We start from the raw sequence: 57671 nt of genomic DNA, 5'->3' as shown, positions 1-57671 counted from the left end.
CGGGCAGCGCTTCTGGTAGCCCTGCACCACGAAGCCGATGCCGTTCCAGCCCGCGAGGTCCGGATCGAAGCACAGCGCCTCGAGCAGGTCGAGCGACAGTTCGAGGCGGTCGGCTTCTTCAGCATCGATGTTCAGGCCGATGTCGTAGCGGCGTGCGAGCAGCGCGAGCGAGCGCACGCGCGGCAGCAGCTCGCTCATCGTGCGGTCCTGCTGCGAGCGCGAGTAGCGCGCATGCAGCGCCGACAGCTTGATCGAGATGCCCGGGCCTTCGTAGATGCCGCGGCCGCCGGCCGCCTTGCCGATCGCGTGGATCGCCTGTTCGTACGACGCGTAGTAGCGCTGCGCGTCCTCTTCGGTCGTCGCCGCTTCGCCGAGCATGTCGTACGAGTAACGGAAGCCGCGCGCTTCGTACTTGCGGCTGTTCGCGAGCGCTTCGGAAATCGTCTCGCCGGTGACGAACTGCTCGCCCATCAGGCGCATCGCCATGTCGACGCCCTTGCGGATCAGCGGCTCGCCGCCGCGGCCGATCAGGCGCGTTAGCGCCGACGACAGCCCGGCTTCGCTGTTGGTCGTCACGAGCTTGCCGGTGATCATCAGCCCCCAGGTCGCCGCATTCACGAACAGCGACGGCGCGTGGCCGACGTGCGAGCGCCAGTCGCCCTTGCTGATCTTGTCGCGGATCAGCGCATCGCGCGTCGCGCGATCGGGAATGCGCAGCAGCGCTTCGGCGAGGCACATCAGCGCGACGCCTTCCTGGCTCGACAGCGAGAACTCGTGAATCAGCCCTTCGACGCCACCGCCCGAGCTCTTCTCGCGCAGCGCCTCGACGAGCTTCGTCGCGAGCGCCTGCACGTCCGCCTGCAGGTTCGCGGGCAGGCGCGCCTGGCCGAGCAGGAACGGCACGCATTCCGGCTCGGGGCGGCGGTACGCCGCCGTGATCGCCGCGCGCAGCACCGATTGCGGTTGCACGTTCTGCGCGAACTCGAGGAACGGATGCGGCGAGTTGTCGTCGTCGCCGTCCGCGTGACCGTCGGCGAGCTCCGTGACGCCGCTGTGGCCCGACAGCTCGGGCGGCAACTGGCCGTGCTCGATCCGCTCGAGATACGCGAAGATCGCCTGCTTGATCAGCCAGTGGGGAGTGCGCTCGAGACGCGCGGCGGCGTCCTTGAGGCGCGAGCGGAGAAGGTCGTCGACTTTGACGCCGAGAGTCGTGCTTGCCATGGTGGGTTCGTGCGCCGGTGCGAGCCCGGCAATGTGGTGTGAGAGGATGCGCGAAATCCTACGGCACGCAATAAAAAGGTGCAACCAAATTACGAGGCAGGTTGCACCCATAGGTTACTCAATATAATCAGCCACTTATGCGGTTGCAACCTAGGAGTTGCCCGTGGTCGGAGGATCGGTGTTTTCCCTGATCGGGCCGGTTTGACATGCGTGCGCAACCTTCCGCGGGGGGCGCGGCGGACGAAAACGGGTTGCACTGGGTGCGGCGGGAGGCGAGGCGCCCGGGCGCGGCCGGGCGGCAAGAGACGGTTCGGGGGTACCCGACCCGGTGGCGGGGGGGCAACGCAGCGGCACGCAGCGCGGCGGCTGCATGTCGCGCCGCTCAGATATCCAGCGGATCGACCTCGACGCTCCACCGCAGCACGCCCTTCAGCGCGCGCAGCTCGGGCTGCCATGCGCGCAGCGCATGCTGCAGCGCCGCCCGCGATGCGCTTTCGAGCAGCAACTGCGCGCGATGCACGTTCGCGACCTTGACGATCGTCATCGGCACCGCGTCGTAGACGGTCACGCGGTCGGCCCCCGGCAGCCCCGGCAACGCGGCCGCGGCTTGAAGGAGGAACGCGAGCGCCGCGTCCAGCGTGCGCCCTTCGGCGCGCAGCAGCGCCTGGTAGACGAACGGCGGCAGGTGCGCGTCGCGGCGCTCGCCGAGTGTCGAATTCGCGAAGCCGACGTAATCCTGCCGCCCGAGCGCGTGGTACAGCGCATGACGCGGGTAACGCGTCTGCACGAGCACTTCGCCCGGCAGCCCGGCGCGCCCCGCACGGCCGCTCACCTGCATCAGCTGCGCGAACAGCCGTTCGCTCGCGCGGAAGTCGTGCGAGAACAGCGCGGTATCCGCATTGAGCACGCCGACGAGCGACACGCGCTGGAAATCGTGCCCCTTCGCGATCATCTGTGTGCCGACGAGGATGTCCACCTCGCCCGCATGCACATCGGAAAAGAGCGCCTGCGCGCTGCCCTTGCGGCGCGTGCTGTCCGCGTCGATCCGCAGCACGCGCGCGCCCGGCACGGCTTCGGCGAGCGCCTCCTCGATGCGTTGCGTGCCGCGCCCGAGCGGCGCGATGTCGACGTTCCCGCACTCGGGACACGACCGCGGAATGCGCGATTCCCAGCCGCAGTGATGGCAGCGCAGCGCGTGCTCGGGCTTGTGCAGCACGACGTACGCGCTGCAGCGCGGGCAGCCGGCGACCCAGCCGCAAGCGTCGCACGCGAGCTGCGGCGCGTAGCCGCGCCGGTTCAGGAACACGAGGCTCTGTTCGCCGCGCTCGAGCCGCGCCTTCAGCGCCGCGACGAGCGGCCCCGACAGCCCGCCCATCGACGCGCGCCCGCGCCGCCGCTCCTCTTCGAGGTCGATCAGCCGCACGGTCGGCAGCGTCGCGTCGGCCACCGCGCGGCGCGACAGCGTGAGCCGCGTGTAGCGGCCCTGCTCGGCCTGCCACCAGCTTTCGAGCGACGGCGTCGCCGAGCCGAGCACGACCGTGATGCCGAGCTGCTTCGCGCGCCACACGGCGAGGTCGCGCGCCGAATAACGCAGCCCTTCCTGCTGCTTGTACGCGGGCTCGTGCTCCTCGTCGACGACGATCAGCGCGAGCGTCGGCATCGACGCGAGCACCGCGAGGCGCGTGCCGAGCACGATCTGCGCGCGGCCCGTATGCGCGGCGAGCCAGTTGCGCGCACGCTCGCCCTCGGCGAGCCCGCTGTGCAGCGTGACGATCGCGTCGTCGGCGAGCGCACCCGCGAAGCGCGCGCGAAACGCGGCCTCGAACTGCGGCGTCAGGTTGATTTCAGGGACGAGCACAAGCGCCTGCGCATCCGGCCGCGCGTCGAGCAGTGACGCGAGCGCATGCAGATAGACCTCGGTCTTGCCGCTGCCGGTCACGCCGTGCAGCAGGAACGGCGCGAAGCCCTGCGCGGCGCGAATCGCGTCGAGCGCCTCGGCCTGCTGGTCCGTGAGCGCCGGCGGCACAGTTCGTCCACCGGCTGCCAACAGGTTATCCACAGCTTTGGGCACAGGCGCATCGGCCCAGCCGATCTCCTCGACATCGACCCAGCCGCGCGCCGCCCAATCGTCGAGCGTGGCCGCCGCCTTCGGGTGGAGCGCACGCGCCTCGGGCAGCGCCAGCGAGCCGGTGTCGACCAGCGCCTGCGCGAGCCGACGCAGCGCGGCCCCGCGCGCGGGTAACGCATCGGGCAGCGCCGCGCGGCCGGCTTCCGTCGGCCGGTAACGCACCTCGGGCGCGAGCAGCCGCCCCCAGCGCCCGGCATCGCGCAGCGCCTGCGGCAGCGCCGGCAGCGCGACCTCGCCACGCCCGCGCTGGTAGTAATCCGCGGCGAACGATACGAGCGCGAGCCAGTCCGGCGACAACGGCGGCAGGTCGGTGCAGATCGCGTCGATCGCGCGCAGCCGCGACGGCGGCACGTCGGTGTGAGTCGTCACTTCGCAGACGAGCCCGACGGCCTGCCGCTTGCCGAACGGCACCTGCACGAGCGTGCCGGGCCCCGGCGCCGGTTGCGCGTCGCAGCGGTAGTCGAACAGGGTGGCGAGCGGATGGTCGAGCGCGACGCGCAAATAGGTACCGCTCATCCCCGCGCTCCGGCGGCGGCATGCGCCGCATGGGCATGGGCGGCCGACATCCGCGCCCGCATCGGGGCAGCGAACTTAAAGTAAAACTTCAGATTCGGCGCTAAGTTTTGGATTCGCATTAGGAATCGCCGTATACCCTGCCCAGCCTGTGGATAACTTTGTTGAGAACTCGGCGCTCACTGGCCGCAACGCGCGCGGGGCCGTGCTTTGCGCTGATTTTCGCCGCGTGTTGCGGTGCCCCGCGGAGCCTTATGCCATAAGGCTGCTATTCAAATTACCGAACCATAGCGAGACAAATTGACCGATACAGGGCTCTACCGCGCTGCAACGTGGAAAATGTGTATAAGTCAAGTCTTGACAAGCACTGAATCGGCAACCGGTGGACGGTTGCGCCCTGTTTAGTGCCGGTAGCGAAACGCTGTCATCCCGCAGTGCAGCATGACAGCGCTTGCGTTCAGCCGGCGGCTCCGCTACGGATCGCGCGGCTGTGGCGATGCACTTCGTCGACGAGTTCGGCGACGTGATCGGGCGACGTGAACTGCGAAATGCCGTGCCCGAGGTTGAATACGTGGCCCGGATGGTTGCCATAGCTGTCGAGCACCGCGCGCGCCTGCTCGCGCACCGCGGCCGGCGGCGCAAACAGGATCGTCGGGTCGAGGTTGCCCTGCAGCGCGACCTTGCCCGCGACGCGCTCGCGCGCCTTGCCGAGGTTGACCGTCCAGTCGAGCCCGACCGCGTCGACGCCGGTCGCCGCGATCTCCTCGAGCCACAGGCCACCGCCCTTCGTGAACGTGATCACCGGCACGCGCTCGCCGTCGTGCTCGCGCTTGAGCTGCGAGACCACGCGGCGGATGTAGTCCAGCGAGAAGCGCTGGTACGCGCCGTCCGCCAGCGCGCCACCCCACGTATCGAAGATCATCACGGCCTGCGCGCCCGCTTCGATCTGCGCGTTCAGGTACGCGGCGACCGCCTGCGCGTTCACGTCGAGGATCCGGTGCATCAGGTCGGGGCGCGAATACGCCATCGACTTCACCGTGCGGAAATCGTCCGACCCGCCGCCTTCGACCATGTAGCACGCGAGCGTCCACGGGCTGCCCGAAAAACCGATCAGCGGCACGCGCTGGCGGCCCTGAGCGTCGGTGAGCGCGCGACGGATCTCGCGCACGGCCCCCGTCACGTAGCCGAGCGTCTCTTCGATGTCCGGCACCGCGAGCTTCGCGACGTCGGCCTCGGTACGCACCGGATGCGCGAACTTCGGCCCTTCGCCGACCTGGAAGTCGAGGCCGAGCCCCATCGCGTCCGGAATCGTCAGGATGTCCGAGAACAGGATCGCGGCGTCGAGCGGAAAGCGCTCGAGCGGCTGCAGCGTCACTTCGGTCGCGTAGTCGGGATTCTTTGCGAGACCGAGGAAGCTGCCGGCGCGCGCGCGCGTCGCGTTGTATTCGGGCAGGTAGCGGCCGGCCTGGCGCATCAGCCAGATCGGCGTGTAGTCGGTCGGCTCGCGCAGAAGCGCACGCAGGAAGGTGTCGTTGAGCAGGGTATGGGCCACGGTAGGAGCGACGATGCGAGAGCAAAGCGGCATTTTACCGGACAGCCGCCCTCAGGCTGCGCATGCCGACGCGATGGCGGCCATATGACGCGCGCGATGGCTCCGTTATGATCGGACGCTCATATCGAACGAAACGAAGGAGGAGACCAATGAAGACACTCGCCACGCTCGCCGCCGCCACGTTGCTTTGCTGCGCCGCCGCGCACGCGCAGACCGGCGCGGGCGCCGCTGCCGCCGCACCGGGCGCCGGCTCGCGGCTCGACGACGTGCTCTCGCGCGGCACGCTGCGCGTGTGCACGACCGGCGACTACAAGCCGTATTCGTACTACCGCGCGGACGGCCGCTTCGAGGGCATCGACATCGACATGGCCGAATCGCTCGCGAAGTCGCTCGGCGTGAAGACCGACTACGTGAAGACCAGCTGGCCGAACCTGACCGGCGATTTCGTCGCGAAATGCGACATCGCGGTGGGCGGCGTGTCGACGACGCTCGAGCGCCAGAAGCGCGTGTTCTTCACGCAGCCTTATGTGGTCGACGGCAAGACGCCGATCGTGCGCTGCGCGGACGCCGACAAATACCAGACCGTCGCGCAGATCGACCGGCCGGAAACGCGCGTGATCGTGAACCCGGGCGGCACCAACGAGCGTTTCGCGAAGCAGTATTTCACGCACGCAAACCTCACCGTCTATCCGGACAACGTAACGATCTTCAAGCAGATCCTCGCCGGCAAGGCAGACGTGATGGTGACAGATGCGTCCGAGACGCTGCTGCAGCAAAAGCTGAATCCGGGCCTGTGCTCGGTGCATCCGGACAAGCCGTTCCAGTTCGGCGAAAAAGCGTACATGGTGCCGCGCGGCGACGTCGCGTTCCAGCAGTACGTCGATCAGTGGCTGCATCTCGCGCTGTCGACCGGCGAATACCAGGCGATTTCGGATAAATGGCTGAAGTAAGCAGGCTCGTGCGTGGCGGCCGATAGCGGACATCGACCCCGCGTCCGCCGCCCGCAAAAGTCGCTTGTGCGGCGGTGGCCCAATCGCCGCCGTTACACTTCGGTGCAGCGCGCCGACGCCCGGAAAATCGCCCCGAAGCCACCGAATTGGCCGAACGGCCGACTTCCGCGCATGCCAATCACGTTTCAAAATCTTTCTGACGAATGAATCGTCATGCGCGGTATCGGCCGAAAGGCGCATTTTCTCGCGTGCAAATCGGCAATTCGTCGAGCCTGGTACGCATGAAAAACGCATCTTGCGCATGCGCTGAAAACGCTGCGGAAAATATGGGTAAAAATGACCTTTTTCGACCCTTCAAAAACAGCAAAAAATCCCGGAAAGCCTTATCTGGCGGGCGTTACAACCTGAAACACTTTGTTACCGCGAGGGGTCATTAATTCGCCCACAATGGCCTCAACGGTTTCAACACGGATGCGGTCTCGTGTGCCAAGTGTGAGCGGACGCGAAGCGCTGCGAGCCAGTCGGTCACGTACCGAAGCCCTTCCGAGGGGCATCCCTGTTGGAGTCGTTTCCGGCCCCCCGCCGGACTCGGTTTCATCTTTGGTCTCCTCGCGCTAACCCCGTAGCGTGTGGTTTTTAGCGGGCTAATAAGCCCGCTTTTTTTCGTCCATCGAAAGTGCAACGGCCCGCAGGCCGCCGCGTTGTTCCCGCCTTCATGCCGCGCTATGCGGTCTTCTGCACGTCGAGCTTCAGCTCCTCGATCATCCGGTCGCGCATCACGAACTTCTGCACCTTGCCCGTCACCGTCATCGGCAGCTCGTCGACGAAGCGGATGTAGCGCGGGATCTTGTAGTGCGCGATCTGCCCGTTGCAGAACGCACGCACGTCGTCCTCGGTCATCTGCTCGTCCGCGCGCAGCACGATCCACGCGCACAGCTCCTCGCCGTACTTCGCATCGGGCACACCGAATACCTGCGCGCTCTGGATCTTCGGATGCCGAAACAGGAATTCCTCGATCTCGCGCGGGTAGACGTTCTCGCCGCCGCGAATCACCATGTCCTTTAGCCGGCCGACGATGTTGCAGTAGCCGTCCGCATCGAGCGTCGCGAGGTCGCCCGTGTGCATCCAGCCGTCCACCAGCACCTCGCGCGTCTTCGCGTCGTCGTCCCAGTAGCCGAGCATCACCGAATAGCCCTTCGTGCACAGCTCGCCCGTCGTGCCGACCGGAACGATATTGCCGGCCGGATCGACGATCTTCACTTCGAGATGCGGCTGGATGCGGCCCACCGTCGTCGTGCGCTTTTCCAGCGGATCGTCGGTCGAGCTCTGGAACGACACGGGGCTCGTTTCCGTCATCCCGTACGCGATCGTGATCTCCGACAGATGCATCTGCGACACGACGCGCTTCATCGTCTCGATCGGGCACGGCGAGCCGGCCATGATCCCGGTGCGCAGCGTCGACAGGTCGAACTTCGCGAACTCGGGATGATCGAGTTCGGCGATGAACATCGTCGGCACGCCGTGCAGTGCGGTGCAGCGCTCGTCGGCCACCGCCGCGAGCGTCGCGACCGGGTCGAACGCTTCGCCGGGGAACACCATCGCCGCGCCCTTCGACACGCACGCGAGCACGGCCAGCACCATCCCGAAGCAGTGATATAGCGGCACCGGGATGCACAGCGTGTCCTGCTCGGTAAAACGCATCGCCGTCGCGATCGAGCGCCCGTTGTTGACGACGTTGCGGTGCGTGAGCGTCGCGCCCTTCGGGCTGCCGGTCGTGCCGCTGGTGAACTGGATGTTGATCGGCTCGTTGGCCGCGAGCGTCGCGTCGATCGCATCGAGCAATGCGGGATCGACGGCCTGGCGGCCGCGCGCCATCAGGTCCGCGAAGCGGAACATGCCGGCGGGCGCGACGTCGCCCATCGACACGACCGTGCGCAGGCTCGGCACGCGCGCCGCATGCAGGTCGCCCGGCGTCGCGGTCGCGAGCTCCGGCGCGATGGTCTGCAGCATCTCGACGTACGCGGACGTCTTGAAGCGCTCGGCGGCGATCACGGCCTTGCAGCCGACCTTGTTCAGCGCGTATTCGAGCTCCGACAGCCGGTAGGCCGGATTGATGTTGACGAGCACCGCGCCGATCCGCGCGGTGGCGAACTGCGTGAGCAGCCATTCGCTGCGGTTCGGCGACCAGATGCCGACGCGATCGCCCTTCACGATGCCGAGCGAGGCCAGGCCCGCGGCCAGCACGTCGACCTCGTTCGCGAACTCGCGCCAGGTCCAGCGCACCTGCTGCTCGCGGAACACGACGGCCGGACGATCGGGAAAGCGCCCGGCCGTGTCGAGCAGGAACCGGCCGATCGTCGCTTCGGAGAGCGGCACGTCGGTCGTGCCGCGCACGTACGACAAGCCGTTTTCGGGCGCGATCAGCGCGCCCACGCCAAGGTCTGCTGCCATGAATGTCTCCGTCCTTTTTGTCTGGTCGGCCTGCACGCGCCTTCGGCGCCCGCCTCCGCCGCGCACTCGCGACGAACAGCCTCCACACCGATGATGACGCGCGCGGCTGACGATACTCTGACAGCAAATCGCGGCGGACGGATGAAATAGCACGACCGGACGGTATGATCCGGCACGCAAAAAAACAGACGAAAACGACGGACGAAAAAAAAGCAGCCCGAAGGCTGCTTTCTTTCGCGGGATACGCGGCGCGGCTCAGTGCCGGCTGCGGATCTTCGCCAGACGCTGGATCGCCTCGAGCTGCGCCATCGCGGTCGCGAGCTCGGATTGCGCCTTCGCGAGGTCGAGATCCGACTTCGCGTTCTGCAGCGTTTCCTCGGCACGCTTGCGTGCTTCCTCGGCTTTCGCCGCGTCGAGGTCCTTGCCGCGGATCGCGGTATCGGCGAGCACCGTCACGGCGCCCGGCTGCACTTCGAGAATGCCGCCCGCGACGAACACGAATTCGTCGTTGCCGCCCTCGACTTCGATGCGCACCGCACCCGGACGAATCCGCGTGATCAGCGGCGTGTGGCCCGGCAGAATGCCCAGCTCACCCGTTTCGCCCGGCAGCGCGACGAATTTCGCCTCGCCCGAGAAGATCTGCTCTTCCGCGCTGACGACGTCTACTTTGATGGTTGCCATATCGACTCCTGTCGATCGGAGCGGGCGCTTGCGCGCCTGCGCCGATCCCATGCACGGCGGATTGAGCGTGTTGCGGTCGGCGCGACTGGCCGGGATTAACAGTCCGACTGCTAATCCCGACTAGGACGCGCCGTGCGACTCACCCGATCCTTACGAGATCTTCTTGGCCTTTTCGAAGGCTTCGTCGATCGTGCCGACCATGTAGAACGCCTGTTCCGGCAGGTGGTCGCACTCGCCGTCGACGATCATCTTGAAGCCGCGGATCGTTTCCTTCAGCGGCACGTACTTGCCCGGCGAGCCCGTGAACACTTCAGCAACGTGGAACGGCTGCGACAGGAAACGCTGGATCTTACGCGCACGTGCGACCGACAGCTTGTCTTCCGGCGACAGTTCGTCCATGCCCAGAATCGCGATGATGTCGCGCAGTTCCTTGTAGCGCTGCAGCGTCTGCTGAACGCGACGCGTGATCGTGTAGTGCTCTTCACCGATCACGTTCGGGTCGATCTGGCGCGACGTCGAGTCGAGCGGGTCGACCGCCGGGTAGATACCCAGCGAAGCGATGTCACGCGACAGAACGACGGTTGCGTCCAGGTGGCCGAAGGTCGTAGCCGGCGACGGGTCGGTCAAGTCGTCCGCAGGGACGTACACGGCCTGGACCGACGTAATCGAGCCCTTCTTGGTCGACGTGATGCGCTCTTGCAGCTTGCCCATTTCTTCAGCCAGCGTCGGCTGATAGCCCACTGCCGACGGCATACGGCCGAGCAGTGCCGACACTTCGGTACCGGCCAGCGTGAAACGGTAGATGTTGTCGACGAAGAACAGCACGTCGAGGCCTTCGTCACGGAAGTGCTCGGCCATCGTCAGGCCGGTCAGCGCGACGCGCAGACGGTTGCCCGGCGGCTCGTTCATCTGGCCGTACACCAGCGCGACCTTGTCGAGAACGTTCGAGTCCTTCATTTCGTGGTAGAAGTCGTTCCCTTCACGGGTACGCTCGCCCACGCCCGCGAACACGGAGTAACCACCGTGTTCCTTCGCGATGTTGTTGATGAGCTCCATCATGTTGACGGTCTTGCCCACGCCAGCACCGCCGAACAGGCCAACCTTGCCGCCCTTTGCGAACGGGCAGATCAGGTCGATAACCTTGATACCCGTTTCGAGCAGTTCGGTCGACGGCGACAGTTCGTCGAACGCCGGAGCCTTCTGGTGGATCGAACGCGTCGTTTCGCTTTCGATCGGGCCAGCTTCGTCGATCGGACGGCCGAGCACGTCCATGATTCGGCCGAGGGTCGGCTTGCCGACCGGCACCGAGATCGGCTTTGCCGTGTTCTTCACGGTCAGGCCGCGGCGCAGGCCGTCGGATGCACCCAGACAGATGGTACGGACAACGCCGTCGCCCAGCTGCTGCTGGACTTCGAGGGTCAGTTCCGAGCCATCGAGAATGAGCGCGTCGTAGATCTTCGGCATGCTGTCGCGCGGGAATTCCACGTCGATAACGGCGCCGATGCACTGTACGATCTTGCCTTCTACCAAAGCAGCAGTACTCATCGCTTTTCCTTTAAATACCTGATTCTTTACTCGCGCAAAGGCGCAGTTGTCGTCCCGGGCGCGCGCTTAAACAGCGGCTGCGCCGCCGACGATCTCCGACAGTTCTTTCGTGATCGCGGCCTGACGGCTCTTGTTGTACACGAGCTGCAGTTCGCTGATCACCGTCTTCGCGTTGTCGGACGCGGCCTTCATCGCGACCATGCGCGCCGATTGCTCGGACGCCATGTTTTCCGCGACGGCCTGGTACACCAGCGCCTCGACGTAACGCACGAGCAGTTCGTCGACGACTGCCTGCGCGTCCGGCTCGTAGATGTAGTCCCACGACGTCGCCGGCGTACCGTCATCGGCTTCGAAGTGTTCCGACGACAGCGGCAGCAACTGCTCGATCACGGCTTCCTGCTTCATCGTGTTGACGAAGCGCGTGTAAGCGATATAAACCGCCGACAGCTTGCCTTCCGAGTACAGATCGAGCTGCGTCTTCACGGCGCCGATCAGCTTGTCCAGATGCGGGGTGTCGCCGAGGTGCACGACCTGCGACATCACCTTCGCGCCGAAGCGGTTCAGGAACCCGAGGCCCTTGCTACCGATCGCGGTGGCTTCGACCTTCTGGCCCTTCTCTTCCAGCTCCTTGAACTTCTGCACCGTCGCACGCAGCACGTTGGTGTTCAGACCACCGCACAGCCCCTTGTCCGTCGTGACAAGGATGATGCCGGCCGTCGTCGCGCCTTCGTTCGCCACCATGAACGGGTGGCGGTACTCCGGGTTCGCGCGGCTCATGTGCGCAGCGATGGCACGGACCTTGTCCGCATACGGACGAGCGGCGCGCATGCGTTCCTGCGCGCGGCGCATCTTCGATGCGGCCACCATCTCCATCGCCTTCGTGATCTTGCGCGTGTTCTGCACGCTCTTGATCTTGCCGCGAATTTCCTTCATTCCAGCCATAGCTTGCTCCTTGACCGAAGCGGCGCGGGCGCATCAGCACCCGCGCGGCCTCAGTGTGTCACTCGCGGATCAATAGGCACCGGACTTCTTGAAGGATTCGATCGCCGAGCGCAGTGCGCCTTCGTCGTCCTTCGAGAGATCCTTGGTGTCTTCGATGCGCTTGATGAGGTCAGCGTGGCTGGTCTTCAGGTTTTCGCGCAGGCCCTTCTCGAACGACAGCACTTGCTTGACGTCGAGATCGTCGAGGTAGCCGTTGTTTGCGGCGTACAGCGACACGGCCAGTTCCCAGACCTGCAGCGGCTGGTACTGCGGCTGCTTCAGCAGTTCCGTCACCCGGCGGCCGCGCTCGAGCTGCTTGCGGGTCGCTTCGTCGAGGTCCGATGCGAACTGGGCGAATGCCGCCAGTTCACGATACTGCGCGAGGTCGGTACGGATACCGCCCGACAGCTTCTTCACGACCTTCGTCTGAGCGGCGCCACCGACTCGCGACACCGACACGCCGGCGTTGATTGCCGGGCGGATGCCTGCGTTGAACAGGTCGGTTTCCAGGAAGATCTGGCCGTCGGTAATCGAGATCACGTTCGTCGGAACGAACGCGGTCACGTCGCCAGCCTGCGTTTCGATGACCGGCAGTGCCGTCAGCGAACCGCTCTTGCCCTTCACTTCGCCGTTGGTGAACTTCTCGACGTACTCTTCCGACACGCGAGCAGCCCGCTCGAGCAGACGCGAGTGGAGATAGAACACGTCACCCGGGTACGCTTCACGGCCCGGCGGGCGGCGCAGCAGCAGCGAGATCTGACGGTATGCCCAGGCTTGCTTGGTCAAGTCGTCATAAATGATCAGCGCATCTTGGCCGCGGTCGCGGAAGTATTCGCCCATCGTGCAGCCGGCGTACGGTGCGAGGTACTGCATCGCTGCCGAATCCGAAGCCGAAGCGGCGACGACGATCGTGTATTCCATCGCGCCCGTTTCTTCGAGCTTGCGAACCACGTTCATGATCGACGAAGCCTTCTGGCCGATCGCGACGTAGATACAGATCAGGTCCTTGCCCTTCTGGTTGATGATCGCGTCGAGCGCCACCGCGGTCTTGCCGCACTGACGGTCGCCGATGATCAGCTCACGCTGGCCACGGCCGATCGGCACCATTGCGTCGATCGACTTGATGCCCGTCTGCACCGGCTGCGACACCGACTTACGCCAGATCACGCCCGGGGCGATCTTTTCGATCGCGTCGGTCAGCTTGGCGTTGACCGGGCCCTTGCCGTCGATCGGGTTGCCGAGCGCATCGACCACACGGCCGACGAGTTCCGGACCAACCGGGACTTCGAGAATGCGGCCCGTCGTCTTGACGATGTCGCCTTCCGAGATGTGTTCGTATTCGCCGAGAATCACCGCGCCGACCGAGTCGCGCTCGAGGTTCAGCGCGAGGCCGAACGTGTTGCCCGGAAACTCGAGCATTTCGCCCTGCATCACGTCCGACAGGCCGTGGATACGCACGATACCGTCGGTCACGGAGATCACGGTGCCCTGGTTGCGAACGTCTGCGCTCGCTTCAAGGCCCTGGATCCGGCTCTTGATCAGCTCGCTGATCTCAGAGGGATTGAGTTGCATTATTCGCTCCTGATAGTCAATTCTGTTGCGTGCCGGCGTGGCGCTCAGGCGGTCAACGCAGCCTGCATCGATGCGAGGCGCGCGCGAACCGAGGTGTCGAGCACTTCGTCGCCGACCGTCACGCGCACGCCGCCAATCAGCGACGAATCGACTGCGACCGTCGGTTTCAGCTTGCGCTTGAACTTGCGTTCGAGGCCCGAGACGAGACTCTCGAGATCCGTGCCGTTCAGCGGGAACGCGCTCACGATCTCGGCGTCGGCTGCACCTTCACGTTCGTTCTTGAGCGCCTCGAACTGCTCGGCGATTTCCGGCAGCAGCGCGATGCGATGATTGTCGACCAGCATCTGCACGAAGTTCTTCGCTTCGGCGCCAGCTCCGAGCGGCGACTTCACCGCAGCAAGCAGCAACTCGGCTACTTGCGTGCGCGTCACCTTCGGGCTCGACGCGACCGACAGGACTTCCGGCAGACGCGCAACCTGGGCCAGCTCTTGCACGAGCGTGGACCAGGCGGCGATGTCACCGCCCTCGGCCACGCGGAACAGCGCTTCTGCGTAAGGGCGGGCGATGGTTGCAAGTTCGGCCATGATCAGAGCTCGGCTTTCAGTTGATTCAGCAGTTGGGCGTGGGCCGTTTGATCGACTTCGCGCTTCAGGATCTGCTCGGCGCCCTTCACGGCCAGCGTAGCGACTTCGCCACGCAGCGCTTCGCGCGCCTTCACGATTTGCTGTTCTGCTTCCGCCTTCGCCTGGGCGATGATGCGGGCGGCTTCAGCCTGGGCGTTGGCCTTGATTTCCTCGGCGACCGCCTGGGCACGCTTTTCAGCGTCGGCGATGCGTTGCTGGCCGTCATTGCGGGCCTGCGCGAGTTCCTGGTCCACGCGCTTGTGCGCTGCGTCGAGTTCTGCCTTGCCCTTCTCGGCGGCGGCGAGGCCGTCGGCGATCTTCTTCGAACGTTCGTCGAGGGCGTTGATCAACGGCGGCCACACGAATTTCATCGTGAACCACGCGAGGACCAGGAACACGACCATTTGCGCAAACAGAGTTGCGTTGAGATTCACGGTGTTTCCTTATCTGCTATTCCGGAAAAATGAAACGGTAAGGCGCTCATCGAGTTGCATTCGATCAGCGCCCCAAGTCTCCGTTCCGCCCTGCGCCGGCTCACGCCGGACGCAAATTTCCGTGGAACCTTAGCCTGCGACGAGCTTCGACAGGAGCGGGTTCGCGAACGCGAACAGCATTGCAACACCCACGCCGATCAGGAATGCCGCGTCGATCAGACCAGCCAGCAGGAACATCTTCGTTTGCAGCGGGTTGATGAGTTCCGGCTGACGTGCGCAGGCTTCGATGTACTTACCACCCATCAGCGCGATACCGATACAGGCGCCGATTGCACCCAGGCCGATGATGATGCCGATACCGATGGCGGTCAGACCCTGGATGTTGGCGATGTAAGCTTGCATGATCACTCCTTTGTGAAAAGACTTGGAACTGAGATTTAAAAAACTAAAACGGAAACTCTTTCTTGCACGCCGCGCTTAGTGCTTGTCGTGCGCCTGGCCGAGATACACCAGCGTCAGCATCATGAAAATGAATGCCTGCAACAGAACAATCAGAATGTGGAAGATTGCCCAGACGCTACCCGCGATCACATGACCAACGAAGCCGAGGAACGTTGCGTCGCCACCGAAGCTCCACATGCTGCCGAGCAGGGCGATCAACAGGAACAACAGCTCACCCGCGTACATGTTGCCGAACAACCGCATACCGAGAGAGACGGTCTTCGCGAGATATTCGACGATGTTGAGCGCGAGGTTCGGGATCCACAGCAGCGGGTGGGCGCCAAACGGTGCCGACAGCAGCTCATGCACAAAGCCGCCCGCGCCCTTGATCTTGATGCTGTAGTAGATCATCAGGACGAACACGCCGAGCGCGATGCCGAGCGTGCCGTTCAGGTCGGCCGTCGGGACGATGCGATGGTGGGAAATCACGTCCGACAGACCGAGCAGGCCGATCACGCGGCCCGGCAGGTCGACGGGGAGGAAGTCGAGGGAGTTCATCAGCGCGACCCACACGAACACCGTGAGTGCGAGCGGAGCGATGAAGGTACGATTGCCGTGAACGATGGCCTTCGATTGGTCTTCGACCATCTCGACGAGCATCTCGATCGCGCACTGGAAACGGCCCGGCACGCCCGACGTCGCCTTGCGGGCAGCCAGACGCAGCAGGAGGATCGTCACGATGCCGCAAACGATCGACCAGAACAGCGTGTCGAGATTCCAGACGTGGATGTCGAAAATCGACGTCTGATGCGAGGTGGAGAAATTCTGCAAGTGGTGCGCAATGTACTCGGACGGATCCGGACCGCGCGTGCCTTCGCTAGCTGCCATATCGTTAATGCCACCCAAATTGTCGAAAATCGTTTTGCCAGTTCCGCAACACGCTATTGCGGGAACGGGCTGGTGCGGTTCGTTGTCGAAACCGCACGCTGCTTGTTCCTTACCGCCAGGCCAGCGCGATCCAGTACGTCTTCAGCACGACGAGGTACGTGACGAGGAACGGCACCCAGTGCACGCCGGACCAGCCGAACGCCACTGCAGTGAACATCCCGATCGTCAGAGCGAGCTTCAGGGCTTCGCCCATCACCCAACTCATCACGGTGGCCGAGCCACCTGCCTTCAGTCGTGCCACGAAAACCGCACTGGGCACCCAGCCAATCGCTCCGCCCAGAAACGCGGATTGCGCAGCGGCACCCGGCGACTTTGAAAACAGCCACCACGCCAGCGTTGCAACCAGGGACAGAACCACTTGCGCGAGCACCACCTTATAGGGGGTCACGCGCGAGGGCTTGCTCACGTTCGGGCCGAACAGCTTTTCGGCTTCTACCCGTGTGAGCGGAACGATGTTGTTATCTTGCTGCTCGGCATCCCAGTCATCATCGAATTCGCGCCGCTCGCCAGCCGCTGAAGCGGTGCGTTGCGTGCGCTGATCATCGTGCCTGTCGTCCGGCGCCTGACCCGCCATCGCAATCTTCCGCAAAATCCTTGAACCCGGCCCCAAGCTTTCTGAAAGCTTTCAGGGGTGCCTAGCTAACAAATCCGGGCGATTGTAAGCGATAGTTGCAAGTGATTCAAGGCTTTAGACGCGACAAAAACCTGCGTAAAACGACGCCTCATCATGTGAAAAAACGGGCGATTCGACGACGTACGATGACAGTTGTAAGGTCGCTTTTTTGCACCGGTATTTCTTGCTCGAAAAAGTCCGGCGACGAGGGAATGTCGAGGAAACGATGCCCGGCGCGGGCGCCGGCGGGGCGGCACGATCACCACCCAGGATCCATGCTGTGACGCGGCTCCGGGCTCGAGCCCAGCACCCAACCCCAAGCAGGCGAAACACTGTGATCACCCGACCGCGCCGGATGCATGAAATCCGGACCGACGCCGATGCAGCGAATTATCCAATCAGTTGTCATGCCACCACAGTCGATCGACTGTGGATTGCGGCACTTATCAACAGCCCCGCACCAGCACGAATGCTGTGCGCCCTCCCCGCCACCCGAATGGCACGCCTGTGCCACACGCATCCACATCGTTCAGCCGTGAACGAGCAGCCACGCGCCGAGTGCCGCGCTGGCGAGCGCGAACGGAATCGAGACCAGGTGGAACGGTAGCCACATGCGCGGCTCCTTCGCGAGACGCACCGCGATCAGGTTCGCCAGCGAGCCGATCGCGAAACCGAATCCGCCGACCGATACGCCAAACGCGAGCGCACGCCAGTCATGCGTGAACTCCGACAGCAGGATCGCGGCCGGCACGTTGCTGATGCCCTGCGACAGCACGGCACCGGCCGCAAAGATGCGCAGCGGTGAATCGAGATTCGCGTGCGCAATCGCGTCATGGACGACGGGCAGCGCAGCCGCGCTGCGCAGCACGACGAACATCAGCACGAAGATCAGCAGCAGCAGCCAGTCGATCTTCAGGACTGCGTGACGTTTGACGACGAGCAGCACGATCGCGACGGCAAGCAGGCCCGGCAGCGGATGGTGCGCATCGGCGAGCAGCACGAAGGCCGCGAACAGCACCGCCGCGATCAGCGCGTGCATGCGTTGTACGGGAATGGCGACGACGTCGCCGGACAGGTCGAGCGGTTTCGCGCGAAACGCGCACGCGGTCAGCACGAGCAGCAGCGCCATCAGCGCGATCGCGAGCGGCCCGAGCGTGACCACGAAACGGCCGAACGACACGCCGCTCAATTGCCACAGGAAAAGATTCTGGGGATTGCCGAGCGGCGTCGCGACGGACCCCGCGTTGACGGCCAGCGCGACGACGATCACGAGCCGCCGGAACGGCAGTGGCGTCAGCGCACGCAGCGACACCATCAGCGGCACGACGACGAACAGCGCGACATCGTTGGTGAGCCACATCGACAGCAGCGCGGCGAACCCGACGAGCAGCATCGCGAGCCCGCGTTCGGAGTGCACGTGATGCACGATGCGGTGTGCGAGCCACATCAGGCAGCCGGACAACTCGAGCGCCTTGGTCAGCATCAGCAGGCCCGCGAGCGTCGCAACCGTCTGCCAGTCGACACGATCGGCCAATACGGAAAATGGTTGCGGACGCACCCATTGCAGCACAATCAGCCCAAGCACGAGCACCGATAGCACGGGTTCCTGCGCAAGCCACCCCAACCACCGGCGCGGCGCCGGTGCGCTCGTCTCCGCCATGCGCCGCCCTTTACTCTTCGGTTGCGACGTTGCCGCGCAGTCGCACGAGAATGCCTTCGAGTGCGTCGAGGTTGCCGAAGTCGATCGTCACCTGCCCTCGCCCGCGGCGGCCGAGCTTGATCTTCACCGTCGACGCGAGCAGGTCGGACAACTCCTCCTCGAGACGGCGCGTATCGCGACCGCCATCGTCCTTCGCACGCGCCTTCACGGCCGGCACTTCCTTCGTCGTGTGCGCGACGAGCTTCTCGGTCTCACGCACCGACATGCGCTTGTTGACGACCTGATGGGCAAGCGTGATCTGCGTGGCCGCATCGACGGCGAGCAGCGCGCGCGCATGCCCCATGTCGAGATCACCGGCCAGCAGCATCGTCTGTACCGGCGAAGCCAGGTTCAGCAGACGCAGCAGGTTCGATACCGCGCTGCGCGAACGGCCGACCGATTCGGCCGCCTGTTCGTGCGTGAAACCGAACTCGTCGAGCAGGCGCTGGATACCGTGCGCTTCTTCAAGCGGGTTCAGGTCCTCGCGCTGGATGTTCTCGATCAGCGCCATCGCCGCGGCAGCCTGATCCGATACGTCCTTCACGAGCACCGGCACTTCATCGAGGCCCGCCAGGCGCGCCGCGCGGAAGCGGCGCTCGCCGGCGATGATCTCGTATTTGTCTGATGAAATGGGCCGTACCAGGATCGGCTGCATCACGCCCTGTGCGCGAATGCTTGCCGCGAGCTCCTGCAGGCTGCCTTCGTCCATCCGCGTGCGCGGCTGGTACTTGCCGGCCTGCAGCTTGCCGAGCGCGAGCGTGTTCGGTGCCCCTTCGATCTTCACCGCTTCGGTGATATCGGCACTGCCGCCGAGCAGCGCTTCGAGGCCACGTCCCAAGCCCTTCTTCTTTGGTACCGCGTTCATGTCTTTCTTCCTCGCTTCGCTCATGTCCGTATCACGACACCTCGAACGCACGCACGCGCTCGATCATCTCGGCACCGAACTGGATATACGCCTGCGCACCGCGCGAGCTGCGATCGAACACGACGCCCGGCAACCCGTAACTCGGCGCTTCCGCCAAACGCACGTTGCGCGGAATCACCGCATCGAACACCTTGTCGCCGAAGTGCGCTTTCAGTTGATCGGAGACTTGCTGCTGCAGCGTGATGCGCGGATCGAACATCACGCGCAGCAAGCCGATGATCTTCAGGTCGCGATTCATGTTCGCGTGAACCTGCTTGATCGTGTTGACGAGGTCCGACAACCCTTCCAGTGCGAAGTACTCGCACTGCATCGGAATCACGACGCCGTGCGCCGCGCATAGCCCGTTCAGCGTCAGCAGCGACAGCGTCGGCGGACAGTCGATCAGCACGAAGTCGTAGTCGTCGGACACGCGCTCGAGCGCCGCCTTCAGCCGGCGCTCGCGGTTGTCGATGCTGATCAGTTCGATCTCGGCACCGGACAGCTCGCGATTCGCGGGCAGCACGTCGTAAGTGACACCGTCCGGACGGATGCGCGCGTCGGTCACCGACACGCCGTCGACCAGCACCTCGTACACGGTCGCTTCGCAAGCAGCCTTGTCGATCCCGCTGCCCATCGTCGCGTTACCCTGCGGGTCGAGATCGATCAGCAGGACTCGTTGCTCCTGCGCTGCAAGGCTTGCGGCGAGATTGACCGATGTCGTCGTCTTGCCGACGCCCCCCTTCTGGTTCGCAACGCAGAAGATCTTTGCCATCGTTGGTGTGTTCCCTTTACCTTCAAACAAACGGCGCGCTACTGCGCGCCTGCCCTTCAATTCGCCTCGTCGACGGCCACTTCGATCAGATGCCGTTCGGCATCGAGCATCGGTACCGCCAGCCGTATCGTCTGCTTCACGCGGCTGCCTTCCGGCAATCGCGCAATCTCGTCGTCCGGATGGACGCCCTTCATCGCCCAGATCGATCCGCCGGGCGCGACCAGATGTCGAGCAAGTTTAACGAAGTCGGATAGATCCGCGAAAGCGCGGGATACGATCATGTCGAATTTTTCCGGCACTTCGACACCCGGTTGCAGCGACTCGACCCGACCGGTGACCACCGACAGGTTCGCGAGCTTCAGCTCCGCACGCATCTGAGTCTGGAATGCAGACTTCTTCTGCACGATATCGTTCAGCGTGATCTGCCAGTCCGGCTCGACGATCGCCAGCACGATACCGGGCAACCCGCCGCCCGAGCCCACGTCGAGCACGCGGGCTGATGCACGGCCACGCAGATACGGGACGATGGAGAGCGAATCGAGGATGTGCTGGATCAGCATCTGCTTCGGGTCGCGGATCGCGGTCAGGTTGTAGACCGCGTTCCACTTGCCGAGCAGCGCGACATAGTCGAGCAGCTGGTTGCGTTGTGCATCCGTCAGGGTGAGGTCGAGCGCCGTCGTGCCTTCGACGAGCATCTGTTCCAGTACGTCCCGATTAACCGCCGGCGCGCGACGCGCCGTCATTGTTGCGTCGGGACGGCGCCGTCCCCCTGCTCCGTTGCCTCTGCGGCAGTGCCATTACGGCGACCCAGGCCGCGGCGCTTCAGGTGCACCATCAGCAGCGAGATCGCTGCCGGCGTGACACCCGAGATGCGCGACGCCTGCCCGATCGTCTCCGGCCGGAACTCGTTGAGCTTCTGGCTCACCTCGAACGACAGGCCGCGGACTTCGCGGTAATCGATACCGTCCGGCAGGCGCGTGTTCTCGTTCGCGTCGTTGCGTTCGATCTCGGAGGCCTGGCGCTCGATATAGCCCTGATACTTGATGCCGATCTCGACCTGCTCCTTGATCTGCTCGAGCATCACCGGATCGTTGGCCAGCGGCTCTGCGGGGCCGCACTCGCCGCCCTTCAGTCCACACACGCCGTCGTAGCTGATACCCGGGCGGCGCAGCAGCTCGGCGAGGCTGTATTCGTGGTCGATCGCCTTGCCGAGGAGTGCGGTCGCCTCTTCCGCCGGCAACGTCTTCGGGGTGACCCACGTCGACTTCAGGCGTTCGGTTTCACGTGAAACAGCGTCGCGCTTCCGGCTGAATGCGTCCCAGCGCACGTCGTCGACGAGCCCCAGTTCGCGGCCGATCTCGGTCAGGCGCATGTCGGCATTGTCTTCACGCAGGCTCAGGCGATACTCGGCGCGGCTCGTGAACATCCGGTACGGCTCGGCCACGCCACGCGTCACGAGATCGTCGACCAGCACGCCAAGATAGGCCTGGTCGCGGCGCGGGCACCATGCGTCCTTCTCCTGCACATAGCGGCCCGCATTGAGGCCGGCCAGCAGACCCTGCGCGGCCGCTTCTTCATAGCCGGTCGTCCCGTTGATCTGGCCCGCAAAGAACAGCCCGTTGATCGCTTTCGTCTCGAGCGACGCCTTCAGCGCACGCGGATCGAAGTAGTCGTACTCGATCGCGTAGCCGGGGCGCAGGATGTGCGCGTTCTCGAGGCCGCGCATCGAATGCACGAGCTCGAGCTGGACGTCGAACGGCAAGCTCGTCGAGATCCCGTTCGGGTAGAACTCGTTGGTCGTCAGCCCTTCCGGTTCCAGGAAGATCTGGTGCGATTCCTTCGATGCGAACCGGTGAATCTTGTCCTCGATCGACGGGCAATAGCGCGGCCCGACGCCTTCGATCACGCCTGTATACATAGGCGAACGGTCGAGACCGCCACGAATGATGTCGTGCGTGCGCTCGTTCGTGTGCGTGACCCAGCACGGCAACTGCTGCGGATGCTGCTCCGCTCGGCCCAGGAACGAGAAGACCGGGATCGGATCGAGATCGCCCGGCTGCTCGGTCAGCTGCGAGAAATCGATCGAGCGGCCATCGATACGCGGCGGCGTACCGGTCTTCAGGCGGCCCTGCGGCAGCTTCAGCTCCTTCAGGCGCGACGACAGCGACACGGCCGCCGGATCGCCCGCTCGGCCGCCCGTGTAGTTGTTCAGGCCGACGTGGATCTTGCCGTCGAGGAACGTACCGGCGGTCAGCACGACCGCGCGGGCGCGGAAGCGGATGCCGATCTGCGTGACGGCGCCCACCACCCGGTCGCCTTCGACCATCAGGTCGTCGACGGCCTGCTGGAACAACCAGAGGTTCGGCTGGTTCTCGAGCCGGTGGCGGATGGCGGCCTTGTACAGGATGCGGTCGGCCTGCGCACGCGTCGCGCGCACGGCCGGACCCTTCGACGAATTGAGGATCCGGAACTGGATACCGCTCTCGTCCGTCGCGGCTGCCATTGCGCCACCCAGTGCATCAACTTCCTTGACCAGATGGCCCTTGCCAATGCCGCCGATCGACGGATTGCAGCTCATCTGCCCAAGCGTTTCGATGTTGTGGGTCAGCAGCAGTGTCTTTGCGCCCATGCGGGCGGACGCCAGCGCGGCTTCGGTGCCGGCATGACCGCCACCGACGACGATGACGTCAAATTCTGTGGGAAAAAGCATGGTGGATTCCGTACGCAGGGCTGCGCACGAACCTATCTGAGAAATGTATGGGGCGAATTATAGCGGGTTCGCTTTTCACCCGAATGCCGTCCGAATGGTAGGGTCTGTGCATTTCGTCGATTTTTCGACATTGGACCGAGGAATCTGTGGTTCCGCGCCCACGCCTGCGAAGCTTCCGGCCCGCCCGCCGCACATCGTTGCGCCTGTGCAGAGATCCATCTGTCGGGAAATTTCACGTGGAACATATAACGCGTTCGAGGCCTGCGTCCCGCCCAACACTCAGACGAAACACCCTGTGCCCCTCTTCCTCACAGAATTTCCGTCGGTCCGCTCGACACTTATCCCCTGTGACGCCGCACCTGGTCGGCTTGCGGAACGACCGACCGACTCCGAACGACAAACCGGATCGCCATCTGCACTGTGGTGGATACCTCGACCCGCCGCCACTGCACAGATCGTTTGATTGTTCCTCCGGTACTTATCCCCTGGTTGTTAACCGCCGACGCTTTGGAGTCAGATCTCGACCCCAAAACAAAAACGGCGTGTTTCACGTGAAACACGCCGCCCGTTCCTCGCCAACCGCGCCACCGATCAGGCCGTTTTCTTCGCCAACCCGAGGTAGGTTTCGATCACACGCGGATTCTGTGCGAGGTCGGCTGCCGGCCCTTCCAGCGCAAACTCGCCCGTCTCCAGCACGTAGCCGTAGTCGGAGATCTGCAGCGCCGCCCGCGCGTTCTGCTCGATCAGCAGCGTCGCCACACCCGTACCGCGCAACGCACTGATGATATGAAAGATCTCCTTCACGATCAGCGGCGCCAGCCCGAGGCTCGGCTCGTCGAGCATCAGCAGGTCTGGCTTGCCCATCAACGCGCGGCCAACCGCGAGCATCTGCCGCTCGCCGCCGGACAGCGTGCCGGCCGCCTGCTTGCGGCGCTCCTTCAGACGCGGAAACAGCGCGAACACGTGATCGAGCTGGTCGAGGAAGTTCGCTTCACCGGCCAGCTTGCGCCGATATGCGCCCAGCACGAGGTTGTCCTCAACCGTCATCGTGCTGAACAGCTCACGCTTTTCCGGCACGAGGCACATCCCGCGTGCGACGCGCTGCTCGACCGGCAATGCACCGACATCGTGACCGCGATACACGACCGCGCCCGACGCATGCCCGGTCACCGGCAGCGCGCCCATGATCGCGTTCAGCAGCGTCGACTTGCCGGCCCCATTCGGCCCGATCACGCTGACAATCTGCCCTGCTCCGACCTTGATCGCCGCGCCGTGCAGCGCTTCCACCTTCCCGTACCGGACCGCCAGCCCGCGCACATCGAGAATCGGCATCGTCGTGTCCGTCATCACTCCACCCCGCCCAGATACGCTTCGAGCACCGCCGGATCCTGCTGCACGTCCTGCGGCAGCCCTTCCGCGATCCGCGTGCCGAATTCCATCACCACCAGCCGGTCGGTGAGATTCATCACGAAATCCATGTCGTGTTCCACGAGCAACACGCTCATGCCTTCCGCCTTCAGCCGCCGCAGCAGGTCGGCGAGTTGCTGCTTCTCCTGGTAACGCAGCCCGGCGGCCGGCTCGTCGAGCAGCAGCAGCGTCGGGTCGCAGCACAGCGCCCGTGCGATTTCGAGAATCCGCTGCTGGCCCAGCGCGAGGCTGCCCGCTTCGTCGTACATGTGCTTTTCGAGCCCGACGCGGCGGATCTGCCGTGCGGCCTCGGCCAGCAACTGCGCTTCCTCGTGGGCATTGAGGCGCGCGACGCTGCGCCACACGCCGGTATGGCCGCGCAGATGCGCACCGATCGCGACGTTCTCGAGCACCGTCATCGCCGGCAACAGCTTCACGTGCTGGAACGTCCGGCCGATGCCGCGGCGGACGATCTGGCGCGATGTGAGCCCGTCGATGCGCTCGCCGCGGAACGTGATCGTGCCGCCCGTCGGCTTCAGCACGCCCGTCACGAGGTTGAACGTGGTCGACTTGCCGGCGCCGTTCGGGCCGATCAGCCCGATGATCTGCCCCGCTTTCACGTCGAAGCTGACGTCGTTGACGGCCACAAGCCCGCCGAACTGCTTGCGCGCGTTGTCGACGACGAGCAGCGGCTCGCCGGCCGTCGGCTTCGGGCGTTGCGGCAACGGATCGGCGTGCTCGGGCACATGGGCACGCGGCCCGCGCGGGAACAGCCTGGCGACGAACGGCCACACACCCTGGCGCGCGTACTGCAGCAGCAGCACCATCAGCACGCCGAACACGATGATCTCGAAGTTGCCTTCCGAACCGAGCAGCTTCGGCAGCAGCGTCTGCAGGTAGTCCTGCAGCACGGTGAGGATCGCCGCGCCGAGCACGGCGCCCCACACGTGCGACACGCCGCCCACCACGGCCATGAACAGGAACTCGATCCCGTGGTTCAGCCCGAACGGTGTCGGGTTCACCGCACGCTGCAGGTGCGCGTAAAGGAAGCCCGAGATGGCCGCGAGCACGGCTGCATAGACGAAGATCACGACGCGCATCCAAGCCGTGTTCACGCCCATCGCCTCGGCCATCACGCCGCCGCCGCGCAGCGCGCGGATCGCGCGGCCCGGGCGGCTGTTCAGCAGGTTCTGCACCGACACGATCGCGGCCAGCACGACGGCCCAGATCAGGAAGTACAGGCTGCGGCCGCTCCCGAGTTCGATACCGAACAGGTTCAGTGCCGGAATCCCGTTGATCCCGTCGTACTTGCCGAGCAGTTCGAGGTTGCCGAACAGGTAGAACAGCGCGAGGCCCCACGCGATCGTGCCGAGCGGCAGGAAGTGGCCGGACAGCCGCATCGTGACCGCGCCGAGCACGAGCGCGACGAGCGCCGTCAGCACGACGCCGACGATCAGCGCGAACCACGGTGACACGCCGTAGCGCGTCGTCAGGAGCGCGGTCGCATAGGCGCCGATGCCGACGAACGCGGCCTGCCCGAAGCTCGTCATTCCGCCGACGCCCGTGAGCAGCACGAGCCCGATCGCGACGATCGCGTAGAGGCCGATGTAGTTCAGCAGCGTGATCCAGTATTCAGGCACCTGCAGCGCGCCGGGCAGCACCGGCAGCGCGAACAGCACCACAAGAAACACCCAGAAGGTCTTGTTGCGTACCATCGTCTTCATCGTGTCACTCCTCTTCCTCTTCCGCGTGCGGCGTGGCGAAGCTCCGCCACAGCAGCACCGGAATGATCAGCGTGAACACGATCACCTCCTTGTAGGCGCTCGCCCAGAACGACGAATACGATTCGAGCACGCCGACGAGCAGCGAGCCGGCGGCCGCGAGCGGATAGCTGACGAGCCCGCCGATGATCGCGCCGACGAAACCCTTCAGGCCGATCAGGAAGCCCGAGTCGTAGTAGATCGTCGTCAGCGGGCCGACGAGAATCCCGGACAGCACGCCGAGCCCCGCCGCGAACGTGAACGCGAGCCGCCCGGCCTCGGTCGTGCCGATGCCGACGAGCCGCGCGCCGAGCCGGTTCACCGACGTCGCGCGCAGCGCCTTGCCGGCGATCGTGCGGCCGAAGTACACGTACAGCGCGCCGATCAGCACGAGCGCCGTCACGACGACCAGGATGCTCTGCACCGACACAGTCATGCTGCCGATCGACAGCGACGCATCCGAGAAGCCGTTGGTCCGTGAGCCTTCCGCGCCGAACATCACGAGCCCGAGGCCGACCATCGCGAAGTGGACGGCGACCGACACGATCAGCAGCAGCAGCGTCGTGCCTTCCGCGATCGGCTGGTAGACGAGCCGGTAGACGAACGGCCCCATCGGCACGACGATCGCGAGCGTCAGTGCGATCTGCGCAAGCATCGGCAGCGGCTGCGCGGCAAAGCTGCGCGTGATCGCGAACACCGCGAGCGGCAGCAGGACGTAGCGGCTGCCGAGTGTCGCAAGCGTGCGGCCGAGCTGATGGCGCCGTTCGCGATGCCGGATCAGGCCGCCGACTTCGAGCAGAAAGCACGCGATGCCCATCACGAACAGCAGCCAGCAGGTGGCGGGAAATTTCTGCGCCTGCAACGCGGCAAGCGTCAGCGCACCGTAGGCGACGAATTCGCCCTGGGGAATGAAGATCACCCGCGTGACGGAAAACACCAGCACGAGCGCCAGCGACAGCAATGCATAAATGGCGCCGGTCGTGATGCCGTCTTGCGCGAGGATCGCTGCAATCGAGAGATCCATACGTTTCGTGTATCGAGAATGCTGCGGAGAAACGAACGACGGGACGGCCGGAGCGCGGACGGCAAGGTGGCGCCATGCAGGCGGCCCCGGCGGTTCCAGACGGCACGGTCGCGGGGCCGTCAGGCCCGCCGCCCTGCCGACGGCATGCACGGCGCCATTCGCGCCACGCATGCCGGTTTCACGTGATGCTCACTCGGCCTGCAGCTTCCACTTGCCGTCGACGATCTGCACCATCACGCGCGCACGCGTGTCGAAGCCGTTGTGGTCGGTCGGCGTCATGTTGATCACGCCGTGCGACACGGGCAGGTCCTTCACGTTCTCGATCGACGCGCGCAGCGCCTCGCGGAACGCCTCGGTGCCCGGCTGGCCCTTCTTCAGCGCTTCCGGAATCGCACGCTGCAGCAGCAGCCCCGCGTCCCACGCATGGCCGCCGAACGTCGCCAGCGAGCCCGCGCCGTACGCCTTCTCGTACGCGGCCTTGTAGCCGAGCGCCGGCTTCTTCACCGGGTTCGAATCGGGCAGCTGGTCGGTCACGAGCACGGGGCCGGCCGGCAGGATCTCGCCTTCGCAGTCCTTGCCGCACACGCGCAGGAAGTCGTTGTTCGCGACGCCGTGCGTCTGGTACACCTTGCCCTTGTAGCCGCGCTCCTTCAGCGTCTTCGCCGGCAGCGCCGCCGGCGTGCCCGAGCCGGCGATCAGCACCGCATCCGGATTCGAGCCCATCAGCTTCAGCACCTGCCCCATCACCGACGCGTCGGTGCGGTTGTAGCGCTCGTTCGACACCACCTTCAGGCCGTTCTTCGCGGCCGCCGCGTTGAACGTGTTGTACCAGCTGTCGCCGTACGCATCGGCGAAGCCGATGAAGCCGACCGTTTTCTCGCCGTGCTTCGCCATGTAGCCGGCGATCGCATCGGCCATCAGCTGGTCGTTCTGCGGCACCTTGAACATCCATGCGCGTTTCGCGTCCATCGGGGAGATGATCTGGGCGCTCGCCGCGAGCGAGATCGTCGGCGTCTTGCCCTGCGACACGGGGTCGAGCATCGCGAGCGAGTTCGGGGTGACGGACGAGCCGATGATCGCGTCGACGTGATCTTCATCGATCAGCTTGCGCACGTTCTGCACCGCGCGGCTCGTGTCGGATGCGTCGTCGAGCACGATGTACTGCACGCTCTTGCCGGCGATTTCCTTCGGCAGCAGCGCGATCGTGTTCTTTTCCGGAATCCCGAGCGACGCGGCCGGCCCGGTGGCCGACAGCGTCACGCCGATCTTCACCTGCGCCGACGCCGTTGCCGCCGCGCACACGAGGCCCGCGGCAAGCACGGCCTCCATCCATCGATTCATCTTCATTTACGTTGTCTCCAAACGCTGCTCGAAAAAGCCACGGGTCGCTCGGGCGGCTCCCGGTTCCCCAAACAAGTTAATAATTTAACTATCTCGCCTTGCCACGCCTACGCTCGTTTTCCCGTGAAACGCCGCACCCGCAACGACACCCGGACGGCACCGCGCGCGGACGCACCGGCCGGCGGTCGAAACGGTCGTTCGACCGTCACGATGCGCAGCAGCGGTGTCGTCTGGATGAAGAAAGCGGAGAAAGGCGGAATCGTGCGGGCAATCGATGCATGCGCAACGATCAGGGAAAGGCATGTCGATCCGGCCTGATGCGGCCAGGCCCGCGAGCGGCGCATGATCGGGAAGCCGGTTGCTCATGCGAATGCGGACGCGGATGCGAATATCGATACGGATGCGCACGCAACGACCGGCGATGACGCCAGAACGCGCCTACAGGCCGCAGAACGGCTCGGGAAGGCCGCGGTGACAGCAGCCCAACCCCACGACGAACGAACGGCACCCGCCGCCCTTCCTGCCCCGATCCATCGTCCTGCGCTGCTCATCCAACCGTACTCCCTCTTCTGCATTCTGCTTGTAGGAGAACTGCCGACCGATTTTCCCGACCGCTCGGTCGGCGAAAGCTGAGTGTAACGGACGCGTTTTGCGCACGCCAACCGGGTTAGCCCGAACGGCCAGCGTACGGCTGAGCATCGGCTGCGAACGAATCGTGGGAAAGCGGAAAACCGGAAAACGGAGGGACGCGGCGGAGCGCGGAAGAAGCGCGGTGCGAACGCAAGCGCGGAATACGGCCACTGCGCAGGCCGATGCACCAACAGCGGAAATCCGTGCACGCAAATGAAAAAGCGCTGTTGGATTCCGTCCAACAGCGCTTTGGGGTCCGGGCACTTTGTGCCTCGATTGTCTCCTCGTTCTCCACCTGCAAATTCGTTTCGCGGTGCATCAGAACTAGGACGAAGATTAAAGGACCTTTCACAGTGCGACAACTTAGCATTTACCCCTATGGTGCATCGCCGCACGAAAATGGGGCACCAGCTTGCCGCACGGCGCCGGCCCGAGCCCGCTGCGGCGCCCTTCCGGAGCATGCCGGATGGTGCTTCGCATCAACGCCCGGTGACGCGCGCCGCACGCATTCAGGACGCCCTGAGCGGCTTGATCCGCGCGACCATTTCACCGACGATGCCGCGCCGGAATGCAAGCACGCATGCGATGAAAATCAGCCCCGTGACGATCGTCGCCGATTCGCCGAGCGAATGGAACCACGCGACGCCCGTCGTCGACGCGAGCCATTCGCCGATGTCGCCGAGCCGGTCTTCCAGTGCGACGATCAGCGCCGCGCCCAGCAGCGGCCCGAACAGCGTGCCCATCCCGCCGACGAGCGTCATCAGCACGACGAGGCCCGACATCGTCCAGTATGCGTCCGACAGCGTCTCGAAGCCGAGCACGAGCACCTTCAGCGAGCCGGCCAGCCCCGCGATGCCCGCCGACAGGATGAACGCGAGCAGCTTGAAGCGGTCGGTGTCGTAGCCGAGCGAGATCGCGCGCGCTTCGTTCTCCTTGATCGCGACGAGCACCTGGCCGAACGGCGAATGCACGACCCGCACGATGAACGCGCACGCGGCGACCACCACCGCCAGCACGACGTAGTACAGCGCGACGTCGTTCGACAGGTCGAGCAGCCCGAACAGGTGGCCGCGCGGCACGCCCTGCAGCCCGTCCTCGCCGTGCGTGAACGGCGCCTGCAGGTAGATGAAGTAGACCATCTGCGCGAACGCGAGCGTGATCATCGCGAAGTAGATGCCCTGCCGCCGGATCGCGAACAGCCCGACGACGAGCCCGAGCAGCGTCGCGGCAACGGTGCCGACCAGCACGCCGAGCTCCGGCGTGAAACCGAGCGTCTGCATCGAATAACCGGTCGCATAGCCGGCGGTCGCGAGGAACATCGCATGGCCGAACGACAGCAGCCCCGTATAGCCGATCAGCAGGTTGAACGCGGCCGCGAACAGCGCGAACGTGAGCACCTTCATCACGAACACCGGATACGCGCCGATGAACGGCGCGGCGAGCAGTGCGGCGAGCAGCACGCCGTAGAGCACTTTTCTCTGCATCATTTTTCCTTGCCGAAGAGCCCCGCCGGGCGGAACAGCAGCACGATCGCCATGATCACGAACACGACCGTGGCCGACGCTTCGGGGTAGAACACGCGCGTGAAGCCCTCGATCACGCCGAGCAGCAGGCCCGTGACGATCGAGCCGAGGATCGAGCCCATCCCGCCGATCACGACCACCGCGAACACGGTGATGATCATCGGCTGGCCCATCAGCGGCGACACCTGGATCACCGGCGCGGCCAGCACGCCCGCGAACGCGGCGAGCGCGACGCCGAAGCCGTAGGTGAGCGTGATCATCATCGGCACGTTCACGCCGAATGCCTCGACGAGCTTCGGGTTCTCGGTGCCCGCGCGCAGGTACGCGCCCAAGCGCGTCTTCTCGATCACGAACCATGTCGCGAGACACACCGCGAGCGACGCGACGACGACCCACGCGCGGTAGTTCGGCAGGAACATGAAGCCGAGGTTGGTGGCGCCGGACAGCTGCGACGGCACGTCGTACGGCTGGCCGGACGAACCGTAGATCGACCGGAACACGCCTTCGACGACCAGCGTGAGCCCGAACGTGAGCAGCAACCCGTACAGGTGATCGAGCTTGTACAGCCAGCGCAGCATCGAGCGTTCGATCAGGATTCCGAACGCGCCGACCACCAGCGGCGCGATCACGAGCATCGCCCAGTACGGCAACGCGAAATACGACAGGCCCATCCACGCGAGCATCGCGCCCAGCATGAACAGCGCGCCGTGCGCGAAGTTGATCACGTTGAGCAGCCCGAAGATCACCGCGAGCCCGAGGCTCAGGATCGCGTAGAACGAGCCGTTGACGAGCCCGAGCAGCAACTGGCTCAGCATCGCCGGCAACGGAATGCCAAAGATTTCCATCGACTTAGCCGTCAGAATGAGTTTCGTTGCATACGCAACCTTCATGCATCGCGTACGCGGGCGGCGCAGCGGGCACATCGCTGCAGCCGCCACCGAGCGGCGCGCCCGCGCGCGCCGCTACGCCCTGCTTACTTCCACAACGCGCAGCGCGTCTCCTGCTTGGTACCGAACGCCTGCTCGCCAGGAATCGTCGCGAGCACCTTGTAGTAATCCCACGGCTCCTTCGATTCCGCCGGCTTCTTCACTTCCATCAGGTACATGTCGTGGATCATGCTGCCGTCGGTGCGGATATAGCCCTTTGCATAGAAGTCGTTGATCTTGATCTTCTTCAGCTCGGCCATCACCTTGTCGGAGTCGGTCGTGCCGGCGGCCTGGACGGCCTTCAGGTAGGTCGTCACCGACGAGTAGTCGGCCGCCTGCAGGCTCGACGGCATCTTCTTCATCTTGCCGAAGTAGCGCTGCGCCCACTGGCGCGACGCCGCATCGCGGTTCCAGTACCAGCTGTCGGTCAGCACCAGGCCCTGCGTCGTCTCGAGGCCGAGGCTGTGCACGTCGTCGATGAACATCAGCAGCGCGGCGAGCTTCATCGTCTTCGTGATGCCGAACTCCTTCGCGGCCTTGATCGAGTTGATCGTGTCGCCGCCCGCGTTCGCGAGGCCGAGGATCTGCGCCTTCGACGATTGCGCCTGCAGCAGGAACGACGAGAAATCCGACGCGGACAGCGGGTGACGCACCGCGCCGAGCACCTGGCCGCCGTTCGCCTTCACGACGTCCGACGTGTTCTTCTCGAGTGCCTTGCCGAACGCATAGTCGGCCGTCAGGAAGAACCACGACTTGCCGCCCTGCTTCACCACCGCCGAGCCCGTGCCCTTCGCGAGCGCCATCGTGTCGTATGCGTAGTGGACCGTGTACGGCGTGCACTGCTCGTTGGTCAGCGTGTCGGCGCCCGCGCCGATGTTGATGTAGACCTTCTTCTTCTCGGCCGCGACCTGGTTCATCGACAGCGCGGTGGCCGAGTTCGTGCCGCCGACCAGCAGGTCGAGCCCGCCGCGGTCCATCCATTCGCGCGCCTTCGATGCGGCGATGTCGGCCTTGTTCTGGTGATCGGCATAGACGACCTCGATCGGCTTGCCGAGCACCTTGCCGCCGAAGTCGGCCACTGCCATGCGGATCGCCTCGAGTCCGCCCTGCCCGTCGATATCCGCGTAAAGCCCCGACATGTCGGTGATGAAGCCGATCTTCACGGTATCCGCGGCCTGCGCGGCGCCTGCGGTGAACGCGGCGGTCGCGAGCGCGAGACAGGCCTGTGCGAGGGTCTTCATTTTCATTGACGTCTCCTGTTGTTCTGATGCGTTGTGGTTGTTCGAGGGCCGCCACGGCTAGCGGCAAGGGAAACGGGGCGGCGTCATACCCCGAGCAGGTCGTGCAGGGTCGGCATCTTGCTTTCCAGTTCGGCCGCCTGGAAATGTTCGACGATGCTGCCGTGCTCCATCACGTAGAACCGGTCGGCGAGCGGCGCGGCGAAGCGGAAATTCTGTTCGACCATCACGATCGTGTAGCCGCGCGCCTTCAGCGCGACGATCATCCGCGCCAGTGCCTGCACGATCACCGGTGCGAGGCCTTCGGAGATCTCGTCGAGCAGCAGCAGGTTCGCGCCGGTGCGCAGGATCCGTGCGACCGCGAGCATCTGCTGCTCGCCGCCGGACAGCCGCGTGCCCTGGCTCTGCCGGCGCGACGCGAGGTTCGGGAACATCGCGTAGATCTCGTCGATCGGCATCGCGTGCTCGCGCGGCCCGATCAGCGGCGGCAGCATCAGGTTCTCCTCGCACGACAGGCTCGAGAAGATCCCGCGCTCCTCCGGGCAGTAGCCGATGCCGTAATGCGCGATGCGGTGCGTCGCGAGGCCGATCGTCTCGTTGCCCGCGACCTTGATCGACCCGCTGCGGCGGCCTGTCAGGCCCATGATCGCGCGCAGCGTCGTCGTGCGGCCCGCGCCGTTGCGGCCGAGCAGCGTGACGACCTCACCGCGATGCACCGTCAGGTCGACACCGTGCAATATGTGGGATTCCCCGTACCAGGCCTCCAGGCCCGTGATCTCCAGCGCGGGCGTACCGCTTTCGACGCCGCTCAATTCGCGTTCCTCCCGTTCGCTGTGCTTCATGCGTGCGCCCCCGCGAGCGCCGCGTCGGCGCTGCCCATGTAGGCCTCGATGACGAGCGGATTCTTCGACACTTCCGCATACGAGCCTTCGGCCAGCACCTCGCCGCGTTGCAGGACGGTGATCGTGTCGGAGATGCCCGCGATCACGTTCATGTTGTGCTCGACCATCAGGATCGTGCGGCCGCTCGCGACCTTCTTGATCAGCGCGGTCACGCGATCGACGTCCTCGTGGCCCATCCCTTGCGTGGGCTCGTCGAGCAGCATCAGTTCGGGCTCCATCGCGAGCGTGGTCGCGATCTCCAGCGCGCGCTTGCGGCCGTACGCGAGCTCGACGGTCGGCACCTGCGCGAAATCGGTGAGGCCGACCTGCGTGAGCAGGTCCATCGCGCGGTCGTCGAGCCGCTTCAGCGTGCGTTCGCTGCGCCAGAAATGGAATTCGGTGCCGAGCGCGCGCTGCAGCCCGATGCGCACGTTCTGCAGCGCGGTCAGGTGCGGGAAGACGGCCGAGATCTGGAACGAGCGGATGATGCCGCGCCGCGCAACCTGCGCGGGCCGCTCGTCGGTGATGTCGATGCCGTTGAAGACGATCTGGCCGGCCGTCGGCGTCAGGAATTTGGTGAGGAGGTTGAAGCAGGTGGTCTTGCCCGCGCCGTTCGGCCCGATCAGCGCATGGATCGCACCGCGACGCACACGCAGGTTCACGCCGTTGACGGCCGTGAAACCCCTGAATTCCTTGGTCAGTCCGCGTGTTTCCAGAATCGTGTCGCCGAGAATCATGTTCCCTTCCGTACGAAGTCAGGCGAAGCACCGGGAAGATTCGCGAGAAGCGTCCGCGAAACAGGTCAGCGGATGAGCGGTCTGCCCCGGGCGCCGTGTTACGCCTCGAGGGTGGTCTCCCGCGCCGACGCGTCTCTACACTGCGCCACATTGTCTCGCCGTTGGTGCAGTGCAATCATCGGGATTTGCACTTATAGGGCTGGCCGCCATGTCGCACGCGGCTGTGCACGGTTTTTCACGCCGTTTTTTTGACACGTGCATCATCGTGCGTTGACCACCCGCGCGGCCCGGCACGCACGCAACAAAAAAGCCGTGCGGCGGCACGGCTTGCATGGATCTTGCCGGGCGAACCGGTGTTATTCGGTGCCCATCGACATCATCGGCACCGCCGCTGCAACAGCAGCTTGTTTCGCATAGCGAATCAGCGGGCGTCATCATGACGGCCCGCTGTCGTGCGTGTCAGCGTTCCGTCACGCGGCTGTCACCGCCTGCTCCGTGCGCACCGGTGTCGCTTCGCGCGCCGCGCGGCGATCGGCACGAATCATGTCGCTCGCGCGCTCGGCGATCATCAGCGTCGGCGAATTGGTGTTGCCCGATGTAATGAACGGCATCACCGATGCATCGACGATTCGCAGCCCGGCGATGCCGCGTACGCGCAGCCGGCTGTCGACCACCGCGCGCGCATCGTCGGCACGCCCCATCCGGCAGGTGCCGACCGGATGGAAGATCGTCGTGCCGACGGCGCCGGCCGCCTCGATCAGCTCGGCTTCGCTTCGATACTGCAGGCCCGGCAGGATCTCCTCGGGCCGATAGCGCGCGAGCGCCGGCGCGGACGCGATCCGGCGCGTGAGCCGCAGCGCGTTCGCGGCGACGTGGCGATCGTGGTCGGTCGACAGATAGTTCGGCGCAATCGCGGGTGGTGCGCCCGGATCGGCGCTCGCAATATGCACGCTGCCGCGCGACGTCGGCCGCAGATGGCATACGGACGCCGTAAACGCGTTGAAGCTGTGCAGCGGCTCGCCGAAGCGTTCGAGCGACAGCGGCTGCACGTGGTATTCGAGATCGGGGCGCGTGAGCGCGGGATCATCGGGATCGGATTTTGCGAATGCGCCGAGCTGCGACGGCGCCATCGACATCGGCCCACGCTGCAGCAACGCATATTCGGCGCCGATCATCAGCTTGCCCCACCAGTGCGCGGACAGCGTGTTGAGCGTGCGCACGCCTTCGACGCGAAACGCCATCCGCAATTGCAGGTGGTCCTGCAGGTTTTCGCCGACGCCCGGCAGATCCTGCACGACGTCGATGCCGAGCGCCTGCAGCCGCCGGCCATCACCGATACCCGACAGTTCGAGCAGCTGCGGCGAATTCACCGCGCCGGACGTCAGCAGCACCTCCGAACGCGCCCGCGCGACGTAATCCGTGCCACCGCCGTGGTATTCGACGCCGACCGCGCGCCGCCCGTCGAAGATCACGCGCTGCGCCTGCGCGCCGGTGATCACGGTCAGGTTCGGGCGCGCCATCGCGGGCCGCAGGAACGCCTTCGACGTATTCCAGCGCACGCCGCGCTTCTGGTTTACCTCGAAATAGCCGACCCCGGAATTGTCGCCGCGGTTGAAATCGTCGGTTGCCGGGATGCCCGTCTGCTGCGCGGCCTGCGCGAACGATTCGAGGATCTCCCAGCGCAGCCGCTGCTTCTCGACACGCCAGTAGCCGCCCGCGCCGTGCGCGTCGCTCGCGCCCGCATGGTGATCCTCGCTGCGCTTGAAGATCGGCAGCACGCTGTCCCACGACCAGCCGGCGTCGCCGGTTTCCTGCGCCCAGCTGTCGTAATCCTCGCGCTGGCCGCGCATGTAGATCATCCCGTTGATCGACGAGCAGCCGCCGAGCACCCGGCCGCGCGGATACGACAGCGCACGGCCGTTGAGCGCGGCTTCGGGTTGCGTCTTGTACAGCCAGTCGGTGCGCGGGTTGCCGATGCAATACAGATAGCCGACCGGGATGTGGATCCAGTGATAGTCGTCCTTGCCGCCCGCTTCGAGCAGCAGCACGTGGATGTCGGGATCCTCGGTCAGGCGGTTCGCGAGCACGCAGCCCGCGGTGCCCGCGCCGACGATCACGTAATCGAATTCGCCTTCTAGCGTGCGTTGGGTAGTCACGGTTTGTCTCCTGTCACGCGGCGCAAAGCCGCGCGTCATTTTCAGCATAGTGCGTCGCGAGCCGCGCTTGCGGCCCCGCGCCGCGACCGATGAAGCGTACTCCGGCCGCCGGCCGCCGATCCAATGAGTTATGCTGAACTGCGTTATAAGCTGCGCTCATATCACGACGATGGATCTCACCCTGCTCCGCGCGTTCGCGACGGTCGCGCGCGAAGGCAACCTGACGCGCGCCGCCGTGCAGCTGCACCTGACGCAGCCCGCAGTCAGCCTGCAGATCAAGCATCTGCAGGAAACGCTCGGCGTCACGCTGTTCACGCGCACGTCGCGCGGCCTCGCGCTCACGCGCGACGGCCAGACGCTGCTGCCGCATGCGGAACGCGCGCTCGTCGCGGCCGCCGACGTGCAGCGCGCCGCTGCTGCGCTGCGGCACGAGGTGCGCGGCCGGCTGCGGATCGGCACGATCCTCGATCCGGGCTTCCTGCGGCTCGGCGGCTTCCTGCGCGCGCTCGTCGAAACCCATCCGCAGATCGAGACGGCGCTGCGGCACGGGATGTCGGGCTGGGTGATCGAACAGGTGCGCACGCGGGCGCTCGACGTCGGCTACTACATCGGCCGGCCGGGCGAGGACGATCCGCTCGACGGCGCCCTGTTCCACACCGTCACGCTCACGCATTTCCAGTACCGCGTACTCGCGCCGGCCGGCTGGAAGGAGCGCGTGCAGCGCGCACACGACTGGCGCGCGCTTGCCACGCTGCCGTGGATCTGGACGCCGCCGGCGTCCGCGCACCACCGGCTGCTGTCACGGCGCTTCGCCGAAGCCGGCGCGCAGCCGCTCAAGGTGGCCGAGGTGGACCAGGAGCAGTCGATGCTCGATCTCGTCAAATCGGGGATCGGGTTGACGCTCGCGCGCGACTCGACCGCACTGGCCGAAGCGCACGCGCATGCGCTGACGATCGTCGAGCCCGTGACGGTACCCACCGAACTGACGTTCGTGACGCTCGCGGAGCGGCGCGACGAACCGGCGATCGCGGCGGCACTGCGGCTGATCGAAGCGCAGTGGGCGATATGAGTGTCGCTGATAGCGCCGGAGGCCGGCCGCGCACCGGGCGTCAACGGGTGATACGTTGCCGGTCGGTAGCCGGCGACCCCGTGCGGGCCATCGCGTGAACGGGGAAATCACGGGGCCGAACCTCCCGGCCGCGTCGTGTCGCCGCGTCCCGCCGGTCGTCACGCCACCTTCGCGGGCTTTTTGCTAGATTGTGCGTTCGCACACCGCGAGACCCCGATTGAAGGAGACCCGCATGGCCCGCAACATCGAGATCAAAGCCCGCGCCCGCGAATTCGACCAGCTGCGCGAACAGGCGGCCAGGCTCGCGACCGAAGCGCCGCTGTTCTATCGCCAGCAGGATTTCTTCTATGACGTGCCGCGCGGCCGGCTGAAGCTGCGCCGCTTCGAGGACGGCACGCCGGCCGAACTGATCTTCTACCAGCGCGACGACCGCGACGGCCCGAAGGCGTCGTACTACACGCGCAGCCCGGTGACGAACCCCGACGCGATGCACGCGCTGCTCGCCACCGCGCTGACCACGCGCGGGATCGTGACGAAGGAACGGCACGTGTACCTCGCGGGCCGCACGCGCATCCACCTCGACCGGGTCGACGGCCTCGGCGATTTCATCGAACTGGAAGTCGTGCTCGGCCCCGACGACGACGAAGCCGGCGGCGAAGCCGAAGCGCACGACGTGTTCGCGAAGCTCGGCGTGTCGCAGGACGATCTCGTCGCAGTCGCGTACGTCGACCTGCTGAACGCCGACACGCCGCACGAAGCGGCCTGATCCGGCCCCTGCCCCAAGGCGGCGCAACCCGCGCCGCCTTCAAACCTGCCTCGCGCGATTGCCGCGTCAGGCGGCGCCGGGCGCCAGGTGCGCGAGCGGCAACGCGCCGTTGCGCTTGAAGGTCGTCAGCACGATGTTCGAGCGCACGCTGTCGACGCCCGGCACGCGCATCAGCTTCTTCATCACGAACTGCGACAGCGCGTTCAGGTCGGGCGCGACGATCCGCAGCAGATAGTCGGCATCGCCCACCACCGCATGGCATTCGAGCACTTCGGGCAGCACGTCGATCTGCTGCTGGAACTGCTCGATGATCGAATCACCGTGGTGCTTGAGCTTGAGGCTCGTGAACGCGGTGACGCCGAGCCCGAGCTTTTCGGGGCGCAGCATCACGCGATAGCCTTCGATCACCCCGGCCGCCTCGAGCCGCTGCAGCCGCCGGCCAATCTGCGACGGCGACAGCGGCACCTCCTCGCCGAGCTGCTGGTGCGTCGCGCGGCCGAAGCGCTGCAGCACGTCCAGTAGTGCGAGGTCGAAGTGGTCGAGCTCCAGCATGAGTATTCTCCGCATTGATTCGTGATTTGGTGCGTGATTATCGCATCAACAAGCCAATCAACGCCAACTATGCGCCCATTCCGCGCGCAGCCCGCTCTACACTTGCATGGTTACCAACCGCCACGTGCAGAGCCAGATCATGTCCACCGTCGTCACCGCGAAACTGCAGGAGCAGTTCGATGCGGGCCTCGAAACCCGCGCCGATTTCACCATCGACCAGCCGCTCGCGCGTTACGGCCAGGTCGACCACGCGGTGTGGAAGCAACTCTATGCACGCCAGTCGGCGCTGCTGCGCGGGCGCGCATGCGACGCGTTCGTCGCGGGGCTTGGGAAGATCGACCTGCCGGCCGATCGCGTGCCGTCGTTCGCCGACGTGAACCGCCAGTTGAAGCCGGCAACGGGCTGGGAGATCGTCGCGGTGCCGGGCCTCGTGCCAGACCGCGTGTTCTTCGAGCATCTCGCGAACCGGCGCTTCCCCGTCACGTGGTGGATGCGCCGCCCCGACCAGCTCGACTACCTGCAGGAACCCGACTGTTTCCACGACCTGTTCGGGCACGTGCCGCTGCTGATCGACCCGGTGTTCGCCGACTACATGCAGGCGTACGGCCGCACCGCGCTCGCGGTCGCCGACGATGAAGCGGCGCTGGCACGCCTCGCACGGCTCTACTGGTATACGGTGGAATTCGGGCTGATTCGCGACCCGAGCGGCACGAACGGGCTGTCCATCTATGGCGCCGGGATCGTGTCGAGCAAGGGCGAAAGCCTGTACAGCCTCGAAAGCGCGGCGCCGAACCGGCTCGGCTTCGACCTCGAGCGCGTGATGCGCACGAAGTACCGGATCGACACGTTCCAGAAAACCTACTTCGTGATCGACGATTTCACGCAGCTGTTCGCGCTCGCCGACGTCGACGGCCGTGCGCTCGCCGATCGGCTGGCGGCGCTGCCCGAGTTCGCGGCCGGCGCGGTGCTCGATACCGATCGCGTGCTGCATCGCGGCACGGGCGAAGGCTGGCCGGACGACGCCGACGCGTGACGTTCGAGGGCGCCGGGACGCGCCGCGGGCGGTCTCCCGATCGCCTTCCCCGGATACCCGTCGCCGGATGGCCGTCCCCGGATGGCCGTCCCACAACTATGAAACAATGACCGATGCCGGCTTCGCCGCGCGGCGCAGCCGCGCGCGGGCGCCGTTACCGACCGAGAGGTGCAAGATGATCCACAAGCTCACATCAGAAGAACGCAAGACCCGGCTCGAAGGCCTGCCGCTCTGGACGGCCGTCCCGGGCCGCGATGCGATCCAGCGCAGCCTGCGCTTCGCCGATTTCAACGAAGCGTTCGGCTTCATGACGCGCGTCGCGATCAAGGCGCAGGAAATGAACCACCATCCGGAATGGTTCAACGTGTACAACCGTGTCGACGTCACGCTGTCGACCCACGATGCCGACGGCCTGACCGAACGCGACATCGAACTGGCACTGTTCATCGACCGTGCCGGCGCACACGCGCAACCCGCCGCCTGAGGCATTCCTCTACCGCCGCGCGTCTTTCGATGCGCGGCGCGTCAACTTTTCATTTCGATGAACGTTTTCTAGGATGTAGTCAGCGGAAGCCTTCAGCTTTCCAAGCCATCCTTAAGGCGCACGTAAGCCTCGTAGGCTTTCCGTGCCTTGGGGTCCAAACCTTCCAGTTGCAGCGCGCTTTCGCGCTGTACAATCAGCAGCGCATACGGCTTGGAAAGCGCGCTGGCCTCTTCGCAGAGTTTGAGTTCGTCGCCGCTCGACGGCGAGCGGGCGCGCCAGAAATTGATCGCGGCTTCTAGGTCGTTGATCGAAATATCGGACATGTTTGGATTTAATCGTTCGCTGGCCGCCATGCTTGATGTCAGGTGTTGCGGCGCCCCTGTGGAAACGGCGTCGTGCTGTCCGCGTGCCTGAACCGCCAACCCATTGTACTTGAGCGAACTTCATGCGACTCCTTCTGATTGAAGACGACCGCCCCATCGCACGCGGTATCCAGAGCAGCCTCGAGCAGGCTGGCTTCACCGTCGACATGGTGCATGACGGCATCTTTGCCGAACAGGCGCTGGCACAGAACCGCCACGAACTCGTGATCCTCGACCTCGGCCTGCCGGGCATCGACGGGATGACACTGCTCACGCGCTTCCGCCAGACCAACCGCCACACGCCCGTCATCGTGCTGACCGCACGCGACGAGCTGAACGACCGGATCCAGGGCCTGAACTCCGGCGCCGACGACTACATGCTCAAGCCGTTCGAGCCGGCCGAGCTCGAAGCGCGCATCCGCGCGGTGATGCGCCGCAGCGGCCCGCACAGCGACATGCCGCGTCCGGAAGTGTCGCTCGGTGGCGTCCGCCTGTCGGGCGTCGATCGCCGCATCTTCAACGACGACAAGCCGCTCGAACTGTCGCCGCGCGAATTCGCGGTGCTCGAGATGCTGCTGCTGCGTCACGGCCGCGTCGTCAGCAAGGCCCAGTTGCAGGATCACCTCACGCACTTCGGCGGCGATCTCGGCGACACCGCGATCGAAGTCTACGTCCACCGCGTGCGCAAGAAACTCGAGCAGTGCCGTGTCGAAATCGTCACGGTGCGCGGCTTCGGCTACCTGCTGCAGGAAATCCGCCAGACGGCGAGCGTCTGAGCGCGGCACCGCACGCCGGGCGGCCCCGTGCCGCCCGCGTGTGCGCGCTGCTCCGCGTCGCCGCCCGGCGCACGACCGCGCCGCTCCCCGTGAGCGGCGTTTATCCATTTGCCCGTCGAAATGTCTCCTGATCCGGCTGTGACCACCAGCCTGCGCCGCTCGCTGCTTCGGCGCCTCGCCGCCCCGCTGTCGATGCTCGCGCTGATGAGCGGCCTGATCGCCTACTGGCTCGCGTGGCAATACACGCAGCACGTGATCGACCGCTCGCTCGCCGATCTCGCGACCGCCATCTCCAAACAGATCCAGATCGCCGGCCCCGACGCGCCGTTCACAGTGCCGCCGCTTGCGCAGGCGATGTTCTCCGATCCCGCCGAAGCGTTGATCTACCGGATCAGCGACGGCGAACAGGAACTCGCCGGCGATCCGAAGCTGCCGCTCCAGGGCATCAACGTGCGCCGCATGCATCACGCGTACGTGTTCGAGGCCGAATACGACAACCGTGCGGTGCGGGTTGCGCAGGTGCGCGTCGACGACGTCGAAGGCGGCAAGCCGATGGTCGTCGAGGTCGCGCAGCCGGTGCGGCACCGCTACCGGATCGCGGCCGAATTCCTCGTCGCGATCATGATGCCGCTGCTGCTGCTGCTGCTCGCGGGCTGGGGGATCGTGTGGCGCGTCGTGAACCAGCAGCTCGGCCCGCTCACGCACCTGGCCGATTCGCTGAACCGGCAGACCCACACGTCGCTGGAACCGGTCGACGAAACCGAGGTGCCGCTGGAAATCCGGCCGCTGACGAGCGCGATGAACGCGCTGCTCGGCCGCCTGAAGACCGCGCTCGATGCGCAGCGCAAGTTCATCGCCGATGCCGCCCACCAGTTGCGCACGCCGCTCACGGCCGTGAAGTTGCACGCGGAGCAGGCAGCCGTGGCGCGCGACCCGCACCAGACCTTCGCCGCGGTGCGCGAACTGCGCGCGGCCGCCGACCGTGCGGTGCGGCTGTCCAACCAGTTGCTGTCGCTCGCCCGTGCCGAGCCGGGCGAACAGGCCGCGCGGTTCGTCGACGTCGACCTCGCGGCGATGGCGTTCGAGACGGGTGCCGAATGGGTGCCGCGCGCGCTTGCGTCGCACGTCGACCTCGGCTTCCAGCGCACCGACGATCCGGGTGACGACGAGAAGCTGGTCGTGCGCGGCAACCCCGTGCTGTTGCGCGAGGTGATCGCGAACCTGCTCGACAATGCGCTGAAGTACGTCCCGCTCGCGCGGCCGGACGGCGCACGGATCACGGTGAACGTTGCGCGCGGCGCACTCGAGGACGGCCATCCGGCCGCCGAGATCGTCGTCGAGGACAACGGCCCCGGCGTGCCCGCCAATCAGCAGGCCGACCTGTTCAAGCGCTTCTTCCGCGGCGACGCGCAAAGCGGCAACGGTGTCGAGACGGGCGCCGGGCTCGGCCTCGCGATCGTGCACGACATCATCGCGATGCACGGCGGCACCGTGTCGTACGAGGATGCATCGGAAGGCGGCTCGCGCTTCGTGGTGAGGGTGCCGCTGGTCGCGCGCACCGAGCAGCCGGCCAGCGAAACACCGGCCGCCGCATCGACGCACTGAGAGATCGAGGGACTCGCGGCGGGCGGCCGCTGATCGGGCCGCGCCGGATGAGGAAGGCGGAAAGCACGGCTGCACGATGCGACAGCCGGTCGCTGAAACGGCAGCGGCAGCGCACGATGCGCCGCCGCCTGCGTCACTTCTTGCTTTTCTTGTCTTTCGACCGGGACTCGGACTTGCCGTCCTTCTTGTCCTTCTTCTTTTTCTTCTTCCCACCCTCGTCGGACGTCGCGAGCAGCGTGCCGCGGCACGACGCCGCACCGCAATGGCACGCGTACTCGCGCTTGAGCGCCTTCGTCAGCTTCGCGTCGATCACGAGGCCGTAGTCGTAGAACAGTTCCTCTTCCGGCCCGATGTCGCGCAGCGCATGGATGTACACGCGGCCTTTGACTTCCTCGGCTTCGCAGTTCGGCGCGCACGAGTGGTTGATCCAGCGCGCGCTGTTGCCGTCGATCTTGCCGTCGATCACCCCGCCCTCGTCCAGTGCGAAGTAGAACGTATGGTTCGGTTCGCTCGGGTCGTGCGGGTGGCGGCGCAGCGCCTCCTTCCATGAAATTCGTTCGCCCTTGTATTCCACTACGCGCTCGCCGGCCTTGATCGGCGCCACGGCGAACACGCCTTTACCGTGTACTCCCGAGCGGCGCACCGCGATCCTGCGTGAACTCATCGAACGAATCCTTGTGAAGACGACTTGAATGGAAGACGGCCGCGGTCACGGCCTGGCGCCGCGCAAAACGAAAACGCGGCACCGGTTGGTGCCGCGTCGGGGCATGCGGCGAATCACCCGCATCCTACACGTTCACGATTGCTTCGTTCAACATCACGCGCAATATTGCGCGCGCGGTGCTCAACGCTGGCCGAATGCGATGTCGCCGAACAACGCCTTGTGCTCGCGCGGCTGCGAGCGCCAGTATTGCGGCGGCGCCGTCACCTGCGCGCCGAGCTCGGCCGCCGCATGCCACGGCCAGCGCGGGTCGTACAGCATTGCACGCGCCATCGCGACGAAATCGGCATCGCCGGCCTCGATGAGCCGGTTCGCATGCGCCGGCTCGTTGATCAGGCCGACGGCGATCGTCGGCATGCCGACCGCGCGCTTCACCGCCTGCGCGAACGGCACCTGGTAACCGGGCGACAGCGGAATCTTCTGCAACGGCGACACGCCGCCGGACGACACGTCGATCCAGTCGCAGCCGCGGCGCTTCAGTTCGTGCGCGAACGCGATCGTATCGTCGAGCTCCCAGCCGCCTTCGACCCAGTCGGTCGCGGACACGCGCACGCCGACCGGCCGGTCTTCCGGAAACGCCGCACGCACGATCTCGAAGATCTCGAGCGGAAAGCGCATGCGGTTTTCGAGCGAGCCGCCGTATTCGTCGGTGCGCTGGTTCGCGAGCGGCGACAGGAACTGGTGCAGCAGGTAGCCGTGGGCCGCGTGCACCTCGATCGCGTCGATGCCGAGCCGTGCGGCCCGCTTCGCCGAGGCCGCGAACGCTTCGCGGATCCGGTTCAGGCCCGCGGCATCGAGTGCGAGCGGCGGCGTCTCGCCATCCTTGTGCGGCACGGCCGACGGCGCATGCGGCAACCAGCCGCCGTCGGCGACCGACACGAGCTGACCGCCCTGCCACGGCACGTTGCTCGACGCCTTGCGCCCCGCATGCGACAACTGCATCGCGATGCGAACCGGCGAATGCTTGCGGATCGCGGCCAGCACCGGCTTCAGCGCGGCTTCGGTCACGTCGTCCCAGAGGCCGAGGTCGCCATGCGTGATGCGCCCGTCGGGTTCCACCGCGGTCGCCTCGATGCAGAGCAGCCCCGCGCCCGACAGCGCGAGATGGCCGAGGTGAATCATGTGCCAGTCGGTCGCCTCGCCGCGTTCGGCCGAATACTGGCACATCGGGGAGATCACGATCCGGTTCGGAAGGGTCACGCCGCGCAGCGTGAACGGGGAAAACAGCGCAGTCATGGAGGCCGCTCGCCAGGAAGGGAAAGAGCGAACGAGCGTAGCACGCAGGCGGCAAGCGTGCAGATGGCGCACCCGGCAGTAAGCGGATGGTCAGCTACGACCGGCGGCCGGTCGCCGGCAATGGAGAAAAGGCAGCGCATACGGCGATGCGCCGGCCTGCAACGAATGCGGGCCGAGCAATCCCTTCGCGGCGAACGGCGGCGCCGCCGGCGGCGTCAGAGTCCGACGCTGTCGAGCCACTCCGCGAACATGCGTCGCGCGGCCGCCTCGAGCGCGGGGCCGTGCTGCGCGGTATCGGCGCGCAACTGCCGCGCGTCGATGCCGGGCGCCGCCGCGATTTCGCCGGCGTTCGCGATCAGCCACGGCTCGAATCGGTCGGTGCGGATTTCCGGATGGCATTGCAGCGCCAGCACGTGCTGGCCCCATGCGAACGCCTGGTGACGGCAGGCCGGGGTCGAGGCAAGATGAATCGCCCCGCCCGGCAGGTCGAACGTGTCGCCATGCCAATGCAGCATCGACGTCGCCGAACCATCGAGATGGCGCAGCGGCGACGCGCGACCGGCATCGGTGAGCGTCAGCGGCGTCCAGCCGAGTTCGTGCTGCGCGGCCGGATAGACGCGCGCACCGAGCGCCCGAGCGATGAACTGCGAACCGAGACAGATCCCGAGGATCGGCAACCCGGCGTCGATGCGCTTGCGCACGAGCGCCGCGAGCGGCGCGATCGTCGGATACTGCGCATCGTCGTACACGCTGAGCGGCCCGCCGAGCACGACGAGGAGCGACGGCTCGAGCACGTCGAGCACCTCGACCCGCGACGACCCGACGTCGACGTAGCGCACCCGCCGGCCCCGTTCGCCAAGCACCTGCTCGAAGCTCCCGAGATCCTCGTAATGCACGTGGCGGATCGCCACGACTTCAGCGTTCATCATCGGCCTCCCGGTCGATCGACGGACGTCAGCCGGCGAAAATCTTCCAGGTCTTCTTCTGCGTCGCCGCGTCGGCCTCTTCCTGCACCGAGCAGTCGAGACGCAGATCGCTGTCGGACATCGAGATGTCGAGCGCCGCGCAGTGATGCACGGTCTTCTTCGACAGCTTGCCCGGCTGGAAGTGGGCGCACGTCAAGCACATGCGCTGCGGCGGCGTCGCACCGGCCACCTGCAGTTCGCGCAGCGTCTTCAGCAGCGCGCGATACAGTGTGCCCTGCTCGTCCGCGCCGAGCTTGCCGACCGCTTTCGTCAGGAATTCAGGCCATTGCAGCGCCTTCTTCGCGGCCGTCCGGCCACGGGCCGACAGGCGCACGGCCAGGGCGCGGCCGTCGTCCAGCGCACGGCGCTTCTCGACGAGACCCTTCGTCTCGAGCGTGCTCACCGCATCGCTCGTGGTCGCCGCGGTCAGCTGCGTCTCGCGCGCGATCTCGCCGAGCCGCATCGGGCCCTTGCGCTGCAGCAGCAGCACGAGAATCTCGCCCTGCGTCGGCGTGAGGCCTGCGCCTTCCGCCCAATCCCATGCCTGGCTTCGCATGGCCGTACTCAACCGCAGCAGGCTGTGGGTCACACGTCCCGAAGCCTGATTCCCGTAAACGCCTTCGCTCATAGTCTTTTCGCTTTGCCGCCGCCCGGTTTGCCGAGCGGCCGTAGTGTGGAGATCGAATGTCTATCTCAAAACAGACATGCTCTTGCGAGTATGTCAGCACGGCCGTCGCGAGGGCACACGCGGCGGTCGCGTTCGCGGCGACCGGTAAGACACGCTTCGTTCCGGTGTCCGCAAAGCCGACATTCTAAGCGAGAGCGGAAAATCGCACAGCTAAGTTATCCCCTTCATTCTGTGGAAAATCACTGGATAACCAAAATTTTTCGTTGTGCCTGCAATGCCGAACGCCCGCCGAACGGTGCACGAGGGCATTTTCCTGTTCGGATCGGCCATCGAGCCAACCGCAATGATCCACCGGGTTATCCCGTGCACAGATCGTTGACTTTGCAGCGGAATATCCAGTTATCCACAGATTTTCAGGACAACCGGCAACGATTTCGGCGGCAATCGGGGCCGCCGGTCGTTCAGTGAATCGCGACTCGGTCGACCCCGTAATCTGCAAAACATTTTTTCACTCGCGCCACCGTAAGCACTGCTGGCGGACCGTCTCATTGAGCGATTTTTCCTGTTTGAAAACGGTTCTCAACCACGATGCGTCGTTCACGCGCGCCTTGGCGAGCGCGCCGATCTCGTCGAGCGCCGCGCGCGAGCCGAGCGCGGCAGCATGCGGCGCGATCCGGTCGAGCGTGTCGAGGATGTCTTCGGCGATCGTGCGGCGCTCGCCCGTCTGAGGATTCACGCAGGTGCCCTCGAGCCCGAAGCGGCACGCCTCGAAACGGTTGAACGTGTAGACGAGGTAGTCGTCCTCGGACAGCTTCAGCGGCCGGTCGGTCAGCAGGTAGCGCGCGAGCGTCTGGATGTAGCAGGCGATCGCCGCCGCGCGGTCGACCGACAGCGGCGTATCCATCACGCGCACCTCGATCGTCCCGTAGCCGGGCTTCGGGCGGATGTCCCAGTAGAAGTCCTTCATCGAGTTGACGACGCCGGTGTTCACCATCTTCGTGAAGTACTCCTCGAAGCTGTCCCAGGTCAGCACGAACGGCGCGCGGCCCGACAGCGGGAACGCGAACACCGAATTCAGGCGTGCCGAATGGAAGCCGGTGTCGACGTTCTGCACGAACGGCGACGACGCGGACAGCGCGATGAAGTGCGGAATGAAGCGCGACATCGAGTGCAGCAGGAACAGCGCGCTGTCGGGATCGGGGCAGCCGATGTGCACGTGCTGGCCGAACACGGTGAACTGCTTCGCGAGATAGCCGTACAGCTCGGAGATGTACTGGAAGCGCGGCGCATCGTAGATCTGCCGGTCGCTCCATTGCTGGAACGCATGCGTGCCGCCGCCGGCCAGCCCGACGTTGAGCTGGTCGGCCGCCTTCACGAGCACGTCGCGGATCGCATGCAGCTCGCTCACCGCCTGCTCGTGCGAATGGCAGATGCCGGTCGACAGCTCGATCATGCTCTCGGTGATTTCCGGCGTGATGTTGCCCGGGAAGGTCTCGCCCTGGATCAGGCGCATCAGGTCGGAGGCCGCTTTGGTCAGGTCGTAGTTGTGCGTGTTGACGACCTGGATCTCCAGTTCGACGCCGAACGTAAACGGCTCGGAATTGACGAAGGTTTCGAGTGCCATGGCAGGTTCCGGAATCAGTTGCCGTCGCTGCGCTCACCGACCGCCGACAGGCAGCGGTACACGATGAACGGGCTGACGAGCTGCAGGATCACGATCGTGCACATCACGATCGCGCGCAGGTGCGGGTCGAAATTCGGATAGAGCTGGTAGGTGTCGTCGACGAGCAGGTACGACAGCGCGGACATCGGCGTGAGCGCGATGCCGAGCGCGATGCCCTGCTTCATCCCGATGCCGCTCGGCTTCGCGAACGCGACGACGCCGGCCAGCTTCGCGACGAGCCGCGTGACGATCAGCACGATCGCGAGCAGCCCGCCAAGCGCGATGTCCCCCCACGTGAACGACGTGAGCGTGAGCACGAACAGGACTACCGTCAGCAGCCAGCCGGCCGTGCCGAAGTGCTCGGGCCACAGTTGCGGACGTGCTTCGAGATTCTTCACGATGATGCCGGCGAGCAGCAGCGTAAGCAGCGTCGACAGCTTCAGCGCCTGGGCGACGGCGATCGCGAGCATCACGAGCCCGAACAACGCAACGAACGAATGCTCGTCGCGCATCGTCGCGGTCATGTGGCGGAACAGGTAGTTGCACGAACGCGCAACGACATACGCGACGATGAACGAACCGATGAGCAGGTAGAGCGGTTGCAGGATCGTCGCGAAAACGTTGCCGTACGCTTCCTGGTGGAGCCAGCCCGTCACCAGCTTGGTCAGCACGATCGCATAGACGCTGTTGAGCGCGGTGAGCGTGATGAGGCGTTGCGACACCTGCCCTTCCGCGCGCAGTTCGGTCTTCAGCTGGATCACCATCGACGGCGACGTCGCGATCGCGATCGCCGACAGCACCAACGCGACCATCCCCGACACACCGAGCCCGAGCATCACGAACAGCACCAGCACGAACGTCAGCGTGGCTTCGGCGAGGCTCGACGCGACGAGCCACGGATTGCGCCGGATCCAGCGCAGGTCGAGACGGCTGCCGAGCTCGAACAGCAAGAGGCCGAGCGCGACGTCGATCAGCAACCGGGACGTTTCGTCGGTGCTTGCATCGATCACGCCGAACCCGAACGATCCGGCGATGAGACCGATCACCGCATAACCGGTGATGCGAGGCAGACGCCATGCGCGATAGCAAAGCTCGCCACACAGGCCGGCCGCAAACAACGCGAGCCCGGCCCAGAACACGGCATCCGGCGTAAGCGGCCAGTTGGGCAGGAATGAGAACGCCGACTTCATCGTGGTGACTTCTCCTTTGGAAGCAACCGCCAGCGACGCGGGGTCAAGCGTCAGAAATGGATACGCGCCGGCTGGGTATCGCCCCGAATGTGATTGTTGTGTCGACGACGGCGGGACATGGGATCCGCCTTTTCCACCACAGGGCGGAAAGTCGTTCAGGTTGCCGATCTGGATTGTCGGCCTGGTGTGTGAACGGACTGCGCAGTCTCGAAGATTCAGATTCGAAATCGTGCCGACCGTTCCATTGAAGCATGTCCGGCGCCTGGCCGGATGAACGCGAAGGAAACCGATTGTGCCACAGCTTTTTCGGTCTGGAACCCATTGAATCGACTCGCGGCGCTGTGCGGCACCGCAGGTCTTTGGTTTCAAAGGTTTACTTGTATATATACGTAGTAGAAGTTAACAAAGGATGCACAGCTCTGTGGATAACTTCGGTTTACGTCGACAGATCAAGGCGTTGCAGAGCCGATAACCCGTTGCACAGACTGTTCGTGCACAGAGGTTTGAGTTGAGCAACTTTCGGGCCGCCTCACAGCTGTGCCGAGTTGCCCAGTTTACGTCCACTGTGATTACACACGAAGTGCGCGCGGATTTCGCGCGGTTATCCACAGCGTCGAGTGGATAACCTTGCGCGAAAAAGTCGGGAAACTGTGAGCGGCTCGGGTGAGCGGTCAGCCGGCCTGGCCGACGCGGCGCGCGCGCAACGCGCGGATCAGGAAGCGTGCGGGGTCGACGGCATCGGCAAGTTCGCGTTCGAGCGGCCAAGGCTCGCCTTCGAGTTGCGAGGCGATCAGTTCGGCGCCGAGTGCCGCCCATACGAGGCCGCGCGAGCCGAAGCCGAATGCGCCGTAGAGTCCAGGCATGCGCGGCAGGTCGCGCGCCTGCGCACCGCTTAGCGCGCGAGCCTTGGCGATGGCGCCCGCTTCGTCCGCGAGCGGGCCGAGCAGCGGCAGGCGGTCGCCGACGACCCAGCGGAACGCAACGCGGCCGCGCAGTGTGTCGGGATCCGGCGGATCGCCGATCAGGCCCGGCAGCAGATGCCGTACGCGCTCGATATTTTCGAGGTGGCCGGCCGCGCGCATCGCGGCATCGACGTCGTCGGGTTCGAACGTCGCGCCGATCAGCAGCGTGCCGTCGTCGAGCGGCACCGCGTAACCGTCGCCGATCGTCGGGCACGGCAGCGGTGCCGTGCTGCCGGCCGGCAGCAACGTGAGCTGGCCACGCACCGGTTGCAGCGCGACATGTTGCAGCCCGGCGAGACGCGCGGCGTCGCCGGCATTCGCCAGCACGACGACGGGCGCTTCGGCCAGCGTGCCGCCCGCGTCGTCGAGTGCATGCCACGCGTCGCCGCGCCGTTCGAGTCGTGCAACGCGGGTGGACGCGAGCAAGCGCACACGCTCGCCGGCCGCCGCGTATTGGGCCGCGCAAAGGCCGGCCGGCCAGACGGCGCCGCCGTGCGGAAACAGCAGGCCGCCCTGCGCGACCGGCAGGTTCAGATGCGCGCGCGCGGCCTCGACGTCGAGCAGCGAGACATAGTCGGACGGCGCACCGAAAGCATCGAATGCCTCGCGCATCCGTTCGAAGTCGTCAGCGGATTCCGCGAGATGGATCATCCCGTGCGTGCTGCGCGCGAATGCATGGCCCGCGCGTTCGAGTGCGCGCCAGCGTGCGATCGCGTGCAGGAAGCCGCCGCGCGTGAGCCGGCTCGCGACGTTGTCGTCGCGTGTCATCAGCGGGTGGAATACACCGGCCGGATTGCCCGACGCTTCGCTCGCGATCCGCTCGTGCCGCTCGATCAGCGTGACTTCCCAGCCGCGCGCGGCCAGACGCTCGACGACCGCGCAGCCCGCCAGCCCCGCGCCGATCACGATCGCGCGGCGCGTCGCAACGGGCAGTGCGAGAGGCGGCTCGTGCCGGCGCGCGCGCCAGCGCGGCGCATATTCGCCGACGAGCAGACCGTCGACCTCGCGATACGTGAAACCCGATTGGCCGAGTGCGTGCTTCAATGCGTCCGAACTCGCATGCGCTGCAAACGTGGCATGTTCGCCGGCGATTTTCGAGAGCACGCGGACCACGTCGGCCGATTGGAGATCCGCGTCGCTCGAGGACGCGAAGCGGTCGAGACAGAACGCGTCGGCGCGCGCGACGATCTTCCCCAGCATGTCGATTGCATCGCCGAACGCAAGCGTGAGCACCACGCGCCCTTCGTCGAATTCGAGCCGATGAAGGCCCGGTACGAGCATCGGCCACGCGTCGGCAAGTGCATCGACATCCGTCGATATGGTTGTGTCCGCAACGATATGCGAAGCGGCGCGGCGCAGGTCGTCGCGTGAGAACGGATGCGGTTCGACTGCGACAAAATGCAGCCGCTCGCAGCGCGCGGGATCGTCGCGCCATGCGGCCCAGGCCGCGAGGAAGCTGCCGCCCGCGCCGAATCCGGTCGCCACGATCGTGAACGTGCGGCGGCCCTGCCAGCGTGCCGGCAGCCCGTTGCCCACGACTAACATGCGATGCGCGAGCGCGCCTGATGCGCCGCGATGGAGATCACCGAACTCGGGCGAGACGAGCGTGCCGTCGTCGCGGAGCGTAAGCGTGGCGGGAACAAGTCGGTCGGTCATGCGAAACAAAAAACGTGGCAGCCAAGCCTGGCAAGGGATTGCGCGGGGCCGTCCGACCGGTCGTTGGAAAAAGCCAACGGCGCGGCGCACGGGCGGACCGCGCTGCGTATCCTGTCCGGTTGGCGCTGGTCAAAAAACGGGCAGTCGGTGATTCATTCGGCGAAATACCGATGAAAATCTTTGAAACCCTTGTCGTTATTGGGTTTGCGCTGCGCTATCATAGCAACGCCGTACCGCGGGGTGGCCACCGGCTCACCGGAGGGCGCGTCGCGCGGGCCAGGATTCGGCGCTGTGTCGTCGGAGTCTGACTCTCGACGGCACGGTTCGCGCACGTATAATCGGCGCGTTCGCGCTGTTCGTGTCAACCTAACCTGATAAAGGAACCTTAATGAACAAACAGGAACTGATCGACGCCGTCGCCGCCCAAACGGGCGCCAGCAAGGCTCAAACCGGCGAAACGCTGGACACGCTGCTCGAAGTCATCAAGAAGGCCGTGTCGAAGGGTGATGCGGTTCAGCTGATCGGCTTCGGCAGCTTCGGTTCGGGCAAGCGCGCAGCACGTACGGGCCGCAACCCGAAGACCGGCGAAACCATCAAGATCCCGGCAGCCAAGACGGTCAAGTTCACGGCTGGCAAGGCGTTCAAGGACGCCGTCAACAAGCGTTAAACCAGCGCCTGTTCCAAGAAAAACCCGCCTTTCGGCGGGTTTTTTGTTGGGCGCGCGCAGCATTTTCGCCACAGTCCGCGCCCCTCTTGCAAGATTTAACGGTTGTTTTTACAACGCGTTACGCGTGCACGATCTGCGTGTCGCCGTGATCGTCGTCGTCGTGAGAATCGACATCCCACGCCGGGAACGGGTCGTCGAACGCCTGCCATCCGGCCGCGCCGAGCGCGAATTCCGCATCGGTCAGTAGGCACGCATCGAGCTTCGCGCGCCATGCATCCGCGTCGAGCGCGATGCCGATCAGCACGAGTTCCTGCCGGCGATCGCCCACTGCGCGATCGTCGAGATCGCCGTGCCATTCGGCGCGGATTTCACCGAGCAGCTCGTCGTCGTCCGGCCATTCCGCGCGATCCTGCGCGGCCCACCAAAGCCCCGCCGGGCCATGCCGGCATACGCCGCCCGCCTGCGACAGCGAACCGGCGATGTCGTTGCGCGTCGCGAGCCAGAAGAAGCCCTTGCTGCGCAGCACGCCCGGCCACTCCTGATGCAGCAGTGCCCAGAGTCGCGCCGGATGAAACGGCCGGCGCGCGCGGTAAACAAAATTGCCGATCCCGAATTCGTCGGCTTCGCCGTGCACGTGCGCATGATGTTCGTCATGGCAGTCGGGGTCGTCGCAATGCGTGTGATCGTGATCGAGCGACGCGAGCCAGCCCGGCGCGTTCGCGGCCTCGTCGAAATCGAAGCGGCCCGTGTTCAGCACTTCGTCGAGCGGCACGTTGCCGAACGTCGACACGACCTGGTGCGCGCGCGGGTTGAGTCGCGCGAGGATGTGCTGCAGGCGGGCAAGGTCGTCCGCGGCGACGAGGTCGGCCTTGTTGATCACCAGCACGTCGCAGAATTCGATCTGCTCGATCAGCAGCTCGACGAGCGTGCGGTCGTCCTCTTCCGATGCGGCGATGCCGCGCGTCGCGAGCGCATCATCCGAGCCGTAGTCGCGCAGGAAGTTGTACGCGTCGACCACGGTGACGAGCGTATCGAGCCGCGCGATTTTCGACAGCGACGTGCCGTCGTCGTCGACGAACGTGAAGGTTTCGGCGATCGGCATCGGCTCCGCGATGCCGGTCGATTCGATCATGATCGCGTCGAAGCGGCCTTCCGATGCCAGCGTGCGGATCTCGACGAGCAGGTCGTCGCGCAGCGTGCAGCAGATGCAGCCGTTCGACATCTCGACGAGGCGTTCTTCGACGTGCGACAGCGCCTGCGCGTCGCGCACGAGCGATGCATCGATGTTGACCGCCGCGAGATCGTTGACGATCACGGCGACTTTCAGGCCCGCGCGATTCGCGAGGATGTGATTGAGCAGCGTGGTCTTGCCGGCGCCGAGGAAACCGGACAGCACGGTGACGGGCAACGGCTGGTTCATTGCCGGATTCATAGCGATATGCACCAACGGAAAAATTGAAAAAGCGGCCGCGACGCCCTTCCGGGGCGCGATCGTCCCGCGGGCGGGCGAAATTGCGGCGTGAGATCCGCATTGTGCATCAAACGCGCGCCGGCCGGCCGGTACCGGGTCAGGCCGCGCTGCGGCGCGGCGTCACTGCACGGGCGGCAGCAGCTTCCACTGCGTCAGGATGCCGGCAATCTGCCGCGCATACTTGTCGCGCAGCGACGGGGTTTCCGAATGATAGGCGCCGACCGCCTGCCACGTGTTGCCGTAACGGTTCATCTTCTGCTTGAGATGCCACGCGGCGATATAGACGTTCTTGCACGGCTCCATCAGCGTGTCGCGGCCGATCCCATAGCGCGACAGCGTCGGCAGGTGGATCGAATTGATCTGCATCAGGCCGTAGTCGACCGAGCCGTTCGTGTTCTTGTTCAGCGCGCCGGGCCGGTTGCGCGACTCCTGCCACGCGATCGCGCGCAGGATCAGCGGATTGACCTGCTGATATTTAGCTGCTTCGTCGAAACAGTCCGCGCGAGCGTTCGCGCTGGCGAAATACCCGCCGGCGGCGATCAACACGATCGAAACGAACCGTCTGTTCATGGTGCGAAATCGACAAGAAAATGCGTGAGGGTCGGGAAAACCCGTGCCTGTTATTCGTGCGACGAGAAACGTGCCGCCCGTATCATACCGGCAGTCCGTCAGCTTGCGACATGCAGGAATTCGGCCGCCCGGTTATACCGCATTTCCGTGTCGGTTCATCGTGAAATGGGGGCGAGGACCGCATGCGCCGAGAATGGTGCCGAATCTTACAGATTGCATACGGTTCGCCGGATACATGTCGTATGTGAGACAGTCCTCGGATCAATGTGATATTTCGGACATGAAAAACTGCTAATGTCGCCTCTTTCGGACTTGGATCCCAGCACTACCGCCGGAAGTGGCCTGAGCCGGCATCGACCCATTCATCCATGACAAGAAATCGCTTCGTTATGCGGCGTGTCGCCACGACCCTGATCGTCGCCGGCATGATCGTTTCGCAGGCCGCCTACGCTCAGGTCACGCTCAATTTCGTGAATGCGGATATCGACCAGGTCGCCAAGGCGATCGGCGCCGCAACCGGCAAGACCATCATCGTCGACCCTCGTGTGAAGGGGCAGCTCAACCTCGTGGCCGAACGGCCGGTGCCGGAAGACCAGGCGCTGAAGACGCTGCAGTCGGCGCTGCGCATGCAGGGCTTCGCACTCGTGCAGGATCACGGCGTGCTGAAGGTCGTGCCCGAGGCCGACGCGAAACTGCAAGGCGTGCCGACCTACGTCGGCAATGCGCCGCAGGCGCGCGGCGACCAGGTGATCACGCAGGTATTCGAGCTGCACAACGAATCGGCGAACAACCTGCTGCCCGTGCTGCGGCCGCTGATCTCGCCGAACAACACGGTCACCGCCTACCCGGCGAACAACACGATCGTCGTGACCGATTACGCGGACAACGTGCGGCGCATCGCGCAGATCATCGCCGGCGTGGACAGCGCCGCGGGCGCGCAGGTGCAGGTCGTTCCGCTGCGCAACGCGAACGCGATCGACCTCGCCGCGCAGCTCCAGAAAATGCTCGACCCGGGCGCGATCGGCAACAGCGACGCGACGCTGAAGGTGTCGGTCACGGCCGACCCGCGGACCAACTCGCTGATGCTGCGCGCGTCGAGCGCGTCGCGCCTCGCGGCCGCCAAGCGCCTCGTGCAGCAGCTCGACGCACCGAGCGCGGTGCCCGGCAACATGCACGTCGTCGCGCTGCGCAACGCCGATGCGGTGAAGCTCGCGAAGACGCTGCGCGGGATGCTCGGCAAGGGCAGTGGCAGCGACAGCGGCTCGTCGGCGTCGTCCAACGATGCGAACAGCTTCAACCAGAGTGGCGGCTCGTCGTCGAGCGGCAACTTCTCGACCGGCACGTCGGGCACCCCGCCGCTGCCGTCGGGCGGCCTCGGCGGCTCGTCGTCCTCGTCGTCGTCGTACGGCGGCTCATCCGGCGGTGGCGGGCTCGGCAGCGGTGGCCTGCTCGGTGGCGACAAGGACAAGGGCGACGACAACCAGCCCGGCGGGATGATCCAGGCCGATGCGGCGACCAACTCGCTGATCATCACCGCGTCGGATCCGGTTTACCGGAACCTGCGCTCGGTGATCGACCAGCTCGATGCGCGGCGCGCGCAGGTCTATATCGAAGCGCTGATCGTCGAGCTGAACTCGAACACGTCCGGCAACCTCGGCATTCAGTGGCAGATCGCTCAGGGCCAGTTTCTCGGTGGCACGAACTTCAGCGCCCCCGGTACGCCCACCGGCAACATCCTCGGTGTGTCGGGCGCGGTTGCAGCCGGCGGTGCGACGGGTCTCGGTGCGTTGGGGCAGACTCTCCTGCCGGGCCTCAACGTCGGTTGGCTGCACAACATGTTCGGCGTGCAAGGCCTCGGCGCGCTGCTGAATTACTTCGCGGGCGTGAGTGACGCGAACGTGCTGTCGACGCCGAACCTCATCACGCTTGACAACGAAGAAGCGAAAATCGTCGTCGGCCAGAACGTGCCGATTCCGACGGGTTCGTATTCGAACCTGACGAGCGGCAACACGAACAACGCATTCAATACCTACGATCGCCGCGACGTCGGTCTCACGCTGCACGTGAAGCCGCAGATCACCGATGGCGGTATTCTGAAGCTGCAGCTCTACACCGAGGATTCGGCGGTCGTGACCTCCACTGCGACCGCAGTCAACGGTCCGACCTTCACCAAGCGCTCGATCCAGTCGACGATCCTCGCGGACAACGGCGAAATCATCGTGCTCGGCGGCCTGATGCAGGACAACTACGCCGTGTCGAACAGCAAGGTTCCGCTGCTGGGCGACATCCCCTGGATCGGCCAGCTGTTCCGCTCGGAGAACAAGAACCGCCAGAAGACCAACCTGATGGTGTTCCTGCGCCCGGTGATCATCAACGATCGCAATGTCGCGCAGCAAGTCACGGCTAACCGCTACGACTACATTCAGGGCGTGACGGGCGCGTACAAGTCGGACAACAACGTGATGCGCGACAAGGACGATCCGGTTGTCCCGCCAATGCCGCTGGGTCCGAGCCAGGGCGGCACGCCGGCTGGCAACCTGTTCGATCTCGACAAGATGCGTCGCCAGCAGCTGCAGCGCCAGGTGGCGCCGGTGCCGGCCCAGCCGTTGCCGGAAGCGACGCCCGCGCAGCCGCAGAGCGTGCCGCAGCAGGCCGTGCCGCAACAGCCGCTGACGGCCACGCCGGGAGCGTCGCAGTGAGCGACGTGCACGCCTCTTCCGCCCACGACGGCGCGCCGGGCGAACGGCAGCCGCCGTCGCCGCTCGCCGCGCGACTATTGCCGTACGGCTTTGCGAAGAGCGGCCAGGTGCTGATCGCGCATCAGCTCGACGACACGCTCGAGGTGTGGATCAGCGAACGCACGAGCGATGCGGCGCTCGCGGAAATCGCGCGCAACTTCGGCTCGATCTCCGTGCATCGCGTGCCGGCCGACGA

At 65.4% G+C, this 57671-nt stretch carries 51 protein-coding genes (2 of these 51 running past the window's edge); 12 read left to right on the top strand and 39 right to left on the bottom strand.

The window, feature by feature from the left end; all coding sequences use genetic code 11:
* The 3 genes from putA to hemE all read right to left on the bottom strand — a co-directional run.
* On the bottom strand, positions 1 to 1221 hold the start of the coding sequence (gene putA, locus CFB50_RS00585; protein ID WP_069246781.1) for a trifunctional transcriptional regulator/proline dehydrogenase/L-glutamate gamma-semialdehyde dehydrogenase. Its footprint begins 2709 nt before the window's first position; the window shows 1221 of its 3930 coding nt (coding positions 1–1221); it begins with the start codon at positions 1219 to 1221; its stop codon lies off the left edge, out of view.
* 382 nt (positions 1222 to 1603) lie between these two features.
* Positions 1604 to 3865, bottom strand: a complete 2262-nt coding sequence (locus CFB50_RS00575) for a primosomal protein N' (protein ID WP_069246780.1) — start codon at positions 3863 to 3865, stop codon at positions 1604 to 1606.
* A 454-nt stretch (positions 3866 to 4319) separates the two neighbouring features.
* The gene (gene hemE, locus CFB50_RS00570) at positions 4320 to 5414 is read right to left on the bottom strand and encodes a uroporphyrinogen decarboxylase (RefSeq protein WP_306427266.1); all 1095 of its coding nucleotides are present in this window, start codon (positions 5412 to 5414) and stop codon (positions 4320 to 4322) included.
* Positions 5415 to 5563: 149 nt separating this feature from the next.
* On the opposite strand from hemE, the gene CFB50_RS00565 reads away from it, so the two are divergent.
* Positions 5564 to 6364: a transporter substrate-binding domain-containing protein gene (locus tag CFB50_RS00565; protein WP_069246778.1), complete on the top strand. Its 801-nt coding sequence runs from the start codon at positions 5564 to 5566 to the stop codon at positions 6362 to 6364.
* A 723-nt stretch (positions 6365 to 7087) separates the two neighbouring features.
* Here the strand turns inward: CFB50_RS00565 and CFB50_RS00555 are convergent.
* From CFB50_RS00555 to CFB50_RS00465, 19 genes are all read right to left on the bottom strand, one after another.
* Positions 7088 to 8815 carry an AMP-binding protein gene (locus tag CFB50_RS00555; RefSeq protein ID WP_069246777.1) on the bottom strand — a complete coding sequence of 576 codons (1728 nt, stop codon included), beginning with the start codon at positions 8813 to 8815 and terminating at the stop codon, positions 7088 to 7090.
* 255 nt (positions 8816 to 9070) lie between these two features.
* Positions 9071 to 9496, bottom strand: a complete 426-nt coding sequence (locus CFB50_RS00550) for a F0F1 ATP synthase subunit epsilon (RefSeq protein ID WP_006477288.1) — start codon at positions 9494 to 9496, stop codon at positions 9071 to 9073.
* Between the two features lie 150 nt (positions 9497 to 9646).
* Positions 9647 to 11041: a F0F1 ATP synthase subunit beta gene (gene atpD / locus CFB50_RS00545; RefSeq protein WP_069246775.1), complete on the bottom strand. Its 1395-nt coding sequence runs from the start codon at positions 11039 to 11041 to the stop codon at positions 9647 to 9649.
* A 66-nt stretch (positions 11042 to 11107) separates the two neighbouring features.
* Positions 11108 to 11983 carry a F0F1 ATP synthase subunit gamma gene (gene atpG, locus CFB50_RS00540; RefSeq protein WP_069246774.1) on the bottom strand — a complete coding sequence of 292 codons (876 nt, stop codon included), beginning with the start codon at positions 11981 to 11983 and terminating at the stop codon, positions 11108 to 11110.
* Positions 11984 to 12052: 69 nt separating this feature from the next.
* The gene (gene atpA, locus CFB50_RS00535; protein ID WP_021160444.1) at positions 12053 to 13594 is read right to left on the bottom strand and encodes a F0F1 ATP synthase subunit alpha; all 1542 of its coding nucleotides are present in this window, start codon (positions 13592 to 13594) and stop codon (positions 12053 to 12055) included.
* A gap of 44 nt (positions 13595 to 13638) precedes the next feature.
* Positions 13639 to 14178, bottom strand: a complete 540-nt coding sequence (locus tag CFB50_RS00530; RefSeq protein ID WP_069246773.1) for a F0F1 ATP synthase subunit delta — start codon at positions 14176 to 14178, stop codon at positions 13639 to 13641.
* 2 nt (positions 14179 to 14180) lie between these two features.
* A complete protein-coding gene (locus CFB50_RS00525; protein ID WP_039351436.1) occupies positions 14181 to 14651 on the bottom strand; it encodes a F0F1 ATP synthase subunit B in 471 nt (156 codons plus the stop codon).
* A gap of 129 nt (positions 14652 to 14780) precedes the next feature.
* Positions 14781 to 15053 (bottom strand): F0F1 ATP synthase subunit C, encoded by a 273-nt coding sequence (gene atpE, locus CFB50_RS00520; protein WP_021160442.1) that lies wholly within the window; start codon positions 15051 to 15053, stop codon positions 14781 to 14783.
* 75 nt (positions 15054 to 15128) lie between these two features.
* Positions 15129 to 15980 carry a F0F1 ATP synthase subunit A gene (gene atpB, locus CFB50_RS00515; RefSeq protein WP_039351439.1) on the bottom strand — a complete coding sequence of 284 codons (852 nt, stop codon included), beginning with the start codon at positions 15978 to 15980 and terminating at the stop codon, positions 15129 to 15131.
* A gap of 109 nt (positions 15981 to 16089) precedes the next feature.
* Positions 16090 to 16614, bottom strand: coding sequence for an ATP synthase subunit I (locus CFB50_RS00510; protein WP_069246772.1), 525 nt, complete (start codon positions 16612 to 16614; stop codon positions 16090 to 16092).
* A gap of 568 nt (positions 16615 to 17182) precedes the next feature.
* Positions 17183 to 18313 carry an SLC13 family permease gene (locus CFB50_RS00505; RefSeq protein WP_069246771.1) on the bottom strand — a complete coding sequence of 377 codons (1131 nt, stop codon included), beginning with the start codon at positions 18311 to 18313 and terminating at the stop codon, positions 17183 to 17185.
* A 10-nt stretch (positions 18314 to 18323) separates the two neighbouring features.
* Positions 18324 to 19217, bottom strand: a complete 894-nt coding sequence (locus CFB50_RS00500) for a ParB/RepB/Spo0J family partition protein (RefSeq protein WP_069249192.1) — start codon at positions 19215 to 19217, stop codon at positions 18324 to 18326.
* Between the two features lie 31 nt (positions 19218 to 19248).
* Positions 19249 to 20028: a ParA family protein gene (locus tag CFB50_RS00495; protein ID WP_069246770.1), complete on the bottom strand. Its 780-nt coding sequence runs from the start codon at positions 20026 to 20028 to the stop codon at positions 19249 to 19251.
* A gap of 56 nt (positions 20029 to 20084) precedes the next feature.
* Positions 20085 to 20771: a 16S rRNA (guanine(527)-N(7))-methyltransferase RsmG gene (rsmG, locus tag CFB50_RS00490; protein ID WP_069246769.1), complete on the bottom strand. Its 687-nt coding sequence runs from the start codon at positions 20769 to 20771 to the stop codon at positions 20085 to 20087.
* Entirely contained in the window at positions 20768 to 22738 is a 1971-nt protein-coding gene (gene mnmG / locus CFB50_RS00485) for a tRNA uridine-5-carboxymethylaminomethyl(34) synthesis enzyme MnmG (RefSeq protein WP_069246768.1), read from the bottom strand. The genes rsmG and mnmG overlap by 4 nt, the downstream gene beginning before the upstream one ends.
* 591 nt (positions 22739 to 23329) lie before the next feature.
* Positions 23330 to 24085 (bottom strand): ABC transporter ATP-binding protein, encoded by a 756-nt coding sequence (locus tag CFB50_RS00480; RefSeq protein WP_069246767.1) that lies wholly within the window; start codon positions 24083 to 24085, stop codon positions 23330 to 23332.
* Positions 24085 to 25869, bottom strand: coding sequence for a branched-chain amino acid ABC transporter ATP-binding protein/permease (locus tag CFB50_RS00475; RefSeq protein WP_069246766.1), 1785 nt, complete (start codon positions 25867 to 25869; stop codon positions 24085 to 24087). Before CFB50_RS00475 ends, CFB50_RS00480 begins: the two co-directional genes overlap by 1 nt.
* A 4-nt stretch (positions 25870 to 25873) precedes the next feature.
* Positions 25874 to 26929, bottom strand: a complete 1056-nt coding sequence (locus CFB50_RS00470) for a branched-chain amino acid ABC transporter permease (protein ID WP_043184875.1) — start codon at positions 26927 to 26929, stop codon at positions 25874 to 25876.
* Positions 26930 to 27118: 189 nt separating this feature from the next.
* Positions 27119 to 28276, bottom strand: coding sequence for an ABC transporter substrate-binding protein (locus CFB50_RS00465; protein ID WP_069246765.1), 1158 nt, complete (start codon positions 28274 to 28276; stop codon positions 27119 to 27121).
* Positions 28277 to 28612: 336 nt separating this feature from the next.
* Between CFB50_RS00465 and CFB50_RS00455 the strand changes: the two genes are divergently transcribed.
* The gene (locus CFB50_RS00455; RefSeq protein ID WP_089444737.1) at positions 28613 to 28903 is read left to right on the top strand and encodes a hypothetical protein; all 291 of its coding nucleotides are present in this window, start codon (positions 28613 to 28615) and stop codon (positions 28901 to 28903) included.
* A gap of 506 nt (positions 28904 to 29409) precedes the next feature.
* Here the strand turns inward: CFB50_RS00455 and CFB50_RS00450 are convergent.
* The 6 genes from CFB50_RS00450 to CFB50_RS00425 all read right to left on the bottom strand — a co-directional run bounded on the left by CFB50_RS00450 (position 29410) and on the right by CFB50_RS00425 (position 36361).
* On the bottom strand, positions 29410 to 30384 hold the full coding sequence (locus CFB50_RS00450) for a branched-chain amino acid ABC transporter permease (RefSeq protein WP_039351467.1): 975 nt from the start codon (positions 30382 to 30384) through the stop codon (positions 29410 to 29412).
* Positions 30384 to 31268, bottom strand: a complete 885-nt coding sequence (locus CFB50_RS00445; RefSeq protein ID WP_069246763.1) for a branched-chain amino acid ABC transporter permease — start codon at positions 31266 to 31268, stop codon at positions 30384 to 30386. The genes CFB50_RS00450 and CFB50_RS00445 overlap by 1 nt, the downstream gene beginning before the upstream one ends.
* A gap of 128 nt (positions 31269 to 31396) precedes the next feature.
* A complete protein-coding gene (locus CFB50_RS00440) occupies positions 31397 to 32596 on the bottom strand; it encodes an ABC transporter substrate-binding protein (protein WP_069246762.1) in 1200 nt (399 codons plus the stop codon).
* A 77-nt stretch (positions 32597 to 32673) separates the two neighbouring features.
* A complete protein-coding gene (locus CFB50_RS00435) occupies positions 32674 to 33429 on the bottom strand; it encodes an ABC transporter ATP-binding protein (protein ID WP_039351472.1) in 756 nt (251 codons plus the stop codon).
* Positions 33426 to 34205: an ABC transporter ATP-binding protein gene (locus CFB50_RS00430; RefSeq protein WP_021160426.1), complete on the bottom strand. Its 780-nt coding sequence runs from the start codon at positions 34203 to 34205 to the stop codon at positions 33426 to 33428. The genes CFB50_RS00435 and CFB50_RS00430 overlap by 4 nt, the downstream gene beginning before the upstream one ends.
* 470 nt (positions 34206 to 34675) lie before the next feature.
* Entirely contained in the window at positions 34676 to 36361 is a 1686-nt protein-coding gene (locus CFB50_RS00425) for a GMC family oxidoreductase (RefSeq protein WP_069246761.1), read from the bottom strand.
* A gap of 169 nt (positions 36362 to 36530) precedes the next feature.
* Here CFB50_RS00425 and CFB50_RS00420 point away from each other — a divergent pair, with 169 nt between their 5' ends.
* Complete coding sequence (locus tag CFB50_RS00420; RefSeq protein ID WP_069246760.1) at positions 36531 to 37430, top strand: LysR family transcriptional regulator; 900 nt, start codon at positions 36531 to 36533, stop codon at positions 37428 to 37430.
* A 232-nt stretch (positions 37431 to 37662) separates the two neighbouring features.
* Positions 37663 to 38196 (top strand): class IV adenylate cyclase, encoded by a 534-nt coding sequence (locus CFB50_RS00415; protein ID WP_069246759.1) that lies wholly within the window; start codon positions 37663 to 37665, stop codon positions 38194 to 38196.
* Between the two features lie 66 nt (positions 38197 to 38262).
* Here the strand turns inward: CFB50_RS00415 and CFB50_RS00410 are convergent, their stop codons facing one another.
* A complete protein-coding gene (locus tag CFB50_RS00410) occupies positions 38263 to 38748 on the bottom strand; it encodes an Lrp/AsnC family transcriptional regulator (RefSeq protein WP_006408082.1) in 486 nt (161 codons plus the stop codon).
* Between the two features lie 139 nt (positions 38749 to 38887).
* Here CFB50_RS00410 and phhA point away from each other — a divergent pair, with 139 nt between their 5' ends.
* Positions 38888 to 39781 carry a phenylalanine 4-monooxygenase gene (gene phhA / locus CFB50_RS00405; RefSeq protein WP_069249191.1) on the top strand — a complete coding sequence of 298 codons (894 nt, stop codon included), beginning with the start codon at positions 38888 to 38890 and terminating at the stop codon, positions 39779 to 39781.
* Positions 39782 to 39956: 175 nt separating this feature from the next.
* Positions 39957 to 40265: a 4a-hydroxytetrahydrobiopterin dehydratase gene (locus CFB50_RS00400; RefSeq protein WP_039352208.1), complete on the top strand. Its 309-nt coding sequence runs from the start codon at positions 39957 to 39959 to the stop codon at positions 40263 to 40265.
* Between the two features lie 92 nt (positions 40266 to 40357).
* Here the strand turns inward: CFB50_RS00400 and CFB50_RS00395 are convergent, their stop codons facing one another.
* Entirely contained in the window at positions 40358 to 40588 is a 231-nt protein-coding gene (locus CFB50_RS00395) for a DUF3717 domain-containing protein (protein ID WP_069246758.1), read from the bottom strand.
* Between the two features lie 122 nt (positions 40589 to 40710).
* On the opposite strand from CFB50_RS00395, the gene CFB50_RS00390 reads away from it, so the two are divergent.
* Both CFB50_RS00390 and CFB50_RS00385 read left to right on the top strand, forming a co-directional pair.
* Positions 40711 to 41403, top strand: coding sequence for a response regulator (locus CFB50_RS00390; protein ID WP_006401494.1), 693 nt, complete (start codon positions 40711 to 40713; stop codon positions 41401 to 41403).
* 120 nt (positions 41404 to 41523) lie between these two features.
* Entirely contained in the window at positions 41524 to 43008 is a 1485-nt protein-coding gene (locus tag CFB50_RS00385; RefSeq protein WP_089444795.1) for a sensor histidine kinase, read from the top strand.
* Between the two features lie 133 nt (positions 43009 to 43141).
* Here CFB50_RS00385 and CFB50_RS00380 read toward each other — a convergent pair whose 3' ends face one another.
* The 7 genes from CFB50_RS00380 to mnmC form a co-directional block, all read right to left on the bottom strand.
* Positions 43142 to 43672 (bottom strand): SET domain-containing protein, encoded by a 531-nt coding sequence (locus CFB50_RS00380; protein ID WP_089444736.1) that lies wholly within the window; start codon positions 43670 to 43672, stop codon positions 43142 to 43144.
* Positions 43673 to 43852: 180 nt separating this feature from the next.
* Positions 43853 to 44965 (bottom strand): NADH:flavin oxidoreductase/NADH oxidase, encoded by a 1113-nt coding sequence (locus tag CFB50_RS00375; RefSeq protein ID WP_089444735.1) that lies wholly within the window; start codon positions 44963 to 44965, stop codon positions 43853 to 43855.
* Positions 44966 to 45180: 215 nt separating this feature from the next.
* On the bottom strand, positions 45181 to 45891 hold the full coding sequence (locus tag CFB50_RS00370) for a glutamine amidotransferase (protein WP_089444794.1): 711 nt from the start codon (positions 45889 to 45891) through the stop codon (positions 45181 to 45183).
* A 28-nt stretch (positions 45892 to 45919) separates the two neighbouring features.
* A complete protein-coding gene (locus tag CFB50_RS00365) occupies positions 45920 to 46558 on the bottom strand; it encodes a MarR family winged helix-turn-helix transcriptional regulator (protein ID WP_034188191.1) in 639 nt (212 codons plus the stop codon).
* 508 nt (positions 46559 to 47066) lie between these two features.
* Entirely contained in the window at positions 47067 to 48182 is a 1116-nt protein-coding gene (locus tag CFB50_RS00360) for a YbdK family carboxylate-amine ligase (protein WP_006490006.1), read from the bottom strand.
* A 14-nt stretch (positions 48183 to 48196) separates the two neighbouring features.
* Positions 48197 to 49411: a cation:proton antiporter gene (locus CFB50_RS00355; RefSeq protein WP_089444734.1), complete on the bottom strand. Its 1215-nt coding sequence runs from the start codon at positions 49409 to 49411 to the stop codon at positions 48197 to 48199.
* A gap of 671 nt (positions 49412 to 50082) precedes the next feature.
* Positions 50083 to 52029: a bifunctional tRNA (5-methylaminomethyl-2-thiouridine)(34)-methyltransferase MnmD/FAD-dependent 5-carboxymethylaminomethyl-2-thiouridine(34) oxidoreductase MnmC gene (mnmC, locus tag CFB50_RS00345; protein WP_089444732.1), complete on the bottom strand. Its 1947-nt coding sequence runs from the start codon at positions 52027 to 52029 to the stop codon at positions 50083 to 50085.
* Between mnmC and CFB50_RS39390 the strand changes: the two genes are divergently transcribed.
* Both CFB50_RS39390 and CFB50_RS00340 read left to right on the top strand, forming a co-directional pair.
* The gene (locus CFB50_RS39390) at positions 51949 to 52203 is read left to right on the top strand and encodes a hypothetical protein (protein ID WP_179254136.1); all 255 of its coding nucleotides are present in this window, start codon (positions 51949 to 51951) and stop codon (positions 52201 to 52203) included. The two genes, mnmC and CFB50_RS39390, sit on opposite strands and share 81 nt — an antisense overlap.
* A 214-nt stretch (positions 52204 to 52417) precedes the next feature.
* Positions 52418 to 52696 (top strand): HU family DNA-binding protein, encoded by a 279-nt coding sequence (locus CFB50_RS00340; protein ID WP_006401505.1) that lies wholly within the window; start codon positions 52418 to 52420, stop codon positions 52694 to 52696.
* A gap of 118 nt (positions 52697 to 52814) precedes the next feature.
* Here CFB50_RS00340 and CFB50_RS00335 read toward each other — a convergent pair whose 3' ends face one another.
* Together CFB50_RS00335 and CFB50_RS00330 are read right to left on the bottom strand one after the other, a co-directional pair.
* Positions 52815 to 54128, bottom strand: coding sequence for a GTP-binding protein (locus CFB50_RS00335; protein ID WP_089444731.1), 1314 nt, complete (start codon positions 54126 to 54128; stop codon positions 52815 to 52817).
* A gap of 159 nt (positions 54129 to 54287) precedes the next feature.
* A complete protein-coding gene (locus tag CFB50_RS00330) occupies positions 54288 to 54737 on the bottom strand; it encodes a lytic transglycosylase domain-containing protein (protein WP_069246751.1) in 450 nt (149 codons plus the stop codon).
* A 368-nt stretch (positions 54738 to 55105) separates the two neighbouring features.
* On the opposite strand from CFB50_RS00330, the gene gspD reads away from it, so the two are divergent.
* Both gspD and gspE read left to right on the top strand, forming a co-directional pair.
* Positions 55106 to 57436, top strand: coding sequence for a type II secretion system secretin GspD (gene gspD, locus CFB50_RS00325; protein ID WP_089444730.1), 2331 nt, complete (start codon positions 55106 to 55108; stop codon positions 57434 to 57436).
* Positions 57433 to 57671: the 5' end (the start) of a type II secretion system ATPase GspE gene (gspE, locus tag CFB50_RS00320; protein WP_069246749.1), read on the top strand. It continues 1261 nt past the right edge of the window; the window shows 239 of its 1500 coding nt (coding positions 1–239); it begins with the start codon at positions 57433 to 57435; its stop codon lies beyond the right edge, outside the window. The genes gspD and gspE overlap by 4 nt, the downstream gene beginning before the upstream one ends.

Origin of the sequence: Burkholderia sp. AU33423 (genome assembly GCF_002223135.1) — a bacterium.
GTDB lineage: Bacteria > Pseudomonadota > Gammaproteobacteria > Burkholderiales > Burkholderiaceae > Burkholderia > Burkholderia lata_D.
The sequence above is the reverse complement of the archived record's forward strand: the minus strand, read 5'-3'. Positions and strand labels throughout refer to the sequence as shown.

Coding starts and splice junctions, on each gene's coding strand:
- CFB50_RS00575 (WP_069246780.1), bottom strand. CDS start 3,865: ATGAGCGGTACCTATTTGCGCGTCGCGCTCGACCATCCGCTCGCCACC.
- CFB50_RS00565 (WP_069246778.1), top strand. CDS start 5,564: ATGAAGACACTCGCCACGCTCGCCGCCGCCACGTTGCTTTGCTGCGCC.
- CFB50_RS00555 (WP_069246777.1), bottom strand. CDS start 8,815: ATGGCAGCAGACCTTGGCGTGGGCGCGCTGATCGCGCCCGAAAACGGC.
- CFB50_RS00550 (WP_006477288.1), bottom strand. CDS start 9,496: ATGGCAACCATCAAAGTAGACGTCGTCAGCGCGGAAGAGCAGATCTTC.
- atpD (WP_069246775.1), bottom strand. CDS start 11,041: ATGAGTACTGCTGCTTTGGTAGAAGGCAAGATCGTACAGTGCATCGGC.
- atpG (WP_069246774.1), bottom strand. CDS start 11,983: ATGGCTGGAATGAAGGAAATTCGCGGCAAGATCAAGAGCGTGCAGAAC.
- atpA (WP_021160444.1), bottom strand. CDS start 13,594: ATGCAACTCAATCCCTCTGAGATCAGCGAGCTGATCAAGAGCCGGATC.
- CFB50_RS00530 (WP_069246773.1), bottom strand. CDS start 14,178: ATGGCCGAACTTGCAACCATCGCCCGCCCTTACGCAGAAGCGCTGTTC.
- atpE (WP_021160442.1), bottom strand. CDS start 15,053: ATGCAAGCTTACATCGCCAACATCCAGGGTCTGACCGCCATCGGTATC.
- atpB (WP_039351439.1), bottom strand. CDS start 15,980: ATGGCAGCTAGCGAAGGCACGCGCGGTCCGGATCCGTCCGAGTACATT.
- CFB50_RS00510 (WP_069246772.1), bottom strand. CDS start 16,614: ATGGCGGGTCAGGCGCCGGACGACAGGCACGATGATCAGCGCACGCAA.
- CFB50_RS00505 (WP_069246771.1), bottom strand. CDS start 18,313: ATGGCGGAGACGAGCGCACCGGCGCCGCGCCGGTGGTTGGGGTGGCTT.
- CFB50_RS00500 (WP_069249192.1), bottom strand. CDS start 19,217: ATGAACGCGGTACCAAAGAAGAAGGGCTTGGGACGTGGCCTCGAAGCG.
- CFB50_RS00495 (WP_069246770.1), bottom strand. CDS start 20,028: ATGGCAAAGATCTTCTGCGTTGCGAACCAGAAGGGGGGCGTCGGCAAG.
- rsmG (WP_069246769.1), bottom strand. CDS start 20,771: ATGACGGCGCGTCGCGCGCCGGCGGTTAATCGGGACGTACTGGAACAG.
- mnmG (WP_069246768.1), bottom strand. CDS start 22,738: ATGCTTTTTCCCACAGAATTTGACGTCATCGTCGTCGGTGGCGGTCAT.
- CFB50_RS00480 (WP_069246767.1), bottom strand. CDS start 24,085: ATGACGGACACGACGATGCCGATTCTCGATGTGCGCGGGCTGGCGGTC.
- CFB50_RS00475 (WP_069246766.1), bottom strand. CDS start 25,869: ATGAAGACGATGGTACGCAACAAGACCTTCTGGGTGTTTCTTGTGGTG.
- CFB50_RS00470 (WP_043184875.1), bottom strand. CDS start 26,929: ATGGATCTCTCGATTGCAGCGATCCTCGCGCAAGACGGCATCACGACC.
- CFB50_RS00465 (WP_069246765.1), bottom strand. CDS start 28,276: ATGAAGATGAATCGATGGATGGAGGCCGTGCTTGCCGCGGGCCTCGTG.
- CFB50_RS00455 (WP_089444737.1), top strand. CDS start 28,613: ATGATCGGGAAGCCGGTTGCTCATGCGAATGCGGACGCGGATGCGAAT.
- CFB50_RS00450 (WP_039351467.1), bottom strand. CDS start 30,384: ATGCAGAGAAAAGTGCTCTACGGCGTGCTGCTCGCCGCACTGCTCGCC.
- CFB50_RS00445 (WP_069246763.1), bottom strand. CDS start 31,268: ATGGAAATCTTTGGCATTCCGTTGCCGGCGATGCTGAGCCAGTTGCTG.
- CFB50_RS00440 (WP_069246762.1), bottom strand. CDS start 32,596: ATGAAAATGAAGACCCTCGCACAGGCCTGTCTCGCGCTCGCGACCGCC.
- CFB50_RS00435 (WP_039351472.1), bottom strand. CDS start 33,429: ATGAAGCACAGCGAACGGGAGGAACGCGAATTGAGCGGCGTCGAAAGC.
- CFB50_RS00430 (WP_021160426.1), bottom strand. CDS start 34,205: ATGATTCTCGGCGACACGATTCTGGAAACACGCGGACTGACCAAGGAA.
- CFB50_RS00420 (WP_069246760.1), top strand. CDS start 36,531: ATGGATCTCACCCTGCTCCGCGCGTTCGCGACGGTCGCGCGCGAAGGC.
- CFB50_RS00415 (WP_069246759.1), top strand. CDS start 37,663: ATGGCCCGCAACATCGAGATCAAAGCCCGCGCCCGCGAATTCGACCAG.
- CFB50_RS00410 (WP_006408082.1), bottom strand. CDS start 38,748: ATGCTGGAGCTCGACCACTTCGACCTCGCACTACTGGACGTGCTGCAG.
- phhA (WP_069249191.1), top strand. CDS start 38,888: ATGTCCACCGTCGTCACCGCGAAACTGCAGGAGCAGTTCGATGCGGGC.
- CFB50_RS00400 (WP_039352208.1), top strand. CDS start 39,957: ATGATCCACAAGCTCACATCAGAAGAACGCAAGACCCGGCTCGAAGGC.
- CFB50_RS00395 (WP_069246758.1), bottom strand. CDS start 40,588: ATGTCCGATATTTCGATCAACGACCTAGAAGCCGCGATCAATTTCTGG.
- CFB50_RS00390 (WP_006401494.1), top strand. CDS start 40,711: ATGCGACTCCTTCTGATTGAAGACGACCGCCCCATCGCACGCGGTATC.
- CFB50_RS00385 (WP_089444795.1), top strand. CDS start 41,524: ATGTCTCCTGATCCGGCTGTGACCACCAGCCTGCGCCGCTCGCTGCTT.
- CFB50_RS00380 (WP_089444736.1), bottom strand. CDS start 43,672: ATGAGTTCACGCAGGATCGCGGTGCGCCGCTCGGGAGTACACGGTAAA.
- CFB50_RS00375 (WP_089444735.1), bottom strand. CDS start 44,965: ATGACTGCGCTGTTTTCCCCGTTCACGCTGCGCGGCGTGACCCTTCCG.
- CFB50_RS00370 (WP_089444794.1), bottom strand. CDS start 45,891: ATGAACGCTGAAGTCGTGGCGATCCGCCACGTGCATTACGAGGATCTC.
- CFB50_RS00365 (WP_034188191.1), bottom strand. CDS start 46,558: ATGAGCGAAGGCGTTTACGGGAATCAGGCTTCGGGACGTGTGACCCAC.
- CFB50_RS00360 (WP_006490006.1), bottom strand. CDS start 48,182: ATGGCACTCGAAACCTTCGTCAATTCCGAGCCGTTTACGTTCGGCGTC.
- CFB50_RS00355 (WP_089444734.1), bottom strand. CDS start 49,411: ATGAAGTCGGCGTTCTCATTCCTGCCCAACTGGCCGCTTACGCCGGAT.
- CFB50_RS39390 (WP_179254136.1), top strand. CDS start 51,949: ATGGAGATCACCGAACTCGGGCGAGACGAGCGTGCCGTCGTCGCGGAG.
- mnmC (WP_089444732.1), bottom strand. CDS start 52,029: ATGACCGACCGACTTGTTCCCGCCACGCTTACGCTCCGCGACGACGGC.
- CFB50_RS00340 (WP_006401505.1), top strand. CDS start 52,418: ATGAACAAACAGGAACTGATCGACGCCGTCGCCGCCCAAACGGGCGCC.
- CFB50_RS00335 (WP_089444731.1), bottom strand. CDS start 54,128: ATGAATCCGGCAATGAACCAGCCGTTGCCCGTCACCGTGCTGTCCGGT.
- CFB50_RS00330 (WP_069246751.1), bottom strand. CDS start 54,737: ATGAACAGACGGTTCGTTTCGATCGTGTTGATCGCCGCCGGCGGGTAT.
- gspD (WP_089444730.1), top strand. CDS start 55,106: ATGACAAGAAATCGCTTCGTTATGCGGCGTGTCGCCACGACCCTGATC.